Here is a 55,661-nt window from a genome sequence, read left to right on the forward strand (position 1 = left end):
GGTGCCGTCGTCGGCCATGCCGCGGGACATGTCGCTGTAGTCCAGCTCCGCGCGGGCGTCGCCGGCGGTGGCCTCGATGCCGCGCTGCACGGCCTCGTAGGCCTCGATGTCGTCGGGGGTGGCCAGGCCGCCGGGCCCGACGAAGCTCACCATCGTGCGCATCCGCAGGTCGCGGACGCCCGCGTCCTCGCCCCGCGGGGCCAGCTGCCAGGCGCGGACGTCGGTGTGCCCGGGGGCGACCGGCTCGAGCTGGCGGATGGACAGGCCCTCGAGGTCGAACAGCAGCAGGTTGGGGAAGACGAACAGGATGTGGCTCTCGTCGGCCACCAGGTGCGCGCGCTCGGAGCCCAGGCGCAGCTCCATCTCGCGCCGGTGCTCGGCGGTGCGGACCCGCTCCTCCTCGCCGAAGCGCGGCTCCCACAGCATGCTGATCCGCCCGCCGTGGCCGGTCAGGATGAGCAGCGAGTGGCCGTTGCCGAGGTTGTAGGCGTACTGGTCGTCGTCGTCGACGGCGAAGCCGCTCTCCCGCAGGTACCCGACGAACGTGTTGTGGGTCGGGGAGAAGTGGTAGCCGTCCATCGCGTTCTCGACGGCGAGCTTCCAGTTGCCGCGGACGCCGTACAGCTGGGTGCCCGGGAGCACCTCCATGCCGGCGACGTGCTGCTCGCCGATCATGCGCATGTAGTCCGCGGCCGGGCCGAGGTGGTCCACCAGCGGCGGGACGTCGTCGCTGAAGGAGACGAAGACGAAGCCCTCGAACACCTCGAGCTTCGCGACCTCGCGCAGCCGCATGCTGGCCTTGTACTGCTCGTCGGCGTAGGCCGACGGGTCCGGGATGGCGGCCACCTCGCCCGTGTTGTGGAACGCCCACGCGTGGTAGAAGCAGTTGAAGTGCTTGCTGGTGCCCTGGGTCTCCCGGCAGAGCACGGTCCCGCGGTGCGGGCAGCTGTTCAGGAAGGCGTGCAGCTCCCCGGCGGAGTCACGGGTGAAGATCAGCGGCCGGCCGCCGAGGGTGCGCACCTTGAAGTCGTTCGGGCCGAGCTCGGTCTCGTGGCCGAGGTAGAGCCAGGTCTTCTCCCAGATGCGGGCGCGCTCGGCCTCGAACAGCTCGGCGTCCCGGTAGGCGCGGCGGTGCACGCGGAAGGCGCGGCGCTCCCAGTCCTGGACGACCAGTGGCGCGGTGGCGGCGTCGGAGTCGGGATGGGCACTGGGCGACGTCACAGGGGCTCCCGTCTGCCCTCGCCGAGGCGGGGCGGCACGACTATGCGGTAACTCTGCCGAAACACATGCGAGACGCTGTCTCGCATCGCGGTATTGAGCATGTGCCGCTGGCCCCTGGGTGTCAACCGGTGAACCGGCCGCGGTGCCGGTGAGGCCCCGCACGGCGGGCGGCGTTGACCGTTCGCCGTCTCGGCCGTCAGGATGCTGTCTCACGTCGGGAGACGGCCGCCGTCCCCGCCCCCGTCCCACGTCCCGAGGAGCTCGCCCGTGTCCGAGCCTGCCAGCCGCCCGGCACGCGACGGCGACGCCGCCGCGCCGACCATCCAGACGGTTCAGCGGGCCGCACTCATCCTCGACGCCTTCACCCCGGCGCGGCCCTACCTCAGCCTCAACGAGATCACCCAGCGGCTCGGCGCCAGCAAGGCCACCGCGCACCGCTACACCAAGGCGCTGCGTGCGGCGAAGCTGCTGCGCTACGACGAGCGCTCGGCCCTGTTCTCGCTCGGTCCGCAAGTGCTCACCCTCGGCGCGGCCGCCCGCGCCGGGCTGCCGATCGTGAGCGCCGCGGAGCCCTTCATGGAGCGGCTGCTGCACCAGGTCGACGAGACGGTGGTCCTGTCGGTCTGGGACGGCGAGTCGCCGATCGTCGTCCGCTCGGTCGACAACACCGACCGCGTCATCCGGATCAGCGTCCGGGTCGGCTCGCGGCTGGACCCGGTGCAGTCGGCCCAGGGCCGCGTCTTCTGCGCCTGGCTGCGCGCCGAGGAGGTGGCCGGCCTGCCGCGGGCGCTCAAGCGCGACCCGGAGCTGCGCACAGAGATCGAGGCCATCCGCGCGGCGGGCGTCTCGGTCAACGTGCCCGCGGTCAACGGCGTACGCACCCTGGCGGCCCCGGTCTTCCAGGGCGCCGCGCTCGTGGGCGCGGTCGCCATCGTCGGGACGACGGTGTCGATCGACTCCGACGTGCACAGCCCGATGGCGGCCGCGCTGGTGCAGACCGCCAAGGAGATCTCGGCCCACCTGGGCACCGAGGACCCCGGCCCCCAGGCCTGACCCGCCGGCGGTCAGTGGCCCGGCGTCAGGGCGCGGCGGTCAGCCAGCGCAGCGCGGAGGCGAAGTCCGCCCGCGGGGGCACGAAGAAGTCGATGTTCACGCACGGTCCCTCGAGCGGCTCCACGAAGTGCTCCGCCCCCGCGGGGACCAGCAGGAACGAGCCCGCCCGCATGCGGTGCGGCGTCCCGGCGACGTGGTAGTTGCACACGCCCTCGGCAATGGTGACCAGCTGGTCGAAGTCGGCGTGGCTGTGCGGGTTGAGCGTCATCCCGACGTCCAGGCTGTGCCAGGCGATCATGATCTCGTCGGTGCTGTAGACCTTGCGCCGTACGCCGAGACGGACCGTCTCGGCGGGGATGTCGTCCCAGTTCACCACCCGCCCGTAGAGGGCGGCGTTGCGCGAGGGGACGGCGGGCTCGGTGCTCATCGGGTCTCCCGGGACGGCGGGGCGGCGGCACGCAGCGCGGCGCCGAGGAACTGCAGGTCCGAGCCGACGACGAGGTAGCCGGCCGGACCGAGACCGAGGCCCTCGGCGGCGTCCGGGCGCGGAGCCCAGCCGCCGAACGCCACCCCGGTGGCCAGCGCCGCGGCGGCCACGGCGTCGACCTCGGCGCGGATGCCGGTCGCGTCGGCGGGGTCGAGGCCCAGCGCGACGGTGAGGTCGGTCGTCCCCACGAAGGCGACGTCCAGGCCGGCGACGACCTGCTCCAGCGGGTCGGTCGTCCGGCACTCGATCTGGCCCACGAGCAGCGGCGGGTCGGCCCGCTCGGCGGCCAGGTAGTCCGCCAGTCCGACCGAGCCGTACCCGGCGCCGGTGTGGGCCAGGCCGACCGAACGGCGGCCGGCCGGCCCGTAGGCGACGGCGGCCTGCAGCTCCTCGCGCTGGGCCACCGAGGTCAGCATCGACAGCTGGACGCCGACGGCACCGGCCTCGAGGACCCGGTTGACCAGCGGCGGGTCGACCCGCGCCAGCCGGACCAGCGCCGGCAGACCGAGCGCGTCGGCGTACCGGAGCAGGTCGAACGCCTCGGACTCGCCGAGCGTGGAGTGCTCGAGGTCGACGACGACGAGGTCGAACCCGGCCGAGGCGGCCAGCTCGAGGACGTCGGGGCAGGGCAGCTTCACAAAGAGCCCGGTGAGCCGCTCCCCGGAGGCCAGCGCAGCGCGCAGCCCCGCTCGCGACCGGTGCACGTCGCTCATCGCCGTCCTCCTGATGCTCCTCAGGCCCCCAGCCCGCGCCACGGCACCAGCTCCACCGGCGCACCCGCGTGCAGCACGGTCACGGGCTCGTAGCGCGGGGCCACGATCGAGTTGCCGGCGGCGTCCGGGAGCAGCTGGTCGCTGACCTCCTCGACCACCGTCACGTGGGCCGGGTTGCCGACCGTCAGGGCACCGTATCCCTCGTCGGCGATGCCGAGCAGTCGCGCCGGGTCGATGGTGGCGCGCTTGATGATCTCCGGCAGGGGGGCCCCGAGGGCGACCAGCTTGGAGAGGCTGGTGAGCAGGTCGAAGACCGGGCCGCGCCAGTTGCGGCCGCTGGTGTCCGAGGAGGCGATGTCGGGGAGGAAGCCCGCGGCGATCGCCGGGCGGGCCACGTCGTAGCTCAGGTTGCTCTTGCCGTGGGCGGAGTCGAAGAGCACCCCGCGGGCGCGGGCCTCGGCGACGGCCGGCTGGACCGCCCCCTCCTGGAGGATGTTGAACTCCTTGCCCGTGTAGCAGTGCGCGACGATGTCGCCGGGCCGCAGGTAGGGCAGCACCTCGGCCAGCGGCTCGGGGGTCTCGCCGATGTGCACCATCAGGGGCAGGCCGGCCTGCTCGCCGATCGCCAGCGACTTCTCCAGCAGCGGCCGCCACTGGTCGGCCGGGACGACGTCGGTCGAGAGCCGGATCTTGAAGCCGCGGACGATGTCGGGGTTCTCCGCCGCCACCTGCAGCGCGTCCTCGGGCACGAGGGTGTCGGGGTTGAGCAGCTCGCCGAAGCGGAAGTCGATGAGGCCGAGCACCGAGACGTTGAGGAAGCTCAGGATCCGCATGCCGCTGGGCTCGACGACGAACTTCTTGAACGCGTCGAACGTCGAGGCGCCCGCGGTCCCCGCGTCGGCGGCGGCGACGACGCCGCGGCGCAGGTGCGCCTCGACGGGGTTGGCGCCGACCTTCGAGACGCGCTCGAAGATGTGCGTGTGGCCCTCCACCAGGCCCGGGAGCACCAGCCGGCCGGTGCAGTCGATGCGCTCGGTCGCCGCGCCGTCGATCGTCGGGGCGACGGCGCTGATCCGGCCGTCGGTGACCGCGACGTCGTAGCGCCCGTCGAGGCCGTTGGCCGGGTCGAGGACCCGCCCGCCGGTCAGGACCAGGTCGTGGACGGCGCTGACTGCGTCCGTGCGGGTGTCGGCGGGTGCGGACATGCGATGGGCTCCGGGTGCTCGGGGACGGCGGGTGGGGGGGCGCGTCAGTGCGCCGGGACGACGTCCGCCCGCGGGACCGGGGCGACCGGTGCGGCGGCGGACGAGATGGTGGTGGTCAGCGGCGCGACGCCGTCGACCTCGACGGTGACGACGTCACCGGGCGCGAGGTAGACCCCGCGGTCCTGGCCGGTGCCGGCCGGGGTGCCGCTGAGGAACACGTCGCCGGGCTGGAGCGCGGCGTACCAGGAGATCCGCGCGAGCAGCTCGGGGATCGACCAGATCATGTCGGCGCTGGTGTCGTCCTGGTGCACGACGCCGTTGACCCGGCCGCGGACGCCGATCGCGGCGCCGTCGTCGAGGCCGCGGGCGTCGAGCACCGAGGCGCCGAGCGGGGTGCAGCCGGGGAAGCTCTTGGCCAGGGCCGGGGTGCCGGTGGCCTTCATGACGTCGCGCGCGGTGAGGTCGTTGCCCGCGGTGACACCCGCGACCGCGGCCCAGGCCTCGCGCTCGGAGGCGCGGTACAGGCGCCGCCCGATGACGACGGCGATCTCGGCCTCGGCGTCCAGCTGGTCGGTGATGCCCGAGGGGTGCGGGAGCAGCCCGTTCGGCCCGGCCACGGAGGAGGCGGCGGAGACGTACAGGATCGGCTCGGCCGGGACCTCACGGCCGGTGATCCGCGCCTTGGACCGGTAGTTCAGCCCGACGCCCCACACCGTGCCGGGGGCCGGCAGCGGCGGCAGCGCGGCGGCCAGCGCCTCGGCCGCGGGCAGCCGCCGGAGGACCCGCGCGGTGGCCGCCGCGGCGAGCGATCCGGTGTCGGCCACGAGCGCCCCCACGTCGCGGTGGGGCAGGTCCAGGACGGCGACCTCGTCGCCCTCGCGGCGCGCCAGGCCCTCCGGCGTAGCGAGCAGGTCCATGTCGGCGATCCTTCGATGCGAGACGGCGTCTTGTCAAGCAATACGAGACGACGTCCCGTCCCGCGAGACGCCCGGGAACTCAGTGGGCGAACGTCGTGGGGCGGGAGGGGTCGATCGGCGCGTCGGTGATCCGTCCGATCTGCTCCGCCGACAGCTCCAGCCCGGCCGCGCCGGCGCTGTCGGTGATCGACGCCGGACGGGTCGAGCCGGGGATGGCGACGACGGCCGGCGAGTGGGCCAGCAGCCAGGCCAGCGCGACCCGCTGGGGCGAGACGCCGAGCTCGGCGGCCACCTCGCGGGTCGCCTGCGCCCGGGCCCCGCTCTCCGCGACCCCGGCCAGGGGTGTGTACGGCAGGAACGCCAGGCCGAGCTCCTCGGTCCGGCGCAGCATCGGCTCGCCCCAGCGGTCCTCGACGGAGAACGGGTTCTGCACGCCGACCAGCCGGTCCCCGAGCACCTCGGCGGCGATGTCCAGCTTGGCGACGTCGACATTGCTCACCCCGACGGTCCGCACCACGCCGTCGTCCACCAGGTCGCGCAGGGCGCCCACGGATTCCGCGTACGGCACGGAGGGGTCGGGCCAGTGCAGCTGGTAGAGCCCGATCGCCTCGACGCCGAGGGCCTGCGCGCTCGCACGGGCGGCGGCGTGCAGGTGTTCGGGGGTGGCGCGGAAGTCCCAGGGCCGGACGAGCCCGCCCTTGGTGGCCACGAGGACGGTGTCGGCATCGCCGGACCAGCTCCGCAGCGCCGCGGCGACCAGCCGCTCGTTGTGGCCGATCTCGGTCTCGTCGGCGCAGTAGACGTCCGCGGTGTCGACCAGCGTCACGCCGGCGTCGAGCGCCGCGTGCACGGTCGCCGCCGCGTGCTCCGCGTCGGGCCGATCCGGCCGGCTGGACAGATGCATCGCACCCAGACCTACCGCGCCGACCTGCCGGGAACCGAGCTGTCGCTGCCGCATGCGGCTCACACTACGAGACGCCGTCCCGTCATGTGAACCACCTTGGCGTGTTCGTCGGTGTCCTCGTGAGGTGTTGTCCGGCAGGCCGGCGGCCCCGTCCACCACGCGGGTGGGCGGGGTCGCCGGACGGGCGGGGTCAGCCCCAGAGGTCCTGGATGGTCGCGAAGACCTTCTGGTTGTGGCTGAACTCCAGGACGTTGCCGTCGGGGTCCAGGACGGCGCAGATGTAGCCGATGTGCTCGGCCATCTGGGTCGGCTCCCACTGCAGCCGGCCCAGCTCCTTCGCCTTCGCCGCGACGTCGTCCACGTCGGACTTGTTGGGCAGCTCGATGCCGATGTGCGCCCACGGCGAGAACGTCGGGTCGGGCTTGCCGTCGACGATGCCGAAGCGGGCACCGACCTCGGGGATGAACTCCCCGAGCACGAGCACGAACGGCGTCTCGACCTGCCCGGGGTTGGACAGCCACGCGCTGCGGCCGCTCTCGTCGGCGTTCCGCTGCACGAGCACCAGCGGGGTCACCGACGTGTAGAACTCGATCGACCGGTCGATGTCGGTGACGGGGATGGCCACGTGGGTCCAGCGGGCCTCGGTCAGTTGGGGCATGACGGTTCCTTCCTGGTGGGTGTTCGTCGGTTCAGAACGTGGGCCACTTGGCCCGGTCGGGGAGCCCGGAGCGGGCGACGACGCCCTCGCCCGCGGCCTGGGCGCGGCGCAGCAGGTCGTCCTCGTCGATCGTGGTGCAGCGGTAGTCCTCGACCACGCGCCGTCCGCCGACGAGGACGGTGTGCACGCCGCGGCCGTCGGCGGACCAGACCAGCTGGTTGGCGACGTTGTGCAGCGGCCGCCACTCCGGGCGGTTCGTGTCGTGCAGCACCAGGTCGGCCTGCTTGCCCACCTCGATGGAGCCGAGCTCGTCCTCGGCCTGCAGCGCCTTCGCCCCGTTGCGGGTGGCCATGGCGAACGCGTCCTCGGCCGGGAACATCGTCGCGTCGCGCCGGGCGTCCTTGAACAGACCGGCCACGAGGTAGGTGGCCCGCATGAGGTCGTGGTAGTTCGACGCGTTGTTGCCGTCGGTGCCGATCGCCACGTTGACGCCCGCGGCGACCATCTCGGGGAACTTCCCGATCTGGGTGACGCCGTAGGAGACCTTGAGCGCCGTCGTCGGGCAGTGCGCGATCGAGGTGCCGGTCCGGGCCAGCGCGGCGATCTCGCTGTCGTCGACGTGGACGGCGTGGGTGAGCAGGACGTTGCGGTCGAGGACGCCGATCTCGTCGAGGTGGATCATCGGCCGCTGCCCGAAGGTGGCCAGGAAGCCCTCGGGGTCCATCGCGGCCGGGGACATGTGCGCGCTCATCCCGGTGCCGCGCTCGTCCGACATCCTCTTGGCGGTCTGCCACAGCTCGTCGCTGCAGGTCGTGTGCCCGATGACGATCGGCCAGGCCTGCACGCGCCCGTCGGCGGCCGAGCCGTAGGTGTCCATCGCGTAGGTCATCGCGCCGATCGCCTCGGCGGTGGTCATCCGCAGCGCCTCGTAGTCGCCCACCAGGTCCCACGCCCAGGGGCCCACCCGCGCCCGGATGCCGATCTCCGACAGCCCGTCGACGACGGGGTCGATGAAGCGGACCGTCCCGGCCTCCAGGAACGCCGTCGTCCCTGACTTGAGCATCTCCAGCGCGGCGAGCTGCGCGGAGATGTGCTCGTCCTCCTCGGTGTAGTGCGTGTGGATCGGGGTGAGCCACTCGAAGACGTTCTCGAGGAACGGGGTGTCGTCGGGCACGAAGCCGCGGGTCAGCGGCTCGCCGGTGATGTGCACGTGCGTGTTGATCAGGCCCGGGGTGACGACGAACCGCTCACCGCCGACGACCTCCCGCGCGTTCCAGCCGGCCGACAGCTCGGCCGCCGGGCCGACGTCGACGATCCGGCCGCCGCGGATCGCGATGGCACCGTCACGGAAGACCCGGCGGTCGTCGTCCATCGTGACGACGTGCGAGCCGAGCACGAGGGTGTCGCAGGGCTGGCCCGTCGGTGCGGTGCTGTTCTCGGACAAGGGTCACTCCTCGTTCTCGGGGGCGGGGGCCTCGGGGCGGATCAGGAAGACGGTCTGGCGGGGCACCGGTTGCAGGACGTCGGCCAGGGCGGCTCCGCCGTCGGCGGCCCAGGACCGCAGGTCGGCGACGGTGACGCCGACGCCGTCGGTGGCGGCGGTCATGGTCAGCGAGAGCAGGAGCTCGTGGCGGGCCCCGGCGAGGACGGCGGCCCGGTCGGGATCGGGCGCGGCGACCGGGTCGGGCCGCGGGTAGTCGGCCACGACGACGACCCCGCCGGGCGCCAGCAGCTCCAGCGCCCGCAGCAGCAGCGCCCGGGCGCGGGCCGGCGGCTCCGCCCGCAGCACGTGCGCGAGGACGACGACGTCGGCGGACCCCGCGGCCAGCTCCACCTCGAGGTAGTCGCCCTCGAGCAGCGTGACGCCGGCGACGCCCTCCAGCGTCTCCCGCGCGACCGGCAGGACGCCGGGCAGGTCCACGCCCACCGCGGTGGCGCCGGGCCGGTCGGCGAGCAGCGCGGCCAGCCAGGCGCCCGATCCGCAGCCGAGGTCCACGACGGTCGGCGACGACGGCCACAGGTCCCGCTCGGCCAGCGCGGCGGCCACGCCGGAGGCCACCGCCCGCTGGGTCGGCGCCGTGGCCCGCACGAGCTCCGGGTACATCGCGTCGAGCTCGTCCCGGGTGCCGGCCGCCACGGCGCCGCTGCGGACGGTCTCGGCCAGCTGCTGCCAGCCCGACCAGGGGCCGGGCGAGAGGCGGCCCAGCGCCGCCATCGAGGCCGGCGAGCCCGACACGAGGAACCGCTCGGCCACCGGGGTCAGCGCCACGGCCCGCCCGTCGCCGGTGAGCAGCCCCAGGGAGACCAGCACGTCGGCGAGCAGCGCCACCGCGTCGACGTCCTCGGCCGAGAGCCTCGCGGCCAGGTCGTCGGGCGGCAGCCCGCCCTCGGCCAACGCATCGAAGAGGCCCAGCTCCAGCGCGGCGGACAGGGCGCCGAACGCAGCCAGCCCGTTGACGACGTCCCAGACCGGGCCGGGCCCGACCGGCGCGGTCACGGCCGCAGCACGATCTTGCCGGTGGCCCGCCGCGACTCCATGTGCCGCTGCGCGTCGGCGGCGTCGGTCAGGGCGAACTCGCTGTCCACCGGGGTGCTGAAGCCCGAGCTCCAGTACCGCTCGAGCATCGGCCCGAACTCCCGGCGGTCGTAGGGGTCGGAGCCGAGGAAGCGCAGGCCGAAGTGGTAGGCGTAGACGAGGTCGAAGGACGTCCGGTCGCCGGTGGTGTTGCCGAGGAAGACCATCCGGCCGCGCGGCGCCATGCTGTAGACCGAGGCGTCCCAGACGGCCGGGCCGACGTGGTCGACGACGAGGTCCACCCCGCGGCCGTCGGTGAAGCCGCGCGCGGCCCCGACCAGGTCGGTGCTCGACGTGTCGATCACGAGGTCGGCGCCCAGGCCCTCGGCGTAGGCCACCTTGGCCGGGCTGCTGACCGTGGTCACCACCCGCGCACCCGCGGCCTTGGCCAGCTGGATCGCGGCGGTGCTGACGCCGCTGGCGCCGGCGTGCACGAGCACCGTCTCCCCGGCGGCGACCGCGGCCACCTCGACGAGGGCGTGCCAGGCGGTCATCCAGACCGTCGGCACGGTGGCGGCCTCGACCAGGCTCACCCCGTCCGGCACGAGGTGCACGTTCGCGGCCGGGACGACGACGTAGTCGGCGTAGCCGCCGGCCACGTTGCCGCCGACGACGCGCGCGGTGCCGCACAGCCCGTCGGCCCCGCTGCGGCAGGCCGGGCAGTCGTCGCAGGGGATCGCCGGGTTGACCACCACCCGGGTCCCCGAGCGGGCCGCCGGGAAGGCGACGACGTCGACCCCGGGGCCGAGGCCGACGACGGTGCCGGCGACGTCCATGCCGGCCACGTGCGGCAGCGCGTACCCGGGGATGAGGGCGGGCCCGCGGCGCTGGAGGACGTCGAGGTGGTTCAGCCCGCAGGCGGCGACGGCGACGAGCACCTCGCCGGGGCCGGGCTGCGGCACGTCGGAGTCGACGATCTCGAGGACGTCGGCGTCGCCGTGCGTTCGGTAGAGGACGTTCTTCACTGGAGGACTCCCGGGGGTGGACCGATGGGGTCCGGCCGGGCGCACGTCGCACGCCCGATCGGCATGCAACGGCGGGATCCAGCGGGCGTCGTCGCCGCGCTCCCCCACCCCGGTCTGTTGCCAACTCGGGGTGGGTCGTGGGGGGGTCGGTCAGGGGGCCGCAGCGTCCACGGCCGCGATCTGCGCGGCGACCACCTCCCCGTCCCAGTAGTCGGCGCGGGCGGCGACCAGGCCGTCCCGGACATGGAAGCGGAAGACGCCGCGGACGTCGAGGGGCACCGCCGGGGCACCGTCGCGCTGCATGAGGGCGGTCATCCGGTACGCCAGCGCCGCACGGTCGCCGTCGACCAGCAGCTCCTCGACGTCGTACCGCAGGCCGGAGAAGCCCGTGAGGAAGCCGGGCAGGCGCTCCCGGTAGGCGGCCCGCCCGGTGAGGCTGCTCCCCCGCGCGCTGGTGTGCTCGTTGACGAAGTCCTCCGTCACGCAGCCGGCGACGCCGTCGGCGTCCCCGGCGTTCAGCGCGGCGAGGTAGCCGAGGACGGCGTCGCGGGTCTCACTCAGCGGTGCCCCACTTGGCGCGCACGAGCTCGTACACCTTCTGGTTGTGCGAGATCTCGATGACGTTGCCGTCGGGGTCGTTGAGCGCGCAGATGTAGCCGACGACGCCGGGCATGTCCCGCGGCTCCCAGTGCAGGTTCCCGGCCTCGCGGGCCTTGTCGGCGATCGCGTCGACGTCCTCCCGGTTCGGGACCTCGATGCCGATGTGCGCGAACGGCTTGAGCAGGCCCAGCTGCTGGCCCTTCGAGGAGTTGAAGGAGACGAGGACCAGCACGAACGGCGAGTCGGCCTGCTTGTCGTTGGACAGCCACGCACTCTCGCCGGCCTCGTCGGCGAACCGCTCGACGACGACCAGCGGGGTCAGCGACGTGTAGAACTCGATCGAGGCGTCCAGGTCGCCGCAGGGCAGGGCGACGTGCGTCCAGCGGGCCTCGGGGAGCGCGGGTCCGGTCATCAGGGGTACTCCTTCTCGGGATCGGCGACGGTGCCGGTCGGGCTCACACGAGCCCTCTCTCGAACGGTTTGGCCAGCGCCCGGGGCTCCCGCTGCGACTTGGCCATGAGCACCATGACCGTCAGCGCGAGGAGGTAGGGCGCCGCGACGAGCAGTTGGGCGTTGAGCTCCACGCCCAGCGACGGCAGCGCCAGCCGCAGCGCGTCGGCGGCGCCGAACAGGAAGCAGGCGAGCATGGTGCCCTTGAGCCGCCAGGCACCGAAGATCACCGCCGCGATGACGATGAACCCGCGGCCGGCGGTCATGTTGTTGTTGAAGGAGCCGACCAGGCCGACCGACAGGTAGGCCCCGCCCAGCCCGGACAGCAGGCCGCACCACATGAGCGCCTGCCGGCGGCGCAGGTTCACCTTGATCCCGCTGACGTCGGCGGCCTGCGGGTTCTCCCCGACGGCGCGCAGCTCCAGCCCCCACCGGGTGCGGTTGACGAGGTACCAGGTCAGCGGGACGACGCCCACCAGCAGGTAGAACGGCCAGCGCTGGTCGAACACGACGCCGAGCATCGGGATGTCGGCGAGTCCGGGTATCCGCAGCACGGCGACCTGCGTGCGGGAGAACTCCATGATCTGCGTGAGGAAGCTCGTCACGCCGAGGACCAGGGTGTTGATCACCAGGCCGACCACGAAGGTGTTGATCTGGATCCGGTGCGACAGGTTGGCGTGCACCAGGGCGACGACCAGGCCGATCAGCGCGCCGGCGAACAGGCCGACGCTCGGGCTGCCGGTCGCGCTGCCGACCGCGATCGCGCCGAAGGCGCCCGAGAGCATCATCCCCTCGACTGAGATGTTCAGCGTCCCCGCGCGCTCGGCGAGGTACTCACCGCAGGCGGCGAAGGCCAGCGGAGCGGTCAGGCGCAGGGCGCTGGAGAGCACCGTGCCACCGTCGTCGAGCCACATCAGACCGGCACCTCTTCCTTGGCGGGCGCGGCGGCCGACGGCCGGGCGGGGGTCTCGGCGACGGCGGAGCGGTTGCGGAGACGGCGGCCCCACAGCGCGGACAGCACGGGCGGGACGACGAAGGCCAGCACCAGCAGCGCCTGGATGACGTCGACCAGGTAGTCGGGCACCCCGGTGGCGGCCAGGTAGCTGGAGCCGGCGCGCAGGCCGCCGAACAGCACGGCCACCGGGACCGCCAGCCCCGGGCGACTGCGGGCGACGAGGGCCACGAGCAGACCGTCCCACCCGTAGTTGTTGGAGATCGCCGGCTGGAGCCGGAACACCGTGCCCAGCAGGATGACGCCGCCGGCGAGCCCGGCGAAGGCCCCCGACAGGACGAGGGCCGAGCCGCCCAGGCGGGAGGCGCGGATGCCGGCGTGCCGGGCGGCCATGGGGTTGAGGCCCAGCATGCTGAGCCGGAAGCCCCAGCGGCTGCGGCCCAGGAGCACCGCCAGCACGACGGCGGCCAGGAGGGCGAGGATCACGCCCACGCCGATGGTCAGGTCGGGGTACTGGCCGAAGCTGGCCAGCCGCAGGAACTCCGGCACCGAGTCCGACTGCGGCCGGGCCGGCCCGTTGCCGATGCCGGTCTCCTGCAGCAGCGAGGGGCTCAGGACGGCGAACTGCACCACCTGGATGGCGATGAAGGTGAGCAGCAGCGTCGACACGACGACGTTGACGCCGCGGGTGTAGTACATCGCCGCGCTGATGCCCGACCAGGCGCCGCCGCCGGCCGCGGCCGCGACGAGCGCGACGCTGATGACCAGCCAGCCGGGCCCCTGCAGGCGCAGGGCGACGAAGCAGCCGACCATCGCGCCGATGAGCAGCTGGCCCTCCTGGCCGATGTTGAAGACCCCGGCCCGGTTGGCGATGCACGCACCGAGGGCCACCAGCAGCAGGGGCGCGGCGTTGACGAGCGTCTGCGACCAGCCCGCGGCGTCGGCGATGCTGCCGGTGTACAGGGCGTCCACGACCTCGGACGGCGAGCCGTCGGAGATCGTCACGAGCAACCCGGCCAGCAGCACCGCGACGGCGACGCAGCCCACGGTGATGGCCGCGGTCCGCCACGCGTCGGCACCGGGCCGGCGCAGCCCCATGCCGCCGACGACGTAGGCGGCCAGCGGCCGCCGCGCGGGGGCGGGCGTCGGGGAGGGGGCGCTCACGCCGCCTCACCTCCGACGAGCATGCCCAGGCGCTGCGGGGAGGCGTCCGCGACGTCGAGGACCCCGGTGATCCGGCCCGACGAGATGACCGCGATGCGGCTGGCCAGCGCCATGACCTCCTCCAGTTCGGTCGAGATGAGCAGGACGGCGACGCCGGCGGCGGCCGCCTCGCGCAGCCGCGCGTACATGTCCTCGATGGCGCCCACGTCCAGGCCGTGGGTGGGCTGGGCGGCCACGAGGACGGTCGGGTTCGCCGACAGCTCCCGGGCCAGGACGACGCGCTGCTGGTTGCCGCCCGAGAGGGTGCGCAGCGGGGCGTCGACCGACGGCGTCCGGATGGCGAACCGCTCCACGAGCTCCTCGGCCTGGGCGCGGATCTGCGCCCGGCGCATGAGGAACCGCCCGCTGAAGCGGCGGAGGTCGGTCATGACCAGGTTGTCGGCCACGCTCAGGTCGAGGACGACCCCGGAGCGGTGCCGGTCCTCGGGGATCACGCCGACGCCGGCCTCGTGCAGGGCGCCGGGGCGGTCGAGGGACACCGCCCGGCCGTCCACGCGGACCTCGCCGGTGTCGGGGGCCATCAGGCCGGAGAGCAGGTCCCCGAGGGTGGCCTGGCCGTTCCCCTCGACCCCGTAGAGGGCGACGATCTCGCCGGTCGCCACCTCGAGGTCGAGGGAGTCCAGCAGGATCCGGCCGTCCGGTCCGGCGACGCACAGCCCGTGCAGGGCGAGGGCGGCGGTCCCCGGTACGTCGGCGGGGGCTTCCGGAGCCGGCGGCTCGGCGGGGACGGCGTCCAGACCGCCCTGCAGCACCGGGGTGAGGTGCTTGGCCGGGTCGTCGGTGACCACGAGGCCGAGGGCGGCGCCCTCGGCCCGCAGGGACACGTCGCGGCCGACCATCTGGCGGGCCAGCTCGGGTGCCGAGGTGTCCGCGGTCCGGCAGTGGAAGGCCAGCCGGCCGCGCCGCAGGACCGACACGACGTCGGTGGCGGCCGTGATCTCGGCCAGCTTGTGGCTGATGAGGATGACCCCGCGCCCCTCGGCGGCGACCGAGGTGCGCAGCACCTCGAACAGCGCCGCCGACTCGGCGATGGTGAGCACCGAGGTGGGCTCGTCGAGGACGAGCACCTTCGGGTCGCGGCGCAGGGCCTTGATGAGCTCGACCCGCTGGCGCTCGCCGGCGGAGAGCCGCTCCACGGTGGCCGTGGGCTCGATGGTCAGTCCGTAGCGCGCCCCGACCGCCTCGACGTCGGCGCAGATCGCGTCGCGGTCGATGCGGCCGGGCTCGCCGAGGGCGACGTTCTCCCAGACGGTGAGCGGCTCGATGAGGCTGAAGTGCTGGTGCACCATGCCCAGGCCGTGCTCGGCGGCCTGCTGCGGGGTGCGCACGTCCACCGCGACGCCGTCCCGGTGGACGTCCCCGGCGTCGGCCTGGACGAGGCCCATGAGGACCTTCATGAGGGTGGACTTGCCGGCGCCGTTCTCGCCGAGCAGGCCGTGCACCTCACCGCGCTGGACGGTGAGGTCCACGGCGTCGCAGGCCACGACCGGCCCGTACCGCTTGCTGATGCCCCGCAGTTCCAGCGCGGGGACGGGCCCGTCGGTACGGGCACGGTCGTGGCTCATGCGTCAGCTCCCCAGGCGCTCGACCTCGGCGTCGGGGTCGATGGTGCCGTCCCCGACCGAGGCGATGAAGTCCGCCAGCTGCTGCTCCTGCTCGGGCGTCGCGCCACTGGCGTCGCAGAACTGGACGGTCGGCAGCGGGTCGACACCCATCTTCCACAGGCGGGTCGTGCCGCCCTCGAGCTCGCCGTTGGCGAAGTCCTCCAGCGCCGCGGCGAAGTACTCACCCGGGTCGAAGATCACCGAGATGGCGTAGGTGTCGTCGCTGCAGCGGTCCGTGCCGGGCGTCAGGACGGGGATGTCCGCGTCGAAGCCCAGCTGGGCCGCCGCGTCGGTGGCGCCACCCAGGTACGGGTAGAGCCCGCCGATGCCCTGGCCGATCTGCGCCTGGGTGGCCTCCACGGCCAGGCCCGAGTCGTCGAAGTCGCCGGTGTAGGTGGTGACGACCTCGGCGTCGGGCACCAGCTGCCGGACGCCGGCCTGGAAGGCCTGCGCGGCGATGATGCTGAAGTCCAGCTCGGGGCCGGTGACGAAGCCCGCCGTCGTCGCGCCGCTGTCCTGCATCAGCAGGCCGAGGGCGTAGCCGGCGGCCAGCAGGGACTCCGACGCCGAGTCCTGGGAGAGGACGACGTTGTCGGCGAGCTCGTAGCCCTCCGTCTGCGACGGCAGGTACCAGATCGTGTCCGCGCAGACGTCCTCCTCGGCCGCCGGCAGGGCGTCGGCGAGCTCGGAGGCGGCCAGCGCGACCATGTCGACGCCCTGGCGGCACATGTTGCGGGCCTGCTCCAGCGCGTCGGCCGGGTTGATCGACCCGACCTGGATCAGCTCCCAGCCGTCCTGCTCGTCGACGAACTCCTGCGCCTTGACGACGAAGGACTCGTAGTAGCCGTTGTCGTTGAGGTCGCCGGGGCTGAGGACGCCGATCTTGACGTCGCCGTCGCCGTTGACGTCCGGCTGCTCGCCCGAGGCGTTGCTGCCGCCGCCGGAGGAGCCGCCGTCGGACCCGCCGTCGGAGTCGTCGGCGTTGTTGCCGCAGGCGCTCAGCGCGACGACCGCGACAGCGGCCAGCGCGGCGGTGCGCCGCAGCGGTCTGGTGGTGGACATTGCTGCCTCCTGTGGTTCAGGGGGTGGGGGGACGGGGGCGGGGTGCTGTGGAGCCGGTGGTGCGGTGTGCTGCGCGACCGGCTCAGCCGGCGCTGTCGACCAGGTCCGCGTACGCGACGCGCTCCTGCTCGAAGACGGCGTCGCCCGTGGCGGCGACGAAGTAGGGGAAGCCCATGCGGCCGACGGCGGCGACCCGGGTGGGGTCGATCCGGGTCTCGCTGCCCTCGGCGAGCAGCTCCTCCGACACCCGGATGTTCACGACCTCGGCCAGGACGATGTGCACCCCGGAGAAGCAGGAGGTGGGGTCGCCGCGGTCGATCGACTCCAGCACGCGGCACTCCATGTGCGCCGGGCTCTCGGCCACCGACGGCGCGGCGACGACCTCCGACGGCCGGGTGGTCCAGCCGACCAGCTCGGCCTCGTCCACGCCGGCCGGGTACTCGCGGGCCACGGTCTCGATGTGGTCGGCCATCGCCGTCGTCGTCAGGTTGATGACGAACTCGCCGGTCGCCTCGAGGTTCACCCAGGTGTCCTTGGGCTCGGGCGTGGCCTCGCGGACCGTGCCGATGGTGACGGCGACGGTCGGCGGCAGGCCGCAGACCGGCATGAAGTAGCTGAAGGGCGCCACGTTCACGCCGGCCGGGCCGGTCGTGGAGATCATGGCGATCGGCCGGGGCACCACGAGCTGGGAGAGCAGCCCCTGGAGCTGGGCCGGCGAGCGGCCGCCGAGGTCGATGGTCTTCACGTGCGCGGACCTCCGGGGACGAGGGCCGACCGGACCGGCCAGCTGGTGGGGGCGTCGATGCCGGCGCGGCGCAGCAGCGCGGCCCGGCGGCCTGCCGCCTCCTCGCGGAGGGCGGGCAGGTCGACGGTGGTGACGGAGCCGTCGCGGACGACGGGGCGGCCGTCGACGAGGACGTCGCGGACGGTGCCGCTGGGAGCACCCCAGACGAGCTGCAGGGCGAGGTCACCGCGCGGCGTCCAGGCCGGTGCGGTGCCGTCGAAGACGACGAGGTCGGCGCGCTTGCCCACCTCGATCGAGCCGACGACGTCGCCGAGGCCCAGCGCCTCCGCGCCGGTCCGCGTGGCGACGGCGAAGGCGTCCGCGGCGGTCAGCGGCGGCGCGCCCGCCCGGGTGTCGCGGGAGACCCCCGCCAGCAGCCAGGCCGCGCGCAGCACGTCCGGGGTGTCCCCGGCGTTGTGCGAGTCGCAGCCCAGGGCCAGCCGTCCGCCCGCGCGGAGGAACTCGGCGTGCCGGGACGCCGTGACGTAACCCTGACCCAGGCGCAGGTAGGCCCCGGGGCAGACGGCGATCGCGGTGCCGGTGTCCAGCAGGGTGGCCAGCTCGTCGTCGTCCAGGTGGACGCCGTGCCCGAGCACCAGCCGCGGGCCGAGGACACCCAGGTCGGCGAGGTGGGTGACCGGCCGCTTGCCGCTGCGGGCGGCGTAGGCGAGGCCGTCGGCGTCGCTGGGCGACAGGTGCCAGGTGACCTGCGTGCCGGCCCGCTCGGCGAGGTCGGCCGCGGCGGCGAAGAGCTCGTCGCTGGCGAGGTCGTGGCCGACGAGGGTCACCCAGGCGCCGACGACGCCGCCGGGCGGGAGGTCGGCCAGCAGCTGCTCCTGGCGGCCGACGACCTCGGCCACCGGAGCCGACCAGGGGAGACCGGGGGTGTCCCAGCCCCACATGCCGACGCGGGCGCGGATGCCGGCGGCGGACAGGCCGCGGGCGACCGACAGCGGGTGGGCCACGGTGCCGGGCTCGGCGATCGTGGTGACGCCGTTGGTCAGGGCCTCGACGGCGGTGAGGGTGGCCGAAAGCTCGTCGTCGCCGGGCTCGTGGCCGGCGTGGATCGGCACCGCCCAGTCGAAGATCGCCTGCTGCGCGTCGATGTCGTCCGGGATCGTGCTGCGGATCAGCGGGTCGCCGGTGGTGTGCTGGTGCGCGTCGACCAGGCCGGGGGTGACCACGCAGCCGGCCGCGTCGATCTCCTCGGCGCCCGGGTACGCGGCCCGCAGCTCCGCCGCCGTCCCCAGCGCGGCGATCGCGCCGTCGACCACGGCGACGGTGGTCCGCTCCAGCACCGCCCGGTCCGGGCCCATGGTGACCACGTCGCCGTCCACGACGAGCAGCGCGGCGCTCACGGGATCACCAGCACGCGGCCGACGGTGCTGCGGTCGCAGAGCACGTCCTGCGCGGCGCCGGTCTCCTCGAGCGGGTAGCTGCCGGCGACCAGCGCCGTCCCGCCGTCGGCGAACAGCTGCAGGGCCGCGGCCATGTCGCTGGGCACGTAGCCACCGGCACCGAGCAGCTCCAGGCCGCGGTGGAAGGCGTCGGAGAGGGAGAAGGTGACCGAGTCGCCGGTGGTGTTGCCGAGGAACACCAGCCGGCCGCCGATCCGCAGGGCGGCCAGGGACGTGGCCCAGGTGGCCGGGCCCAGGTACTCGAGGACGACGTCGACACCGCGGCCGCCGGTGACCTCGGCGACGAGGGCGCCCACCGCGTCGGGCCCGGAGGCGATGTGCTCGACGCCGATCTTCCCCAGCGCGGCCGCCTTCTCCGGGCTGCCGACCGTCGCGATCACGTGCGCGCCGACGCGCTGGGCGATCTGCACCGCGGCCAGGCCGACGTTGCCGGCCGCGGCGTGCACCAGCAGGGTCTCCCCCGCCCGCAGCCGGCCGACGGTGACGACGGCGTGGAAGGCGGTGGCCCAGGGGGTCGGCAGGCAGGCGGCGTCGACCAGGTCCACCGTGTCGGCCAGCACGTGCGCGGCCGAGGCCGGCGCGACGACGTACTCGGCGAGGCCGCCGTCGACGGTGGCGCCGATGATCCGGAGGTTGGGGCAGTGGCCGCCGCGGCCCTCGTGACAGAGCGGGCAGGCGCCGCAGGGGACACTGGGGTCGAGGACGACGCGGGCGCCGACCGGCACCGGGGACTCCTCGCCGGCCGCCTCCACGACGCCGGCGACGTCCATCCCGGCCACGTGCGGCAGCGCGAGCCCGGGCAGCCGGACGTCGCCCCGGCGCTGCAGGACGTCGAGCTGGTTGAGCCCGCAGGCAGCGACTCTGACCAGCACGTCGGCCGGGCCGGGCACGGGGACCGGGACGTCGGTGAGAGACAGCACCTCGGGGCCACCGAAACCGGTCTGGACCATCGCTCGCACCGCCGCTCCACCTCCTTCCCCGAAGACCTCGCCCGTCTCGCATCGTGAATCGGCGAATCACCATGTGGACCGGTGCGGTCACTGTGGTCGGCCCGGCGCGGCCCTGTCAACGGTCGGGTCGAGCCCGTTACGCAATCAACGTGGACGTAACACAGCTGGCCCCCTGAGTGACACGCGTCACCGGTGCGGAGTGGTGACGGTCACGTCGCAGGTCACGGCCGGTGCACTCACGCGTCGAACGTGAGCACCGCCTTGCCGACCCGCCCGGCCCGGACGTCGTCCAGCGCGCGGTTGACCTCGGCGAACGGGTAGTGCGTCAGCAGCCCGTCGACCGGGAAGCGCCCGGCGCGGTGCAGCTCGACCAGCCGCGGCAGGAACTCCTGCGGCACGCTCGCCCCGGCGGTGATGCCGACGACGGAGCGGCCCGTGCCGAGGATGGAGCGCCACTCGAACGACATCTCCGCGCTCGCGCCCACGCCGATCACCCCGCAGACGCCCAGCGGGGCCAGCGACTCCACGGCCGCGCGGAGCACGTCCGCCCGGCCGGTGGTGTCGAGGCTGTACTGCAGGCCGCCCGGGACCTCGGCCCGCACCCGCTCCGCCAGGTCCGGCTCGCCCGCGGCGACCGTGTGCGTCGCACCGAGCTCGCGCGCCTGCTCCAGCTTCGCGGGGTTCACGTCGACCGCGACGATGGTCGTGCAGCCGGCCTCGACCGCCCCCAGGATCGCCGCCGCGCCGACCGCGCCGGCACCGAAGACGCCGATCGAGCTGCCGGGCGCGGGCCGGAGCACGTTGAGCACGCCCCCCGCGCCGGTCTGGAAGCCGCAGCCGAACGGGCCGACGACGGTGAGGTCGGTGCCCTCGGGGACCTTGACGACGCTGCCGCGGCGGGCGACCACGTGGGTGGCGAAGGAGGACTGACCGAGGAAGTGGCCGTGCACCGGCGCGCCGTCCTCGCTCAGGGCCGTGCTGCCGTCGGGGCGGGTGCCGATGAAGTTGTAGGCCCAGAAGTTCTCGCAGTAGGCCATCGCGTCGGCCCGGCAGGGGCCGCACTCGCCGCAGAACGCGAAGGTCATCGCGACCGGGTCGCCGACGGCGAGGTCGGTCACGCCCTCGCCGACCTGCTCGACGATCCCGGCGCCCTCGTGCCCGAGCACCACGGGCGGGGTCATCATGGAGCGGAACTCCAGGTCGGTGCCGCAGATGCCGGTGCTCACCAGCCGCACCACCACCTCGTCGGCGCGGGGCGGGGCCAGCTCCAGTTCGACGAGCTCCAGGGGTCCTGCGGGGTCGCGCAGGACGGCGGCGGTCACGGCAGTGGGTCGACCGGTCATGCGTGTCACGTTACGAGAGACCGTCTTGACTGACGAGATGCTCGCGCCGACGATCTGGTCATGACGACGGCCGTGCGCGACGGGCTCAACTTCATCGACGGGGCCTGGACCCCGGCCGCGGGCGGTGGCCGGCTGGAGCTGGTCGACCCCGCGACGGGTCAGCCGTTCGCCACGGTGGCCGAGGGCAGCGGGGCCGACGTCGACGCCGCGGTCGCCGCGGCCCGGCGCGCGGCCCCCGGCTGGGCGGCCACCAACCCCAGCGACCGGGGTGCGCTGATCACCCGCTGGTCGCAGCTGGTCTTCGAGAACGCCGAGCGGCTGGCGGCGCTGGAGGCCCAGGACGTCGGCAAGCCGCTGTCGGGCGGCCGGATGAACGCCTTCATCGCCGGCGGGATCATCGGCTACTTCGGCGGTGCCGCCGACAAGCTCACCGGCGTCACGCTGCCCACCCGGACGCCGGACTTCCACGGCTACACGCTGATGGAGCCGCTCGGCGTGTGCGCGGTCATCACGCCGTGGAACGTGCCCGCCGTCCTGACCGCGGCCAACGCCGCTCCCGCGCTCGCCGCGGGCAACGCCGTCGTCCTCAAGCCGTCAGAGGTCGCCCCGCTCGTGGTGCTGGCGCTCGTCGAGCTGGCGGCCGAGGCCGGGATCCCGGCCGGCGTCCTCAACGTGGTCACCGGCGGTCCCTCGGCCGGCGCCGCGCTGTCCGGGCACGCCGACGTCGACCACCTCAGCTTCGTCGGCTCCACCGCGACCGGCCGGGCGATCATGCGCGCGGCGGCGGAGAACCTGATCCCCGTCAAGCTCGAGCTCGGCGGCAAGTCGCCCAACCTGCTCTTCGCCGACGCCGACCTCGACGCCGCCATCCCCGCCATCGTCGGCTCGATCACCGAGAACGCCGGGCAGAACTGCTACGCCGGCTCCCGGCTGGTGGTGGACGAGTCGATCGCCGACGAGGTCCGCGAGCGGGTCGTCGAGGCGATGCGCGCGGTGCGGGTCGGCGCCTGGGACGAGGACCTGGACATGGGCCCGCTGGTCAACGCCACGCAGCGGGACCGGGTTCTCGGCTTCCTCACCGAGCTGCCGGCCACCGGCGCGCGGGTGCTCACCGGCGGCGGCGTGCCCGGCGACCGGGACGCCGGCTGGTACGTCGAGCCGACCGTGGTCGACGGCGTAACCCCCGACTCCCGGATCGTCCGCGAGGAGGTCTTCGGGCCGGTCCTGGCGCTGCAGACCTTCCGCGGCGACGGCGAGGCTCTTGAGCTGGCCAACCGCACCGACTTCGGGCTGCTGTCCTGCATCTGGACCTCAGACGTCTCCCGGGCGCTGCGGATGGCCGCCGGGGTGCGCAGCGGCCAGGTCGCGGTCAACCAGTTCCACGACGCCGGCGTCATCGGCTTCCCGTTCAACATGCAGAAGGACAGCGGCTTCTCCCGCGGCGGTGGCTACGCCGCCATGCGGGAGTACACGCAGGAGAAGGCGGTCGCGATCCGCCTGCTCCCGCCGCGCGGCTAGGCTCCCGACTCCCGGTGGCGCGGCCGGGCAACACCGCGCGTCCCACCTCGAGCCCCTCCGGAGCGCGAGTTGTCACTGCCCACGTTCGACCACCACTCCGCCGAGGCCAACGCCGACCCGGTCGCCTACTACCGGCGCTTCCGCGAGCAGCAGCCGGTCGGCTGGACCGAGACCCACGAGGGCTTCTTCTTCACGACCCGGCACGCCGACGTCGTCCGCATCGCGCGGGACGACGCCACCTTCTCCTCGGAGCGGGCGCCGGCCGGCGACCGCGGGATCTCCTTCGTCATCCCGTTCGGCCCCGGCCTGGAGCAGTACCCGATCGAGCTCGACCCGCCGCGGGCCACGCCGTACCGGGAGCTGATCAACCCGCTGCTGACGTTCGACGCGGTCGAGAAGCTGAAGCCGATGATCGCCCGGCACACCACCGCGGCGATCGACGCGTTCATCGAGTCCGGGTCGGTGGACTTCGTCCGCGACCTCACCAACCCGGTGCCGGCCGCGGTCACGCTGGACTGGCTGGGCTTCCCGACCGACGACTGGAAGAAGCTCGCCGGGCCGGTGCACGACATCTTCGCCAGCGTCCCCGGCACCGAGCGGGCGATGCGCGGCGTCGAGGGGCTCATGTACCTCGAGTCCCGGATCAGGGAGCTCATCGCCGCGCGCCGGGGCGAGCCCCGCGACGACGCCGTCTCCGCGCTCGTGCACGCCGAGCACCCCGAGGGGCGGCCGTTCACCGAGCAGGAGCTCGTGTCGGTGATGTACCTGCTGGTCGCCGGCGGGGTCGACACCACCACCTCGCTCACCGGCTCGACGCTGGTGTGGCTGTCCGAGCACCCGGCCGAGCGGCAGCGGCTGATCGACGACCCCGACCTGCTCGACGTCGCCGTGGAGGAGTTCCTGCGGGTCTTCGCGCCCTCGCAGTCGATGGCCCGCACGCTGCTGGCCGACACCGAGGTCGGCGGCGTCCCGATGCAGGCCGGCCGGCGGGTGCTCATCCCCTGGGTGGCGGCCAACCACGACCCGGAGGTCTTCCCCGACCCCGAGAGCGTCGTCCTCGACCGCAACCCGCAGCGGCACCTCTCCTTCGGGATCGGCACCCACCGCTGCGCCGGCGCACACCTGGCCCGGGCGATGTTCGGCGAGATGATGCGCCAGGTCCTGACCCGGCTGCCCGACTACCGCGTGCTGTCGGAGTCGCTGGTCCCCTATCCCACCCGCGGCAACCAGACCGGCTGGGACGCCATCCCGGCGCTGTTCACCTCCGGTCCGCGCTTGGGCTCCGCCGCGGTCGCCCCCGCGATCGTCACGCGGGAGCTGGAGGTGACCGAGGTCCGGCCGGTCGCCACCGACGTCGTCGCGGTGACCTTCGCCGATCCCTCGGGGGCGGTACTGCCGGCCTGGGCGCCGGGCGCCCACCTCGAGGTGCGGCTGCCCTCAGGGCGGCTGCGCCAGTACTCGCTGTGCGGCTCGCCCGACGCCGACAGCTGGACCGTCGCCGTCCTGCGCGAGCCGGCCGGCCGCGGGGGGTCGGTGGAGCTGCACGACCTGGCCCGCACCGGCGCCCGGCTGACCGTGCGCGGCCCGCGGAACCACTTCCCGCTCGTCGACGCCCCCGACCACCTGCTGATCGCCGGCGGGATCGGCATCACGCCGATCCTGGCGATGGCCCGGTCGCTGGTCGCCCGCGGTGCCTCGGTACGGGTGCTCTACGGCGGGCGGACGGCGGCCTCGATGGCCTTCGCCGAGGACCTCGTGGCCCTGCTCGGCGACCGCGTGCAGCTCCTCCCGCAGGACGTGCACGGCATCCCCGACCTCGCCGGCGCCGTGGCCGCCATCGGCCCGGACACCGCCGTCTACTGCTGCGGGCCCGCGCCGATGATCGCCGCCGTGGAGGCCGCCTGCGCCGCCGCGGGGGTCTCCGACCGGCTGCACGTCGAGCGGTTCACCGCGCCGGAGGAGGAGGTCGTGATCGACACCTCGCACGACGTCCCCTTCGAGCTGCACCTGGCCCGGACCGGGACGACGGTGACGGTGCCGGCCGACCGGCGGATCGTGGAGGTGCTCCGCGACGTCGTCCCCACGCTGGCCAGCGACTGCGAGAAGGGCTACTGCGGCGCCTGCGAGACGCGGGTGCTGGCCGGGGAGCCGGAGCACCGGGACTCGGTGCTCACCGACGAGGAGCGCGCCGCGGGCCGCTCGATGATGGTCTGCGTCGGCCGCGCCCGGACGCCGTCCCTCACCCTCGACCTCTGACATCTGGCCCTCGTACAGGCATAGGAAGCGATACCCACGTCCTGGCGCTCAGGACGTGGGTATCGCTTCCTATGCCTCGGGGGCCGAGGGCGGGTCAGAGGAAGATGTCGCGCCGGATGCCGCAGTGCGCGCCGAGGGTGCCGTCGACGACCTGGGTGACGCCCATGTCCATCGCCACCGAGCACAGCGAGTAGGCGTCGTCGGCCGAGAGGCCCACCCGCCACCGCAGCAGCGTGATCATCTCCTCGACCGCCATCCGCGCCGCCTCGTCGAGGTCGGCACCGAAGCCGTGCGTGTACCAGTGCGTGTCGGTCTCGAGCATCGGCGCGCGCAGCTGCAGGTCGTCCACCGCGGCCAGACGCACCACGGCGTTGGCCGAGGCCTCGATCGCCGTCCCGCAGACCTCGCCGTCGCCCTGCGCGAAGTGCGGGTCGCCCCAGTAGACGCCGGCTCCCTCGCGGAACACCGGGTAGAAGACGGTGGCCCCGGGTCCGAACCGCCAGTTGTCCACGTTCCCGCCGAAGACGCCGGGCGGGATGCTGGACAGGACGTCGGCGCCGCCGGGCAGCACGCCCATGAGGCCGAAGTGCGGCCGCACCGGCACCCGGACCGGCCGGCTGAACGGCTCCTCGACCCGCGCCGAGGCCGACGTCTTCCAGCCCGGGACGTCGTAGAGGGCGCGCGAGGTGAAGTCGTAGCCGAACACCGGCCGGGCGATGGTCGGGAAGTCGGTGGCCGGCGTGCCGTCGGAGTGGTCGAGCTCGTAGACGGTGACCCGCTCCTTGCCGTACGTGTCGTACAGCAGCCCCCAGTTGGCCGCGCAGTTGGAGCCGTAGGGCACCCGCGGCGCCATCGTGTCGATGCGGACGGCGACGGCTCCACCCGGCCTCGCCCCGGCCACGGCCACCGGCCCGGTGAGCACGTGCACCCCCGGTCCGCGGTCGCCCTCCGGGATCGCCGCCCAGATCGCCTCGAGACCGGCGTCCATCATCAGCTCGGGGGCGTCACCGGCGTGGTGGCTCACCGCCTCGAGGGCGACGGCCCCGCCGGAGGGCACCTCCAGCACCGGCTCCGCGGCCGGGTCGATCGCACCCCACCGCACGGTCCCGGGCGTCGCCGGGAGGTCGTGCCGCGTCGGTGCCGGGTCGGCGAAGGTGCGCTCGGCCTGCGGCGAGAGCGCCAGGAGCGAGGTGGCGGTGGTCATGCGTCGATCGCACCGCGCGCGCATTACCCCGCGGTTTCCGCGTCGTGACATGTCGTATCGCATGACGGGACGGCGTACGCACGCAGCGGGACGGCGACATCGGTTCCGCGCAGCCGCAGACGATGCGCCATACTGAGGTGGAACTGAGAACCATTCCCATGTCTGGAGTCCCGTGCACCGCCTCCGCGCCACCACCGCCGCCGCCTCCGTCGCGGTCCTCGCCGCCCTGGCCGGCTGCACGGACGACGCCGGCCCGGTCACGGAGACCGGCGACCCGGCGAACTGCCCCGGCGAGGTGGTCGACGTGGTGGTGTCGGTGGCCCAGTGGGGGTCGATCGTCGACCAGCTCGGTGGCGACTGCACGAACGTCACCACGGTGCTCGGGTCCGGCGGCGGCGATCCGCACGACCACGAGGCGAGCACCGGCGACATCGCCGCGTTCGAGGACGCCGACCTCGTCGTCTACAACGGCGCCGACTACGACCCCTGGGCCGCCGACGCCGCCGACGGGGTCTCCCCGCGGCCGGTCGTGCTGGACGTGTCCGAGGTGGCGGGCGTCAGGAGCGGTGAGGACCCGCACCTCTGGTACGAGCCCGAGCTGGTCCCCCGGTTCGCCGACGCGGTGACCGAGGAGCTGACCGCGCTCTCGCCCGACGCCGCTCCGTACCTGCAGCAGCAGCGCCAGCTGTTCACCACCGAGCTGCAGCCCTACGTGGAGGCGCTGGCCCGCCTGCGCGAGCTGTCGCCCGGGCGCACCTACGGCGCCACCGAGCCGGTCTTCGACCGCACCGCCCGGGCCGTCGGGCTCGCCGACGCCACGCCCGCCGGCTACCGCGACGCCGTCGGCAACGAGGGCGAGCCCGCGCCCGGCGACCTCGCCGAGTTCGTGAACGCGCTGGCCGACGGCAGCATCGACGTGCTGGTCTACAACTCCCAGACCGCCGGCAGCCTGCCCGAGCAGCTGCGCACCGCCGCCGAGGACGCCGGCGTGCCCGTCGTGGAGGTCACGGAATCGGCGCCGGACGACGAGGGTTCCTTCGTCGAGTGGCAGGTCGACCAGCTGGAAGCACTCTCCGACGCCCTCGCGGAGAACCCGTGAGCGCGGTCGCCGGGGTGGCTGCGCCCCCGCCCGCCCTGGTGCTCGACGGCGTGAGCGTCGCCCGCGGCGGACGGACCGTCTGGTCACAGGGCACGCTCGCCGTGCCCGCCGGCGCGGTCGTGGGCGTGATCGGCCCCAACGGCGCCGGGAAGACGACGCTGTTCCAGGTGGCACTGGGCCTCCTGCCCGTCGCCGCCGGCCGGGTCGAGGTGCTGGGCGCCACACCGCGCCGCGGGGACCGCCGGATCGGGTACGTGCCGCAGAACTACACCGCGGCCCTCGGGGACGCGATCCGCTGCCGCGACCTGGTCACCCTCGGGCTCACCGGGCACCGCTTCGGCCTGCGCCGCACCACGGCCGCCGACCGCGCCCGGGTCGACGAGGCCCTGCGCCGCGTGGGCGCGCTCGAGCACGCCGACCGCCGCATGTCGGAGCTGTCCGGCGGCCAGCAGCAGCGGGTGGCGATCGCCCAGGCGATCGTCGACGACGCCGAGCTGCTCCTGCTCGACGAGCCCCTGGCCAACCTCGACCTGCGCAACCAGCAGGAGATCGTCACCCTCCTCGGCGAGCTGCGCCGCGAACGGAGCGTGACGATCATGATCGTCGCGCACGACCTGAACCCGCTGCTGCCGGTGCTGACCGACGCCGTCTACCTGCTCGACGGCCACCCGCACCACGACCCGATCGGCGACGTCGTGCAGGAGGACCTGCTCACCCACCTGTACGGCACCACGGTGCGCGTCGTGCGCACCGCGCAGGGCGATCTGTTCACCCGCGCCACCGGGCCGGACCAGGCATGAGCACCCTCGCCGCCTCGGTGCAGTTCCAGTCCGACTGGTGGGAGGTCCTCCAGACCGACTTCATGCGCAACGCGCTGGTCGGCGGCTCCCTCGTGGCGCTGGCCGCCGGGCTGCTCGGCTACTTCGTCGTCGTCCGCAGCAACGCGTTCGCCGCGCACGCCCTGGCCCACATCGGCTTCCCGGGCGCGACCGGCGCGATCCTCGTCGGGGCCCCGGTCACGCTGGGCCTCGCGGTGTTCTGCGTGGGCGGCGGCCTGCTCATCGGCCTGCTCGGCCGCCGGGTGGCCGACCGCGAGGTCGCCACCGGCACGGTGCTGGCCTTCGCCACCGGCCTGGGCGTCCTGTTCGCGTCGCTGGCCAGCGCCAACGCCAGCACGACGACGTCGGTGCTGTTCGGCAACCTGCTCGCGGTGTCGGACGAGGAGCTGGTCGTCTTCGCCCTGTTCACCGCGGCGGTCGCGCTCGTGCTCGCCGTGATCGGCCGTCCGCTGGTCTTCGCCTCCGTCGACCCGGCCGTGGCCGAGGCGCGGGGCGTGCCGGTACGCGCCCTGGGGGTCGCCTTCGTCGTCCTGCTGGCGCTGACCATCACCATGGCCGTGCAGGTGGTGGGCACGCTCCTGCTGTTCGGCCTGGTCGTCACCCCGGCGGCCACCGCCCTGCGGCTGACCGCCCGGCCGGGGCGCGTCGCCGCGATCGCCGTGGTCATCGCGCTGCTCTCGGTCTGGGTGGGCCTCGTGCTCGCCGCCATGGTCGACCTGCCGCCGAGCTTCTTCGTCGTCTCGGTGTCCGTGCTGGTCTGGGTGGTCGTCCTCGTCGCCGGCCGCACCCGTCGCGGGGCGCCGGCGGAGGCCGCGAGCGGGTGCGTCCACGCCGCCGAGGGCGTGCCGACGACGGGTCGCGCGCCCGTACTGTGAGCAGGATCTCGGCCGTTCGGCTCGATGTCGCCCGCGTGGGTCTGTTTCCGACCCGTGTCGGGAGGGGACCCTGTGTCGCATGGAGGACACGCAGGGCGACGCCCGGATGACGAGCGAGAACACCGTCGAGCAGCTGGTCGACGAGGCCCGGGAGCAGCAGTCGTCGGCGGGCCCCGTCTCGCGGATGCTGGCCAACCCCCGCCGGGTACGCCGGGCCTGACGCCGCGGGCGGCTCGGGCACCCCAGTCGTCCCACGCATCTCCCGCGCCCCGGCTCACCCGGGCGCCTCTCGTCACCCAGTGCAACCATCCTGGGTCGAGGACCGGCGTGCCGCGAACTGCTCCGTCACGGGCCGGTGCACGATCCAGCACGTGACCGCAGCCGCCCTCTCCCTCGCCCCTGACGACGTCCACGGCACCGACGGGGTCCCCGTCCGCCGCAGCCGCGCGGAGCGGCAGGCCATCGTGCTCGACACCGCCGAGCGGCTGTTCGCCTCGCGCAGCTCGCGCAGCGTCGGCATGGACGAACTGGTCCGCGAGACCGGGCTGGGGAAGATGACCGTCTACCGGCTCTTCAAGAGCAAGGACGAGCTCGTCGGCGCGTACCTGGCCCGCAAGGCGGCGACCGTGCTCGCCTCGATCGACGCCGACCTGATGCGTCTCGAGGGTGACCCCCGCGCCGCGCTGCTGGCCGTCGTCGACATCGTCGAGCGCGACGTCACCCGCGTCGGCTTCCGCGGCTGCCCGTTCACCAACGTCAGCAGCGAGTACGACGACCCCACGCACCCGGCCCGCAGCGCCGCGGCCGACTACAAGTTCGAGCTGCACGCCCGCCTCGAGCGCCTCGCCGACCAGCTCCTCCCCGGGGCCGGCGACGACCTCGCCGCCCAGGTGCACCTGGTCATCGACGGCATGTACCTCTCCGGTGGCCTGCTGGGCCCCGACGGGCCGGCGTCGCACGGCCGCCAGCTGGCCGAGCGCCTCGTCGACGCCGCCGTCCGCGAGGCCCGGGCGACCGTCTGACCCGGCCTGCGGGCCCGGCGAGCGGGTGCGCCGGCCAGCCCGCAGGATGCAGGGGTGAGTGACGATCGCACCCGCCCCGACCTCGACGACACGACCGTGGAGGGTCTGGGCAAGCTCTCCGAGGCCCTGGAGACCATCGAGCAGGCCCGCGGCCAGCTGTACGGGTTCCACCAGCACTCCGGCAAGGCCGACCTGCTGCTGCAGGACGCCGTGGAGCTGTTCCGGAAGGCCGGGCACACGAAGCTGGCCGACGACCTGGACCGCGACCTCGTCGGCCGCAACGTCATCGCCGACCGGTGGACCTTCCAGATCGTCGAGGACTACGACGCGAACTACTGGTCGGCGTTCCGGTCCTTCGACGAGCGCGCCCGCACCGAGCTCTCCGACGGCGACCGGCACGTGTACGAGGCGCGGATGAAGCAGCGCGAGCGCACCGAGGGCCACCCCCGCCACGAGGCCGGCCCCGCACTCAGCGAGTAGGGCCCGTTTCCCGCCGGCCGGGGCCGGGCACCGGCTGGCCATGACCATGCCTGACGCCGACAACGCCGGTTCGGACCGGGAGGCGGAGCCGCTGGGTGCCGAGAAGGCGCCCGGCGAGGACCGGGAGTCCCTCGGCGCCACGGAGGGACCCGCCGACGGCATCGCCGGCCCGGCGTATCCGCCGGCCGCGACGGAGCCCGACGCGCACTGACGCCACCGCCGGTCCGTTTGGCCGACGGTCCCCGGTGGGCATCGGGACGTCGTGACGACTCCCGCCTCACCCGCCGACCCCTACCCGGGGACCACTCCCGGGGTCTCCCGCGCTCCCGGCACCCCCGGGCTCGGCCCGTCCGGCGGCACGACCGGCACGGCGGCGCCCACCGGCCCCACCGGCGGTCCGGTGCACGAGCGGCACACCGGCAAGACGATCGGGCGCACCCTCGCGCTCGCCCTGCTGCTGTTCGTGACCGTCGTCCTGGTGCTGTTCGTCGTCTTCAACACCCAGAGCGTCGACATCAGCCTGGTCTTCGCCGACGTGAACGCCCCGCTCATCCTGGCGCTGCTGATCGCCGCGGTCCTCGGTGCGCTGGTGTCCGGGCTCGCCGCCGCCGTCCTCCGGACCCGCCGCCGCAACCGCTAGCCGCGCGAGCGAGGTCTCCTCCCGACGCTCGTGCTCTGCCCACACCCACGGGGCAGAGCACGAGCGTCGGCGCGTGTGCCCCCGCGCCTCCTCCCATGGGGGCACGTCCCCCACTCCGAGCGTGTCGGAATGCCCCACGCTTGCCGTTGTTACCGACGAGTAATAGCGTTTGTTACTGGCGGGTAGGAACCCGCCGGACGGCATGGAGCACGGGAGCCACACGCGCATGAGCCACTACACCGCGAACCTGCGGGACCTCGAGTTCAACCTCTTCGAGTTCCTCGACACCAAGGACCGGTTCGGCACCGGGCCCTTCGCCCAGATGGACGCCGAGACCGCGCGCGGCGTGCTCGCCGAGATCCGCCGGCTGGCCGAGGGCCCGATCGCGGAGTCCTTCACCGAGGCAGACCGCAACCCGCCGGTGTTCGACCCGGCGACGCACTCCGTCACGCTGCCCGAGGGCTTCAAGAAGTCGGTGGCCGCGCTCAACGAGGGTGAGTGGTTCCGGCTCGACCTGCCGGAGGAGCTCGGCGGCTTCGGCGCTCCCGTGGCCCTGCGCTGGGCCGCCTTCGAGATGATCCTCGGCGCCAACCCCGCCGTCTTCATGTACGGCTCGGGCCCGACCTTCGGCACCGTCCTGCACGACCTCGGCACGCCGGAGCAGCGGAAGCTCGCGCAGCTGATGATCGACCGCCAGTGGGGCGCCACCATGGTCCTCACCGAGCCCGACGCCGGCTCCGACGTCGGCGCCGGCCGGACCAAGGCCGTGCAGCAGGCCGACGGCTCCTGGCACATCGAGGGCGTGAAGCGCTTCATCACCTCGGCCGAGCACGACCTGAGCGACAACATCATCCACCTGGTCCTGGCCCGACCCGAGGGCGCGAAGCCGGGCACGAAGGGCCTGTCGCTGTTCGTCGTCCCCAAGTTCCACGTCGACGTCGAGACCGGCGAGCTCGGCGAGCGCAACGGCGTCTACGTCACCAACGTCGAGAAGAAGATGGGCCTCAAGGTCTCCACGACCTGCGAGGTCACCTTCGGCGACGGCCCCGTCCCGGCGAAGGGCTGGCTCGTCGGCGACGTCCACGACGGCATCGCCCAGATGTTCAAGATCATCGAGTACGCCCGCATGTTCGTCGGCACCAAGGCGATCGCCACCCTGTCGGCCGGCTACCAGGTCGCCCTGGACTACGCGAAGAGCCGCGTGCAGGGCGCCGACCTCGCCGCCACCGCGAAGGACGCCCCCAGGGTGACGATCACGCACCACCCCGACGTCCGCCGCTCGCTGATGCTGCAGAAGTCCTACGCCGAGGGCATGCGCGCCCTCTACCTGTACGCGGCGAGCTTCCGTGACCAGGTGATGGAGGCCGAGGCCGCCGGCCAGGTCGACAGCGAGGAGGCGAAGCTCGCCGAGCGGATCAACGACCTGCTGCTGCCGATCGTGAAGGGCTTCGGCTCGGAGCGGGCGACCCAGCTGCTGACGGCCGAGTCGCTGCAGACCCTGGGCGGCTCCGGCTTCCTGCAGGACTACCCGATCGAGCAGTACATCCGGGACTCCAAGATCGACACCCTCTACGAGGGGACGACGGCGATCCAGGGCCAGGACTTCTTCTTCCGCAAGATCGTCAAGGACGGCGGCGTCGCGCTGACCTGGCTGGCCACCCAGATCCAGGCCACGATCGACGCCGAGGTCGGCAACGGCCGCCTCAAGGAGGAGCGCGCTCACCTGGCCACCGCCCTCGGCGAGGTCCAGGCGATGCTGACCGCGATGTTCGGCCACCTGACCGCGGCCCAGGAGGACATGGCCAACGTCTACAAGATCGGCCAGAACACCTCCCGCCTGCTGCTGGCCGTCGGTGACCTGATCACCGCCTGGCTGCTGATCCGCCAGTCCGAGGTGGCCCTCGCCGCGCTCGGCGCCGAGGTGAGCGAGCGCGACCGGCACTTCTACGAGGGCAAACTGGCCGCGACCCGCTTCTTCACCACGCAGGTGCTGCCGCGCTTCGCCGGTGAGCGGGCGATCGTGGAGGCCACCGACAACGCGCTCATGGAGGTCGACGAGGCCGCGTTCTGACCCCCTCCCCGCCGAAGTGGCCTTCGGCGGGGACCCGACGGGCCGTCTCCCCCCTCCCGGGAGGCGGCCCGTCGCCGTGTGTGGCGGCCCTCGAGCCGGGCATCCACCTCCCCATGACCGACCCGCAGGGCAGCGACCGCATCCAGCAGAACATCCCGACCTCCTCGGGCACCGGGGACAACAGCGACAGCGGCTCCTCCTTCGAGGACGTGCCGCTCACCCGCGAGGACGCCCTCGAGCGCGACGCCGAGCACGGCGACGACCTCCCGGCCCGCGCGGTGTCGGACGTCGCCCTCTCCGAGCGTGCCGATCCGCCCGGCGGGGCATGAGCCAGCGATCGCGACCAGAGGAGAAGGCCAGATGAGCGAGACCCCGGGCACGGGCTACGGCGAGTCGCCGGACACCGCCGACAGCAACGAGAACCTGATCGACGGGCGGACCGGCGACAACGCGAGCGACCGCGGTGAGCAGGACACGACGCTGACCACGGACGACGACGCGCAGCGGGACGAGTCCGTCGTCCGCGGGGGGAACGACGCCTCCTGAGCCCACCTACGCTGGACTGCGTGCGCGACCTCGATCCGGCCGACTGGCGGCAGCGGGCAGCGGCGCACACCGAGCGCGCCGACGCGCTGACCGCCGCACGCCGGCAGCGGCGCGCTCGCGGGGAGACGCACGCGGTCGAGGACTTCCTCTACACCTACTACGACACTCGCCCGGCGCTGCTGCGCCGCTGGCACCCGGGCGCGGGGGTGCGCCTGCTGCCGGACGGCGGGACGCCCGCCCCGCAGAGCGGGGCCCGCTGGTACGCGACCGACGCGGACGGCGTCGTGGCGCTGGATCCGGCCGCCTTCCTGGCCGACCGCGGCGACACCGTGCGGTTCGTCGCCCGGTTGCTGGCCGCCACCGCCGGCCGGGCCGCCTTCACCGGCTGCTTCGGCCTGCACGAGTGGGCGATGGTCTACCGCGCCGACGAGCACCGGCACCCCCTCCCGCTGCGGCTGGGCCGGGCCGGCACCGACGCCGTCGTCGAGGCCCATCCCATCCGCTGCACCCACTACGACGCCTTCCGCTTCTTCACCCCGGAGGCGGTCAGCCGCAACGCGGTGCAGCCCACCCGGGAGACGCAGGCGGAGTTCGAGCAGCCCGGCTGCCTGCACGCCGGCATGGACCTGCACAAGTGGTCGCTAAAGCTCGGGCCCGCCGTCCCCGGGGAGCTGGCGCTGGACTGCTTCGCCCTCGCCGCCGACGTCCGGCTGCTCGACATGCAGGCCTCGCCCTACGACCTCCGCGCCTACGGCGAGCCCGCCGTCGCCGTGGAGACGCCGGAGGGCAGAGCGGAGTACGCCCGCCGCCAGCGGGCGCTGGCCGAGCGGGCCGCGGTCCTGCGGCAGCGACTCCTGGACGTCTGCGCGACGCTGCTCGGCGGTCTCCCGCCCGTGTCCGGGCCGTCAGCGGGCCGTCGTACCGTCAGGGCGTGACCTCCCGCCCCGACGACGCCGTCCGCACCGACCGCTGGGTGAGCCTCGACGGCACCACCAACACGCGCGACCTCGGCGGGCTGCCCACCGTCGACGGCGGGCGCACCCGGTCCGGCCGGATCCTGCGCAGCGACAACCTGCAGACCCTGAGCCCGGCCGACGTCCGCCGGCTGGTGGGCGAGATCGGCCTCCGCGAGGTCATCGACCTGCGCAGCATCGCCGAGGTGCTCATGGAGGGCCGCGGTCCGCTGCGGGCGGTCCCGGAGGTCACCCACCGGCACTTCAGCCTGCTGCCGGAGCGCGGGCACCACACCGACGTCTTCGCCGTCGAGGAGGAGGAGGAGACCCCCGAGCTGCCCGGCGGCTGGGTGGAGTCGCTGCTGCCGCGGCAGGTGTCCGAGGAGCACGACGCGGAGCCGCCGGCGGTGAAGTCCTACCTCGGCTACCTGGAGCACCGCCCGGAGAACGTGGTGGGCGCGCTGCGGGCGCTCGCCACCGCCGACGGCGCCTCGGTCGTGCACTGCGCCGCCGGCAAGGACCGCACCGGGGTCATCGTCGCCTTCGCCCTCGCCGTGGCCGGGGTGCCGGACGAGGAGATCGTCGCCGACTACGCGCTGACCGCGGACATCATCGACGCGCTGGTTGCCAAGCTCGCGCTGTCGGCGACCTACGGCCAGGACATGGACCGCAGCGACGTGGCCCGGCACACGCCCCGGGCGGCGACGATGGAGCGGGTGCTGGCGGTGCTCGGCGAGCGCCACGGCGGCCCGGTCGGCTGGCTGACGGCGAACGGCTTCGGCCCGGACGAGCAGGCCGCGCTGCGGGCCCGCCTCCGCGACTGAGGGGCTAGCCGCGCCGGTCGGCGAGGGCGGCGCCGAGGAGGACGTCGGCCACCCCCCACTCACCGGAGTGCACGGCGACGCCGACGGTGGTGCCGACCTGCACGGGGCGGCGGGCCAGCCGGAACGGCTCGGTGAAGCAGGCGCGGACGCGGCCCAGGACCGCCTCGACGTCCCCGGGACTCCCCAGGCCGGGCAGCACGACGGCGAACTCGTCGGCGCCCAGCCGGGCGATGGTGTCGGCCGGCCGGACGGCGCCGCGCAGCCGGGCGGCCACCTGCTTGAGCAGCTCGTCGCCGGCGGTGGCCCCGTGCTCGGCGTTCAGGGCGGCGAAGCCGTCGAGGTCGCAGCAGAGGACGCCGACGTGCTGGTCGGGCCGGACGGTGGTCAGCGCGGTCTCCAGCCGCTGCCGCAACAGCTCGCGGTTGGGCAGGCCGGTCAGCGGATCGTGCGTGGACTGGTGGCGCAGCGCCTCGGCCAGGCGGGCGCGGTCCAGCGCGACGGCGACCTGGTCGGATGCAGCCCGCAGCCGGTCCAGGTGCTCGGTCTCGAGCCCGGCGGGGGTCGCCCCGGCGGGCCAGCTGGCGGTGGCCACGCCGAGGAAGGTGCCGCCGGCGACCAGCGGGACCGCGAGCGCGTCGGTGATGCCGCCGGCGCCCAGCAGGTCGCGCACGGCCGGGCTGCACGTCTCCCAGCGCAGGACCCGCGGGGTGCGGTCGGTGAGCATGCCCACCAGTTCCGGGGTCTCCTCGGCGTAGAGCTCGTCGGGGATCGTGTCGGTGGGCCCGCTGCCCGCGGCGACGCGCAACCGCCCGGCGCCCGTCTCCCACAGCAGCAGGATCACGCGGTCGCAGCCGATGACGGCCGGCAGAGCGGCGGCCGCCTCGGCGCAGACGGCGGCGGCGTCGGGTGCGGCGGCCAGCGCCGCGCCGAGCGAGGACAGTGCGGTGGCCCGGGCGGCCTCGCGGCGCGCCTCGTCGCCCGCGGCGCCGCGCTCGAGGACGGCGGCGGCCAGGCCGGCGTAGGCGGTCAGGACCCGGGACGTGCGCGGGGGCAGGTCGGGGATCGTGCCGTCGACGGCGTCCGCGAGCGGCAGTGCGGCCAGGCGCCCGTGCCACCGTCGTCCGGACACGACGTCGACGACCAGCGCACCGGGGCCGGGCGCGTTCCCGCCGATGAGCACGGCGGCCAGCCCGGGCACGTTCGCGGAGGCGATGCCCACGGCCCGGGACAGCACGCCGTCGCCGCCGGCGGGGGTCACCGCGAGGAGCAGGCCGGTCCCGGGCAACGCGTCGGCGGCGCGGGCGAGCAGGTCCTCCAGCGCCTCGGCGGTCGCAGCCCCGGACGCGAGTCCCGCGGCAGCCGCCTCGAGCGCGGCCAGCCGAACGGCCGACCCGTCGGGGTCGAGCGCCGGGCCGTCGGCCGGCAGGACGGCACGGGATCGACGCCGCAGGCGTCCACCGCGGTCAGGAGTCCTCACCAGTCCCGGATCGGCACGACGCGGCCCGTGGTTGAGCCGGACCGCCCCCTCGGAGGGAGGCGGTTGACCGCCGGCCCCGGCAGGAGTATCACTGGCACATACCCCTGGGGGGTACCTGGCCGAGGAGGAGGAGACCATGGAGCACCAGCACGCACACGACTCCGTCAGCTGGCCGACGGCGGCACAGGCGACGCTCCACTGCCTCACCGGCTGCGCGATCGGCGAGGTGCTGGGGATGGCGATCGGCACGGCGCTGGGCTGGTCGAACGCCGCGACCCTCGTGCTGGCCGTCGCCCTGGCGTTCGTCTTCGGCTACGCGCTGACGATGCGGGGGGTGATCCGCGCCGGCCTGCCGTTCCGGTCCGCCCTGCGCGTGGCGCTCGCGGCCGACACCTTCTCCATCGTGGTGATGGAGCTCGTCGACAACGCCGTCGTGCTCGCCGTCCCGGGGGCCATGGACGCCGGCCTCGACAGCGGCCTGTTCTGGGGCTCGCTGGCCGTCGCGCTGGCCGTGGCCTTCGTCGTCGCCCTACCGGTCAACCGCTGGCTGATGGCCCGCGGCCGGGGTCACGCGGTCGTGCACTCCCTGCACTAGGCGCGCGGGAGCGGGTCCGGCGGGATCCCGCCGGACCCGGGGTGTCAGCGACCGTTCGCGATGGTGAGCAGCTCGTCGCGGAGCGCCGGGCTGGAGGCACGGAACAGCGCCCGCTCCAGGGCCCGGCGGGTGCGGGAGGCCTGTCGACGCGAACGCCAGGTGGACACGGTGCTCATGGTGCTCTCCGGATGCCGTAGGAGGTGGACACCAGTAGTAAAGCAGGCAGCTGCTGATTTATGCCTACGGATCGCAGGCGTGTTGCTCGTATCGCCTACGGATCTCACCCCGTGGGGTGAAGAACTTCCTGGAACGACGACGGCGCCCGCCCCCGGCAGGGGAACGGGCGCCGTCGGCGACGAGGTGGCTAGCTCACGGCTGGTCGGGCCGGGAGACGTCGCCGCGCCAGGCGCCGGTCTCCGAGCCGCGGCTCTCGATGAACTCCTTGAACTTCTTGGCGTCGGCCTTCACCTGACGGTCGTCGAAGCCGAGCGCCGCGCCGGCCTTCTCGACGAGACCCTCGGGCTCCCAGTCGATCTGGATCATGACGCGGGTCTTCGTGTCGTCGAGGCGGTGGAAGGTCACCACGCCGGCGTGCTTGGCCTCGCCGCCGGTGCTGGCCCAGGCCACGCGCTCCTCGGGGTGCTGCTCGGTGATCTCGGTGTCGAACTCACGCTTCACACCGTCGATGTTGGTGACCCAGTGGGTGTGGGTGTCGTCGGTCTGGGTGATCCGCTCGACGCCACCCATGAACTGCGGGAACGACTCGAACTGCGTCCACTGGTCGTAGGCGACCCGGATCGGGACGTCGACGTCGACGGACTCCTGCACGCTGGCCACGGGAGGGCCTCCTCTGTCTGGGGATGTCGGTCGTGCACCACCTACCCGCTCCGGTGGCGTCGACACACCCGCATCCCCAGGTCAGCGCAGCGCGGCGACCACGCTTCCCCGGACCGGGGGGCCGTCGAGCAGCAGCATCTGGGCCAGGTGGTAGGCGTCCGGCTGGCCGGTCCAGACCGTCGTGCCGACCGTCCCGTCGGGGGCCAGCTCGTGGTGCCAGCTGCCCGTGGCCGGGTCGGCGAAGCGCTCCTCGCCGAGCGCCTGCCACGTGCGGGCGAGCTCGGCGTACCGGGCCTCCCCGGTGACGGCGTGCAGGACCGCGGCCGCGGCGACCGCCTCGCACAGCACCCAGTGCATGCGGGCGACGACGACGGGGCGGTCGTCCCAGTCGAGCGTGTACGGGAAGCCGGGCTCCCCGTCCGCCGCCCAGCCTCGCTCCGCCGCCGCGTCGAAGAGGGCGACCGCGTCCGCCAGCAGCCAGTCGGGGGCGTCGTCCGCCAGGGCCGCGCGCAGGTGCAGGCACAGGCGCGCCCACTCGAACTGGTGCCCGACCGTGACGCCGTACGGGCGGAACGGGTCACCCGGCCGGTCCCGGTTGTGCTCGGGCAGCGGCTCCCAGTCGGCGGTGAAGTGCTCGGGCAGCCGCCAGTCCCGCTCCCGGGTCCAGCCGTGCACGATCCGCTCGGTGCTGCGCAGCGCCCGGTGCCGTAGCCGGGCCGCCTGTACCGGGTCCTCCGCGGCCAGGACGTCGGCGGCCGCCAGCACCGCCTCGACGCCGTGCATGTTGGCGTTGGCGCCGCGGTAGCCGCTGCACGCCGACCAGTCCCGGGTCCACTCCTCCACGGCGAGGCCCTCCGCGTCGCCCCAGAAGCGGCCGTCCCACACCGCCAGGGCCTGGCCGAGCAGCTGGCGGCCGCCGTCGATCCCGGCTGCGGTGGCGGTCGCCCCGGCCAGGACGACGAAGGCGTGCACGTAGGCGGCCTTGGTGTCGTCGTCCTCCGCCGCGCGCCAGCCGCCGTGCTCCGCGTCGTGCAGTGGCCCGCCGGCCAGCGCCGACACCCCGTGCCGGGCCAGGGCGGTCGCTCCCGGCCGGCCGAGGAGGGCGGCGAGCCCGAAGACGTGGGTCATCCGCGCGACGACGTAGGTCTCCTGCGGCCGGTCCTCGCGCGACCCGTCGGCCGTCAGGTGGCCGAAGCCGCCCTCGGGCACCCGGGAGCGCGCGGCGAAGGCCAGCAGCCCGTCGAGGTCCGTCACCGGGTCAGAGCGCCAGCGCCGCCGCCGGGTCGTGCAGCACGGCACCGATCTCGGCGAGGAACCGGCTGCCCAGCTCACCGTCGACCACGCGGTGGTCGAACGACAGCGCCAGCGTGGTGACCTGCCGCGGCCGGACCCTCCCCTTGTGCACCCAGGGCATCGGTCGCACCGTCCCGAACGCGAGGATCGCCGACTCGCCGGGGTTGAGGATCGGCGTGCCGGTGTCGACGCCGAAGACGCCGACGTTCGTGATGGTGATGGTCCCGCCGCCCATGTCGGCGGGCGAGGTGCGCCCGGCCCGCGCGGTCTCGGTCAGCTCGGCCAGCGCCCGCGCCAGGTCGGGCAGGGAGAGCCGCTCGGCGCCCTTCACGTTGGGCACCAGCAGGCCGCGCGGCGTGGCCGCGGCGATGCCGAGGTTCACATGCCCCGGGACGACGATCTCGCGGGTCGCCTCCTCCCAGCGGCTGTTGACCATCGGGTACCGCCCGACCGCGAGCAGCAGCGCCTTCGCCACGAGGAGCAGCGGGCTGACCTTGACCCCGGCGAACTCTGGCCGCGCGGCGAGGCGGTCGCGCAGCTTCATCGACCGGGTCACGTCGACGGTGAGGAACTCCGTGACGTGCGGCGCGGTGAAGGCGCTGGCCACCATCGCCGCGGCGGTGTGCTTGCGGACCCCGGTGACCGGGATCCGCTGCTCCCCCTCGCCAGCAGCCGGCGCCTCGGCCGGTGCGGTGGCGGCCGGCGCGGCCGCGGCCGCCTCGACGTCGGCCCGCGTGATGACGCCACCGGGACCGCTACCGGTCAGGAGGTCCAGATCCACCCCGCGGGTGCGGGCCAGCTTGCGCACCGGCGGCTTGGCCAGCGGGCGCGGCCGGCCGGTCCCGTGCCGGACGGCACGCGAGGGCGGCGCCTGCACCGCGGCGGCCTCGGCGGCGTGCGCCTCCGCGGCCCGCCCCATCTCCAGGCCCCCGTGGCGGACCGGCTTGGTGTCCAGGTCGGGCACCGTGGCCAGCAGCGGCGCCCGCTCGGTCGGCGCGCTCACGGGGGCCTCGGCGGCACCCGTCCGGCGCGGCCGGCGACGCGCCTCGGTGGTCCGCGGCCCGTAGCCGACCAGGTTGGCGGTGCGTTCGGGCGCCGCCGGGGCAGCGTCGCCGCCGGTGTCGATGGTGATGATCGGCGTCCCGACGTCGACGGTGCTGCCGGCCTCGTGCAGCAGCTCGGCGACCCGCCCCGCGAACGGGGAGGGCAGCTCGACGGCGGCCTTGGCGGTCTCCACCTCGCACAGCGGCTGGTTGACCGTCACCTCGTCGCCCACGGCGACCAGCCACTGCAGGATCTCGCCGTCGGTGAGTCCCTCGCCGACGTCCGGCAGGTTGAAGGCGCGTCGCATCAGAACCCCATCGCGCGGTCGACGGCGTCGAGCACCCGGTCCAGGTCGGGGAGGTACTCCTCCTCGATGCGGGCCGGCGGGTAGGGGACGTCCCAGCCCCCGACCCGCAGCACCGGCGCCTCCAGCGAGTGGAAGCACGTCTCGGTCACCCGCGCGGCGATCTCCGCGCCGAGTCCGAGCGACACCGGGGCCTCGTGCACGACGACGCAGCGTCCGGTCCGCCGGACCGACTCGACCACCGGGTCGAGGTCGAGCGGCGCGAGGGTGCGCAGGTCGATCACCTCGAGCGACCGGCCCTCCTCCGCGGCGGCCTCGGCGGCCTGCAGCGCCGTCTTCACCATCGGGCCGTAAGCGAGGACGGTGACGTCGTCGCCGCCCCGGACGACCCGGGAGCCGAACAGCGGCTCGGGCGTCGCGTCGAGATCGACCTCGGCCTTCTCCCAGTAGCGGCGCTTGGGCTCGAGGAACACGACCGGGTCGGGCGAGGCGATCGCCTGCTGGATCCCCCAGTAGGCGTCGACCGGGTTGCTCACCGCGACCACCTTGAGCCCCGGGGTGTGCGCGAAGTACGCCTCCGGGCTCTCGCTGTGGTGCTCGACGGCGCCGATGCCACCACCGAACGGGATGCGGATCACGACCGGCATGTGCTGCCGGCCCTGCGTCCGCGCCGAGATCTTCGCGACCTGGGTGATGATCTGGTTGACCGCCGGGAAGACGAACCCGTCGAACTGGATCTCGCAGACCGCCCGGTAGCCGCGCATGGCCAGGCCGACCGCGGTCCCCACGATCCCGGCCTCGGCGAGCGGGGTGTCGACGACGCGGGCCTCGCCGAAGTCCTTCTGCAGGCCGTCGGTGATCCGGAAGACGCCGCCGAGGCGGCCGATGTCCTCCCCCAGGAGCACGACCTTCGCGTCGTCCTCCATCGCCCGGCGCAGGCCGAGGTTGAGCGCCTTGCCCATCGTGAGCGTCTCGGTGGCCATCAGTGCCCCGCTCCCTCGAACGACTGCTGGTAGGCCTCGAACTCCGCGCGCTGGGCGGCCAGTGGTGCGGTCTGCTCGGCGTAGACGGCATCGAACATGCTCACCGCCGGTGGCGGCTCCATCGACGTCGTCCCGCTGCGGATGCGCGCCGCCAGCTCGTCCCCCTCCGCGTCGACCTCGGCGAAGAAGGCCGCATCGGCGAGGCCCTCGTGGGCGAGGTGCACCTTCAGCCGGGCGATCGGGTCGCGCAGCTTCCACTCCTCCAGCTCGTCGGCCAGCCGGTAGCGGGTGGGGTCGTCGGAGGTGGTGTGCGCGCCCATCCGGTAGGTGAAGGCCTCGATGAAGGTCGGCCCCTGCCCCTCACGGGCAGCGGCCAGCGCCGCCCGGGTCACGGCGAGGACCGCCAGGACGTCGTTGCCGTCGACCCGGACGCCGGGGAAGCCGAAACCCGACGCACGCTGGAACAGCGGCACCCGCGACTGCCGCTCGATCGGTGCGCTGATCGCGTACTGGTTGTTCTGGCAGAAGAAGACGACCGGTGCCTGGAACGACGACGCCCAGATCATCGCCTCGTTGACCTCGCCCTGGCTGGTCGCGCCGTCGCCGAGGAAGGCGAGGACGGCGGACTCGGCGCCGTCGCGCTGCACGCCCATCGCGTAGCCGGTCGCGTGCAGCGTCTGCGCGCCGATGACGATCGTGTAGAGGTTGAACCCGGTGGCCGCGGCGTCCCAGCCGCCGTTGTCCACGCCGCGGAAGAGGCTCATCACGTGCAGGGGGTCCACCCCGCGCACCCAGGCGACGCCGTGCTCGCGGTAGGTCGGGAAGGCCATGTCGTCGGGCCGCAGCGCGTGGCCGGCGCCGACTTGGGCGGCCTCCTGGCCGAGCAACGAGGCCCACAGGCCCAGCTCGCCCTGCCGCTGGAGCGCGGTGGCCTCGACGTCCCACCGGCGGACCAGGACGAGGTCGCGGTACAGGCCGCGCAGCTCGTCGGCCCCGAGGTCGATCGAGTAGGTGGGGTCCTCGACGCGCTGGCCCTCGGGGGTCAGCAGCTGGACGAGGTCCGGCTGGGGAGGCAGGTGCGGAGCGCCGGATCCCGGCACCGGGTCGGCCACCTCGGGGGGCACCGTGGACATGGGGTAACTCCTCGTCGTCTCCCGCTGCCCCGGGGTCGCCGGGGAGCTGCGGTCGGTGGACGTGCGATGGCGCCGGGGTGTGGCGCCACTCACACCATCGTGACACGACGCGCCCCTCGGCGGAGCAGATCACCCACTCGGACGGGTGCGCAACGATGCTTGGACGTCCTAAGCAGATCGCGCACTCGTTGGACGTGCACGCATGCCAGACTGCGCATCGTGCCGGCCCTCGACGCCACCGACGCCCGCCTGCTGCAGGCGCTCGCGGAGGACCCGCGTGCCTCGGCGATGGCGCTCTCCCAGCGGCTGGGCCTGGCCCGCAACACCGTGCAGGCCCGGCTCGCGCGGCTGGAGGCGGGCGGGGCGCTGAGCCCGTTCACCACCCGCGTCCGGCCCGAGGCCCTGGGCCGCCCCCTGGAGGCCTACATGACGGTGCAGGTCGCCCAGCGCGCCCTGACCGACGTCGGGATCGCGCTGGCCGGCGTCCCGGAGGTCGTGGAGGTCACCGCGCTGTCCGGCGCGGCCGACCTGCTCGTCCGCGTGGTGGCGGTCGACGCCGACGACCTCTGGCGGCTCACCGAGCAGGTCCTCGCCCTGCCCGGCGTGGAGCGGACCGACACCGCGCTGGCGCTGCGCCGGTTGGTCGAGCACCGGCTGGACCCGCTGCTGCAGCGCCTCGCCGGAGAGGCCCTCCCCGGCGTGTCGGCGGAGTAGCGTCCCTCCGGTCTGGCTCCGTCCGAAACAGCCCGGAGGTGCCGCGTGCCGAACCGTGCGCAGGACGACGCCGACTCCGCTGCCGCCCCCGTCCCGCTGGCCACCGCCCTGGGGGACCTCGCCCGGCAGCTCGAGCAGGAGGACGACCCCGACGCCGTCCTCGACGACATCGTCCGGGCGGCGACAGCGATGATCCCCGGCGCCTCCGAGGCCTCGATCAGCACGACGAGCGGGGGGAAGGTGGACTCCCGCGCCGCATCCGGCGAGCTCCCCCGCCTCGTCGACGCCCTCCAGCAGGAGACTCGCCAGGGGCCGTGTCTCGACGCGCTGGGCGAGCACCGCACCGTGCACGTGCCCGACATGGCCACGGAACGTCGCTGGCCCCACTTCGCGACCCGGGCCGCGGCACTGGGCGCCGGCTCCATGCTGTGCTTCCAGCTCTACGTCGAGGACGACAACATCGGCGCGCTGAACCTCTACGCCGGCCGCGCGCACGCGTTCGACGAGGCGTCCGAGCACATCGGGCTGCTGTTCGCCGCGCACGCGGCCATCGCCTACGCCGGCGCGCGCAAGCGGGAGGACCTCGAGCGGGCGCTGGACGCCCGGGACCTCATCGGTCAGGCGAAGGGCATCCTGATGGAGCGCTACGGGCTGACCGGCCAGCGCGCGTTCCAGCTGCTGGTCCGGCTGAGCAACGAGAGCAACCGCAGGCTCCGCGACCTGGCCCTGGACGTCGTCCGCAGCTCCTCGGCCGCCGAGCCGGCAGGCCCGGTGACCGCCGGGAGGAGTCGCGACGTCGTGGTGCCCCGCAGGCGCTAGTCTGGGGATCCAACCCGCCTCCGGGCGAACTTCCGTGCGGTCATGACGCGGCTCGCGGTGGCGACCGGCTCCTCGACGAGCCGGGCCGTCGTGGACGCCGCGGCCCTTCCAGGGTGCGGCACGTAGACAGGTTGTCCCGTGCCTCCCGAGCAGTCCCCGCCCGTCGACCCGCGCGAGGCCTTCGAGGAGCTCGCCCGGCTCTCGCTCCGGGACGAGTCGGTGGACTCGGTGCTCCAGCGGGTGACCCAGCTCGCCCAGCGGTCCATCCACGGGGCGGCCGAGGTGTCGGTGACGCTCGTCAGCGACCACACCGCGACCACCGCGGCGTTCAGCGGCCGGGTGGCCGCCGAGCTCGACGAGACGCAGTACGACGCCGGCCGGGGGCCGTGCATGGAGGCGGCCATCGGCGGCGAGGTCGTCGAGGTCCCGGACTTCGACGTGGAGACCCGCTGGCCGGAGCTGACCACCGCGGCGCTGAAGCGGGGCCTGCACGGTTCCCTGTCGACGCCGATCCCGGTCCAGGTGCAGCTGCAGGGCGCGGTGAACATCTACTCGGCCGAGCCGCACGCGTTCGACGACGACGACCGCGAGATGGCCAAGACCTTCGCCTCCTACGCCGCCGTGGCCATCGCCAACATGCACCTGTACGAGAACACCCGTGCCCTCGCGGAGAACCTGCAGAAGGCGATGGAGTACCGAGCCGTGATCGAGCAGGCCAAGGGCATCCTCATGAGCCAGCGCAGGATCTCGGCGGCCGAGGCGTTCGAGCTGCTCTCGGCGGCTTCGCAGCGTTCCAACCGCAAGCTGCGCGACATCGCCGCGGCGATCGTGGCCGGCATCGAGGACGGGCACTGACTCGTCCGGCCGGTTCGGCGCCGTACTGGCACCCTGATCGCACGGCCCACGCGGTTGCCGGCAACCACGCGGACCCAGACTCGGCGGTCGAGAACACGGCCGCCGAGTCGTCTGTCGTGACCCGCCGGCTCAGCGCGGACGGCGGATCCGGACCGGCCCCCGGGCGGTCGCGACGTCGACCACCTCACCCCGCTGCGTCACCTGCACCTCGCCGGCCCCGGCCAGCCGGCCCGCGGCGGCGCGGGCGGCGGGCATGAGCTCGCGCCAACCGTCCGGGTCGACGGCCCGCGCCGCGTCCGACGGGCAGATCGAGGCATCGGCCGCGCGGGCGTCCAGGAGCGCGACGATCTGCCGCTCGAGGGCCCGGTCGACGTCGTCCGCGCCGCTCACCGCCAGCCGTCCTCGTCGACGCCGCCGGGCACCGGCGCCTCGGGGTCGTAGGGCGTGCGGGTGAAGACGAACGTGCCCAGGTCGAGGTGGTCCGGCGCGATCCGCAGGGTCTCGCCGGCGTGGTACCCGTCGAGCCCCAGCCAGGTGCCGTCCGCGCGGGCGGCGAACCGGCTCGCCCGTCCCGTCCGGCCCGGAAGCGGGTCCAGCCGGAGCAGCCCTCCGGCCACGGCGCGCAGGACGTAGGGCGCCGGCCCCCAGTACCAGACACCGAGCGCGTCCAGGTCCACCGGCGACGGCGCGGGGCGCCACTCGTCGACCACCCGCGGCTCGGCAGCCCGGAGGTCGTCGAGCAGGCCCGGCCACAGCTGTTCCATGCCGCTGGTGGTGTTGGCCAGGGTCACCGCACCGGTGCCCTCCTCGCGGTCGACGAAGACCCCGGCGAGGAAGCCGGGCATCGAGCCGCCGTGGCCGGTGACCACCCGGCCGTCGAGCCGCAGCACCTGCAGGCCCAGGCCGTAGGCCGACCAGCCGGGCGCGGAGGAGTCGACGCCGGCCGGCACCGCCATCTCCTCGAGGGTCGCCGGCCGCAGGACGTCGCCGGTGTCCCCGAGCAGGAAGACGGCGAAGCGCGCCAGGTCGGCCAGCGGCGCCCACAGCTGGCCCGCGGCCGCCATCACCCCGGCGTCGTGCTCGGGCTCCGGGAGCACGACGTCGGCCCAGGGGTGCACCGCGGTGCCCTCGGCGGCGGGCTGGACCGGGCGGGGCGTCGTCCGCGTCATGCCGAGCGGGAGGAGCACCTCGTCGCGCACCACCTCCGCCCACGCCCGCCCCCGGTGCCGGGCGACGAGCTCACCGAGCAGGCCGAAGCCGAGGTTCGAGTAGTGGAACCGGCGGGCGGCGCCGAGCACCGCGTGCTCCTCGCGCAGCCGGAGGTCCTCCAGCGACCCGCCCGGCACCCGCTCCCACCAGCCCCCGGGGCTCTCGGCGGCCGCGCCGGCCAGGTGCGACAGCAACTGCCCGACCGTGCGGTCGCCCAGCGGCGTGCCGGGGACGTGGCGCTCGAGCGGGTCGTCCAGCCCGAGCCGCCCCTCGTCCCGCAGCCGCATCACGGCGACCGCGGTGACCGTCTTGCTGATCGAGCCCAGCCGGTACTGGACGTCGAGCACGGGCCCCGGCACCTGCCCGCGACCGGCCGACCACACGAGGCCGCCGTCGCGGACCACACCGGCGACCAGCCCGGGGACGCGACCGTCGCGCTGGGCGCGGGCCGTCCGCGCCAGCAGGGTGCGGGCGGTCGAGGGGAGCACGGGTCCGGGCATGACGGCGACCGTAGGACAGCGCCGCCGGGGAAGCGGGGTCAGGCCGCCCTGACCGCCTCCAGCCGGCCGGTGCGGCGGGCCCAGACCTCGAAGACGACGGTGGCGAACGGCGGCACCGAGGCGGCGAGCGCCAGCAGCGCCGTCCCGGGGGACCAGCGCAGCCGGCGCGCGGTCAGCAGGGTGACCACGACGTAGAGGACGAACACCGCCCCGTGGATCGGGCCGAACACCTTCACGCCGAGCTCGGTCGTCTCGGGCACGTACTTGACGTACATCCCGGTCAGCAGCCCCACCCAGGTGATCGCCTCGGCGACGGCGACGGCGCGGAACAGCTGGACGGCGGTGCGCGGGTTCATGGTGTCCTCTCGACGGTGGTCCTCCGAGGGAACGGCCGGCGCCGTCGCAGGGTCCCCGGATCGGGGTGTGAGCTGCGTGGCATCGTCGGCGGCGTGCGAGGGCTGGCCCGGCGGGAGTTCTGCCTCGTGCTGCTGCGCCGCATGGCCGACGTCCGCCCCGACCTGGTGGCCGAGGCCCTGCCGAAGCTGTCGGCGACCCGGGCCCAGGCGAACGCGGCGCACACCCGGTGGCAGGCGCTGCACCACAGCCCCCGCGCCCCGCGCGGCCTGGCGCTGCGGACGGCGGTGCTGGGACCGCCGGACACCTGCGTGGCCCGCCCGCACGGCGACCTGGTGCTGGAGCTGCGGCAGTGGCCGCTCCCGCTCTGGCCGCAGCTGCGCTGGCGGGTGGTCACCGCCCCCGGCGGCGAGGTGCTGGACGAGCAGCTCGTGCGGGGCCCGGGGTCCGGCGTGCCGAGGGCCTCGGCCGACCGGCTGCTCACCTGGCAGCACGTGGTGGACGACGTCGCGGCCGTGCCCGGCACCAGCCACGCCGACCCGGGGACGGCGGCGCACTGGGAGGTCGAACTGCCCGACGGCCGCCGGGCCCGCTTCGTGTGGGGCCTGCTGCAGGAGGTCCGGGATCAGCCGGCGATGCGCCGTGCTCCGGCGTAGCCACCCATCGAGTCGATCGACCCGACCTTGACGACGTCGCCCGAGGTGGGCGCGTGCACCATCTGGCCGTTGCCGATGTAGATGCCGACGTGGCTCACCGGGCTGTAGAAGAACACCAGGTCACCGGGCTGGAGGTTCGCCCGGGAGACCGCCTGGCCCATCTGGGACTGCAGCCGGCTGGAGTGCGGGAGGCTGATCCCGGCGGCCCGGAAGGCGTACTGCGTCAGGCCCGAGCAGTCGAAGGAGCCCGGTCCGCCCGCGGCCCAGACGTAGGGCTTGCCACGCTGCGCCATGGCGGTGGCGATCGCGGTCTGCGCCGCTCCGGTGCCGCCGACGACGGGAGCCGACGGCGTCTCCTCCTCGTCGGCCACGGGCTCGGGGCGCTCGGCCCGGCTGGCGGTGGTCTCGGCGTGCGCCGCGGCCGAGGCGGCGAGTGCGGCCTGCTTCTCCGCGGCGGTGAGCCGGTCGAAGTCGGCCCGGTAGGTGGCGATCTCGGCCTCGAGCGCGGCCTGCTGGGCGGCGACGGCGTCGTAGGTCTGCTGTGCCTGGGCGGCGGCCAGGTCGGCAGCGGTCCGGGCGGTGGCCGCGGTCTCGCTCGCGCCGACGGCGGCGGTCAGGATGCCGTTCTGGTGGTCGGCGACCAGCTCGTAGGCGCTCACCAGGCCGATGAACTCGTCGGCCGAGTCGCTGGTCAGCAGCGCCTGCAGCGATCCGCCGCTCTGGCCGGTCCACGCGCTGCGGGCGACGCCGCGCACCTGCTGCTGGGCGGCCGCGACCTGGGCCTGCGCCGCGTCGGCAGCGGCGGTCGCCGCGGCGGCCTGGGCCTGCAGCGCCGCGAGCTCCTCGCGGGCCTCGTTGAACTGCTCGGTGACCGTCTCCAGCTCGTGCCCACGGGCGGCCATGAGCTCGGCGGCCTCGGCCGCGGTGGCCGGCCCCTCGGCGGCGGCCGGTCCGGGGACCAGGCCGACCCCCAGGGCCACGGCGACGGAGGAGACCAGGAGCACCGCCCGGCGGAGTCGGTGCGGACGCGCGGGGAAGGCGCGGGCGTGGGACGCCATGGTCAGGCGGATCTCTCTTTCTCCAACGGCCGCCTACCGGGTTAGCTGACGGGTTCGGGCGGGAGTTCGCCCGGTGCTCGCGGCGGACCGCGGGCACTGCACCCCGGGACTTCGGTGGGTCCCCGGTCCGGCGTCCCCCGAAGGGTCGGCCGGTTCGACGGCGTCCGTGGGGTGTCACCCAGGCCGGTGACGCTGTGCCCCATCGGACACACAGACCGTAAGGGCCGTTATGGGGGCGTGACAATCACCAGCGTGTAATTCGTTCGCTCACCGTGAGCAACCGACCCCGTGGCGCGACTGTCCGTGACCGGGGGGCTCGGTTCTGACCAGCGCGGACGTCCCGGGCCCGCCGACGACGCCCGGGTGCATCCGCTCGTGACGCTCGCCACGCGCTGCACGCCCCGCACGTGTTTGCCGGTGCGGTCCACCGCGCACCCATGACCCATGCGGATTCCCCGGCGGGCAGTGGCCCGCCCGCTCGTCGAGCAGGAGTTCGACGGCTGAGCGGCACCGCTGCACCACCCCCGCGCGGCACCGCCTGGTCGCGCGCGCGGCTCGGCACCGAGGTCCGCTACCTCGCGGCGTCGATCCGGGGCAGACTCCGCGGCCGCGACCTCGCCCTGATCGCGGCGGGGCTGACCTTCTACGCCGCCATCGCCGTCGTCCCGCTGCTGCTGGTGGCGATCCGGCTCACCGGAGCACTCGTCGGAGCCGACGAGGTCTCCCGGCTGACCGGCCGGCTCGCCGGGCTCCTGCCGGAACAGCTGGGCGCCCCGGGCGTGGTCCGCGACCTCGTCGACGCCGGCCTCGGCATGGACCTGTTCGGTCTGCTGCTCGCCCTGCTCCCGCTCTCGCTCTACGGCGAGGGGCTGCGCCGGGCGCTGCTGCGCTTCAGCGGATCCCGCGACACCCTCACCGGCTGGCGCGGCCGGTTGCTGGCCCTGCCCCTCGTCGTCGTCACCCCGCTGCTGCTCTACCCGCTGCTGCTGGCCGCCGCCGGGATGGCCGACCTCACCGACCGCGCCGGCGCCGGACCGGCCGTGGGCCGCTTCGCGCTCGGCTACTACTCGGTGCTCTTCGTCCTCACCGTGCCGCTGGTGTGGGGCTACCGGGTCGTCGCGGCCGACCGGCTGCGCTGGCCGGCACTGGTGTGCGGGTCCCTGTTCACCGCGGCCTGCCTGTCCGGCTTCCTCCAGGGCTTCGTCCTGTTCCTGTCCCTGCCGCTGGACCTCGGCGCACCGTTCGGCGGCCTGACCGCGGTGGGCGCGGCCGTCGCCCTGGGCCTCTGGCTGTTCCTGCTGCACCTGGTCCTGCTGGGCGGCTGGCTGGCGACCCAGGCGCTCGACGACCGCCTCGCAGCAAGGCGAGACGGCTGGATCGGCGTGTGACGGCGGCCCGTGCGGGGGACGGGCAGGGAATGACAGACACGATGCTGGCCGGCCGGCTGAACGTGCGCACCAAGGAGTTCGCCGTCCGTGAGGTCCCCCGCCCCTCCCCCGGCCCGGGTGAGGTGCTGATCCGCGTCCGCGCGGCCGGGATCTGCCTGTCCGACGTCCACCTGATCTCCGGCGAGCTCAACCCGCTGTTCCTCGCGGGCGACGAGGTGACCCTCGGGCACGAGGTCGCCGGCGAGGTCGCCGAACTCGGCGACGGCGTCACGGGGACGGACGTCGGCCGGCGGGTGACCCTGCAGGCCGGGGAGGAGATCGGCGGCTGGATCCACACCCGCGGCGTCGACTACGACGGCGGCTGGGCCGAGTACGCGATCGCCACCGTGCCCACGCTCGTGCCGATCCCCGACGACATGCCCTTCGAGCAGGCCTGCATCGTCCCCGACGCCGTCTCCACGCCGTGGGCGTCGATCGTGCGCACCGCCGGGGTCCGCGCCGGCCAGCCGGTGGGCGTGTGGGGCATCGGCGGCCTCGGCGCGCACGCGGTGCAGCTGCTGCGGCTGGCCGGGGCCGCGCCGATCGTCGCCGTCGACCCGGTGGAGGGCGCCCGCGAGCGAGCGCTGGCCTTCGGCGCCGACCTCGCCCTGGACCCCGCCGACGACGTCGCGGCGCGGATCCGCGAGCTCACCGGCGGCGCGGGCCTGGCGTACGCGTTCGACTTCGCCGGGGTCGCCGCCGTCCGCGAGCAGGCCGTGCGCTGTCTCGAGCGGGACGGCGGGCTGGTGCTCGTCGGCCTCACCGACCAGCCGCTGACCATCCGCAACGGCACGCAGTTCAGCTACTTCGGGCAGCGGCTCCTCGGCCACTACGGCTCCGACCCCGAGCACGTCGAGCAGCTCGTGCGCCTCGTCCGGCACGGCCGGCTGGACCTCTCCCGGTCGATCTCCGGCACCCTGCCGCTGGCCGACGCGGCACAGGGGGTGGCGCAGCTCGAGCGCAAGGAGGGCAACCCCATCCGCCTCGTGTTGCAGCCCTGAGCCGTGCGGAATGGCGGTTCTGCACCGTGCAGAACCGCACTAGTGCCCGGGAGGGGCCTCGCCGGGTTCGGTGATGTGGACGTCGACCGCGCGGAACAGGGCGGGCGTCTGCAGGAGCACCGCCTTGGTGGGCTCGCCGACCTCCACCGGGGCGAGCCGGGGCAGGTCGGCCAGACGGCGCAGCCGGGGGTCGGTCAGCACGTCGTCGACCAGCCCGCGGTCGCCACCGGGCGCCAGCGCGTCGAGGCCGGCCGCGTGCGGTAGCAGCACCCGCGCGGCCGTGTCGGCGGCCGAGGCCACCACGGCGGCGGTCTGGTTGTCCCGGCGGCGGGCGAACCGCTGCTGCGACCAGCCACCGGCCGCCGTCCGGCCCTGCACCAGCCGGCTGTCCACCTTGGACACGACGAGCGCCGTCCCGTCGAACACCCCGACCGCCCACCGGCCGCGGCGGACCAGCACGACCGCCACCCGGCGCGGCCGGCCGGCCTCGGCGGTGAACGAGGCCAGCAGCGGCGGCCCGGGCGTCCAGCCGAACGGCGCGCGCAGGACGACCGCGGTCCCGTCGGCGCAGGTCACCGCCAGCCCGTCGCCGTCGGGGTGCACGTCGGTGAACGGGCCGTGCCGCTCGGCGACGCCGTCGAGCCACCGGCCCAGCCGCTCCGGGGCCACCCCGAGCCGGCGCCCGCCCCCGGCGGCGGGCCGCGACCGGCTCACGGCCGGGCGCCCAGCCGCCGGGTGCCGGCCGGCAATCCGAGCAGCTCGGCGACGGCGCCGGGCAGCCCGACCGCGACGACGTCCTGCGCGGCGAGCAGCTCGGGGACGACGGTCGCGCCGGCGAGGACCGCCGCGGGGTACTCCACGCCGGTCACCTCCTGCCCGGTCGCCGCCCGGAACGCCGCGACCGTCGGGTAGGCCACGGGAGCGGCGCCGCCCTCGGGCCAGGTGACGACCGCGACCGGGGTGTCCGGGCCGGGCAGCAGGTAGGCGTTGCCGGAGACGGTCAGCCCGATCTCACCGGCCGTCCGCCGCAGCGCGCCGTCCTGCGCACAGATCAGGCAGCCGGTGGTCTCGCCGCCGCCGATGACGTTGTCGGCGACCGTCACCGGACCGAGCACCCAGGTCACCGTCGGGTCGGGCAGCTCCTGGCGGGGGTCGTGGCCGGGGACGTCGAGGTCGGTGGCCACCCGCTCGTCCTGCACCACCCACAGCGGCCGTTCGCCGTTGCCGACGACCGTGTTCGCCCACACCTCCACCCCCGACGCGTCGTTGATCTTGATCCCGGTGCGGCCGTTTTCCACGACCAGGTTGTCGGCGAGCACCGCCTGGCTGGAGATCTCGTAGGCGATGCCGTTCGAGGTGTTGCGCAGGACGTCGTTGCCGGTGACCGTCGCACCGAACACCGACTCGTCGAACCACAGCCCCGTGCCGAGGTTGTCGGCGAACACGCTGTCGCGCACGGTCAGCCCGCGGGCCCGGGTCAGCTTCGCCCCGCCGGAGACGGGTGCGGCGTTGAACCGCTCGGTGTTGTTGCCGACCGCCCGCAGCCGCTCGACGACCAGCCCGTCGGCATAGGAGGACTCCATGCCGATCAGCCCGTTGCGCTCCAGGGTCACGGCGCGGACGACGACGTCCTCCCCCTGGTCGCGCCCGCCGACGAACAGGCCCTGGGTGGCGTTGTCCTGCACGACGACGTCCTCGACGGTCACGTCCGGGGCGATCACGCGCACCGTGCCCTTCTGCGGCACCGACGTCGCGTACCCCCGGAACCCGATGCCGCGCACGGTGCTGCCCGCCCCGAGCACGGTCAGGGCGACGTCGAGGTCGCTGGCCCGCACCGCGCGGCCGGCCGGGTCGGTGCCCAGCCACAGCCGGTCGCGGGCGTCGTCGACGGCGAAGGTCCCCGGCACGACCTCGGCGCGGGTGGCGACCTGCTGCTGGGCCACGCCGTCGACGAACAGCATGTCCGGGTGCGCGGCCAGGGGGTGGGCGGGGTCGACGAAGCGGAACCCCGGCTCGGTGTTGTCGGGCGCGCCGCGGGTGTAGGTGGGGCTGCTGTCGAACTCTGCCGTCCAGCCGTCGAACCGCCACACCGGCCCGTCGGCGACCCAGCCGGTCACCTCGCGGGTGCCGTCGAACCAGACCTCGTCCCCCGGCGCCGGCTGCAGGGTGAGCGCGCGGCCCTCGGGCAGGTCGATCCGCTCGTGGTAGCTCCCCGCGTGCAGCACGACCGTACCGCCGTCCGGGGCGGCCTCGACCGCCCGCGCGGCGGTGCGGAGGGGAGCCGCGCGGGTGCCGGCCGCGGCGTCGTCGCCGGACGGCGAGACGTGCACCGCGGCGGGCGGCACCGGGTCGGTCCGGCTGCCCGGCGGAGCCGCGCCCGCCGCGAGGGCGGGCCGGAGGTCGGGCACGTCCGGCGGTGGCGCGGCGGGGACGGACGGCGGGGCGGCGGGGCCCGGGTCTGATGCCGCCTCCCCCGACCCGCCACGGCCGGCCAGGAGCCCGACGAGGAGGGCCGCGACGGCCAGCACCGCCAGGACGACGAGGAGCCGGCCCCGCCGGGACGGCGACGCGGCGCGCGGGGCGGGCATGGCGGCCGGGGCTCAGTCGCCGCTGATGACCGGCAGGCCGGCCGCCTTCCACGCCTGGAAGCCGCCGATCACGTCGGTGGCGCGGTGCAGGCCGAGGGCCCGCAGGGAGTCGGCGGCGAGGCTGGAGGAGTAGCCCTCGTCGCAGAAGACGACGACCTCGACGTCGTAGCCGGTCGCCTCGGGCACCTTCGCGTCGCTGGCGGGGTCGAACCGCCACTCGAGGTGGTTGCGCTCGATCACGAGGGCGCCGGGGATGGCGCCGTCGCGGTCGCGGAACGACGCGGGGCGGGTGTCGACCAGCACCGCGCCGTGCTCCGCGCGCTCGGCGGCCTCCTGCGGCTCCACCCGGCGCAGGCGGCTGCGCGCCTCGGCGAGCAGTTCGTCGATCGTGCGGGCACCGGCCGGCTTCTCCGCGGCGCTCATGCCATCACCGCCTCGGCGTCGGCGTTCTCGGCCGGCACCACCAGCAGGTGCTGGAACGCGGCCACGACCAGGGCCGCGAGCCCCGCCGGGACGATCGCGACGAGGAACGCGGCGTTGGCGCCGAACTCGTCGACCACCAGGCCGGCGAGCGAGGCGCCCACGGCGACCCCCAGCCCCAGCGCCGTCCCGATCCAGGTGAACGCCTCGGTGGTCGCCGACTTCGGCACGAGCAGCTCGGCCAGCGTGAAGGAGCTGATCAGCGACGGCGACAGCGAGATCCCGGCCACGACCACGAACGGCAGCATGACCCACACGTCACCGATCAGCAGCAGCGGGACGATCAGCACGGTCAGAGCGACCAGCACGACGGCGAGCCGGCGGTTGAGCGGGGTGCGCCAGCACACGGTCCCCCAGCCGATGCCGCTGGTCATCGAGCCGACGGCCAGCCCGGCGATCAGCACGCCGGACAGCGACATCGCGTCGACCTCGTCGGCGAACGCCACGAGGGCGATCTCCAGCGTGCCGAGGATCGCGCCCACCGCGGCCCCGACGACGAACAGCACCCGGATCCCCGGCGTGCGGATCGCCGCCGGACCGTTGCGGCTCGCGTGCCCGTGCGGCGGGGGCTCGGTGCGGCGCTGGGCGGCGAACAGCACACTGCCGACGACGGCCAGGACGAACGCGGTCACGACACCCGACGTGGCGTGCCCGGTCGTGGAGAGGAACGTGACGAGGACCGGGCCGACGATGAAGACGAACTCGTCGACGACGGACTCCATCGCCAGCGCCGCCGGCAACCGGCTGGTGCCGCGCAGCAGGTGCGTCCAGCGCACCCGGATCATCGAGGAGACCGGCGGGATGCAGGCGCCCCCGAGACCGGCGAAGAGGAAGACGGTCCACGTGGGCCAGTCGTCCTTCACCGCGGCGAGGAAGCCGACGCCCGACGCGGCGAAGACCAGCGTGACGGGCAGCAGCGTGC

59 protein-coding genes and 1 riboswitch (2 of these 60 only partly in view) are annotated in these 55,661 nt (G+C 74.4%); of the genes, 23 read left to right on the forward strand and 36 right to left on the reverse strand.

Features of this window, described 5'->3' with window-relative positions; translation table 11 throughout:
- Positions 1-1,221 carry the 5' portion of an aromatic ring-hydroxylating oxygenase subunit alpha gene (locus tag N555_RS0123985; protein ID WP_051684424.1) on the reverse strand. It extends 207 nt beyond the left edge of the window, so the window shows 1,221 of its 1,428 coding nt (coding positions 1-1,221); its start codon is at positions 1,219-1,221; its stop codon lies beyond the left edge, outside the window.
- Positions 1,222-1,488: 267 nt separating this feature from the next.
- Between N555_RS0123985 and N555_RS28085 the strand changes: the two genes are divergently transcribed.
- Entirely contained in the window at positions 1,489-2,274 is a 786-nt protein-coding gene (locus N555_RS28085; RefSeq protein WP_029434027.1) for an IclR family transcriptional regulator, read from the forward strand.
- A 25-nt stretch (positions 2,275-2,299) separates the two neighbouring features.
- Here the strand turns inward: N555_RS28085 and N555_RS27165 are convergent, their stop codons facing one another.
- The 19 genes from N555_RS27165 to N555_RS0124085 form a co-directional block, all read right to left on the reverse strand.
- Positions 2,300-2,701 carry an AraC family ligand binding domain-containing protein gene (locus N555_RS27165; protein WP_051684425.1) on the reverse strand — a complete coding sequence of 134 codons (402 nt, stop codon included), beginning with the start codon at positions 2,699-2,701 and terminating at the stop codon, positions 2,300-2,302.
- Positions 2,698-3,474: an aldolase/citrate lyase family protein gene (locus N555_RS0124000; protein ID WP_029434029.1), complete on the reverse strand. Its 777-nt coding sequence runs from the start codon at positions 3,472-3,474 to the stop codon at positions 2,698-2,700. Before N555_RS0124000 ends, N555_RS27165 begins: the two co-directional genes overlap by 4 nt.
- Positions 3,475-3,494: 20 nt before the next feature.
- Entirely contained in the window at positions 3,495-4,679 is a 1,185-nt protein-coding gene (locus tag N555_RS0124005; protein WP_051684426.1) for a hypothetical protein, read from the reverse strand.
- 44 nt (positions 4,680-4,723) lie between these two features.
- Positions 4,724-5,596, reverse strand: a complete 873-nt coding sequence (locus N555_RS0124010) for a fumarylacetoacetate hydrolase family protein (RefSeq protein WP_051684427.1) — start codon at positions 5,594-5,596, stop codon at positions 4,724-4,726.
- 79 nt (positions 5,597-5,675) lie between these two features.
- Positions 5,676-6,554 carry an aldo/keto reductase gene (locus N555_RS0124015; protein WP_051684428.1) on the reverse strand — a complete coding sequence of 293 codons (879 nt, stop codon included), beginning with the start codon at positions 6,552-6,554 and terminating at the stop codon, positions 5,676-5,678.
- A gap of 136 nt (positions 6,555-6,690) precedes the next feature.
- Positions 6,691-7,158: a VOC family protein gene (locus N555_RS0124020; RefSeq protein ID WP_029434033.1), complete on the reverse strand. Its 468-nt coding sequence runs from the start codon at positions 7,156-7,158 to the stop codon at positions 6,691-6,693.
- 31 nt (positions 7,159-7,189) lie between these two features.
- Positions 7,190-8,602, reverse strand: a complete 1,413-nt coding sequence (locus N555_RS0124025) for an amidohydrolase family protein (protein ID WP_029434034.1) — start codon at positions 8,600-8,602, stop codon at positions 7,190-7,192.
- A 3-nt stretch (positions 8,603-8,605) separates the two neighbouring features.
- Positions 8,606-9,655, reverse strand: coding sequence for a methyltransferase family protein (locus tag N555_RS0124030; protein ID WP_051684429.1), 1,050 nt, complete (start codon positions 9,653-9,655; stop codon positions 8,606-8,608).
- The gene (locus tag N555_RS0124035; RefSeq protein ID WP_029434036.1) at positions 9,652-10,698 is read right to left on the reverse strand and encodes a zinc-binding dehydrogenase; all 1,047 of its coding nucleotides are present in this window, start codon (positions 10,696-10,698) and stop codon (positions 9,652-9,654) included. Before N555_RS0124035 ends, N555_RS0124030 begins: the two co-directional genes overlap by 4 nt.
- A 150-nt stretch (positions 10,699-10,848) precedes the next feature.
- The gene (locus N555_RS0124040; protein ID WP_029434297.1) at positions 10,849-11,259 is read right to left on the reverse strand and encodes a nuclear transport factor 2 family protein; all 411 of its coding nucleotides are present in this window, start codon (positions 11,257-11,259) and stop codon (positions 10,849-10,851) included.
- Positions 11,252-11,710, reverse strand: coding sequence for a VOC family protein (locus tag N555_RS0124045; RefSeq protein WP_029434037.1), 459 nt, complete (start codon positions 11,708-11,710; stop codon positions 11,252-11,254). Before N555_RS0124045 ends, N555_RS0124040 begins: the two co-directional genes overlap by 8 nt.
- A 43-nt stretch (positions 11,711-11,753) precedes the next feature.
- Entirely contained in the window at positions 11,754-12,662 is a 909-nt protein-coding gene (locus N555_RS0124050) for an ABC transporter permease (protein WP_029434038.1), read from the reverse strand.
- A complete protein-coding gene (locus N555_RS0124055) occupies positions 12,662-13,864 on the reverse strand; it encodes an ABC transporter permease (RefSeq protein WP_197029139.1) in 1,203 nt (400 codons plus the stop codon). Before N555_RS0124055 ends, N555_RS0124050 begins: the two co-directional genes overlap by 1 nt.
- Positions 13,861-15,489: an ABC transporter ATP-binding protein gene (locus N555_RS0124060; RefSeq protein WP_034512377.1), complete on the reverse strand. Its 1,629-nt coding sequence runs from the start codon at positions 15,487-15,489 to the stop codon at positions 13,861-13,863. Before N555_RS0124060 ends, N555_RS0124055 begins: the two co-directional genes overlap by 4 nt.
- A 3-nt stretch (positions 15,490-15,492) precedes the next feature.
- Positions 15,493-16,590 (reverse strand): BMP family ABC transporter substrate-binding protein, encoded by a 1,098-nt coding sequence (locus tag N555_RS0124065; protein ID WP_029434041.1) that lies wholly within the window; start codon positions 16,588-16,590, stop codon positions 15,493-15,495.
- 82 nt (positions 16,591-16,672) lie between these two features.
- On the reverse strand, positions 16,673-17,335 hold the full coding sequence (locus N555_RS0124070; protein ID WP_051684430.1) for a flavin reductase family protein: 663 nt from the start codon (positions 17,333-17,335) through the stop codon (positions 16,673-16,675).
- Positions 17,332-18,732, reverse strand: coding sequence for an amidohydrolase family protein (locus tag N555_RS0124075; protein ID WP_197029140.1), 1,401 nt, complete (start codon positions 18,730-18,732; stop codon positions 17,332-17,334). The genes N555_RS0124070 and N555_RS0124075 overlap by 4 nt, the downstream gene beginning before the upstream one ends.
- Entirely contained in the window at positions 18,729-19,742 is a 1,014-nt protein-coding gene (locus N555_RS0124080) for a zinc-binding dehydrogenase (RefSeq protein ID WP_231503172.1), read from the reverse strand. The genes N555_RS0124075 and N555_RS0124080 overlap by 4 nt, the downstream gene beginning before the upstream one ends.
- Positions 19,743-19,978: 236 nt before the next feature.
- Positions 19,979-21,085 (reverse strand): NAD(P)-dependent alcohol dehydrogenase, encoded by a 1,107-nt coding sequence (locus N555_RS0124085; protein WP_029434045.1) that lies wholly within the window; start codon positions 21,083-21,085, stop codon positions 19,979-19,981.
- A gap of 60 nt (positions 21,086-21,145) precedes the next feature.
- Between N555_RS0124085 and N555_RS0124090 the strand changes: the two genes are divergently transcribed.
- Together N555_RS0124090 and N555_RS27170 are read left to right on the forward strand one after the other, a co-directional pair.
- Positions 21,146-22,603 (forward strand): aldehyde dehydrogenase family protein, encoded by a 1,458-nt coding sequence (locus tag N555_RS0124090; protein WP_051684431.1) that lies wholly within the window; start codon positions 21,146-21,148, stop codon positions 22,601-22,603.
- Between the two features lie 69 nt (positions 22,604-22,672).
- Positions 22,673-24,859 (forward strand): cytochrome P450/oxidoreductase, encoded by a 2,187-nt coding sequence (locus N555_RS27170; RefSeq protein ID WP_051684432.1) that lies wholly within the window; start codon positions 22,673-22,675, stop codon positions 24,857-24,859.
- Between the two features lie 94 nt (positions 24,860-24,953).
- On the opposite strand, the gene N555_RS0124100 is transcribed toward N555_RS27170, so the two are convergent.
- Positions 24,954-26,063 (reverse strand): acetamidase/formamidase family protein, encoded by a 1,110-nt coding sequence (locus N555_RS0124100; protein WP_081866464.1) that lies wholly within the window; start codon positions 26,061-26,063, stop codon positions 24,954-24,956.
- Between the two features lie 172 nt (positions 26,064-26,235).
- Between N555_RS0124100 and N555_RS0124105 the strand changes: the two genes are divergently transcribed.
- From N555_RS0124105 to N555_RS0124165, 13 genes are all read left to right on the forward strand, one after another.
- Positions 26,236-27,162, forward strand: a complete 927-nt coding sequence (locus N555_RS0124105) for a metal ABC transporter solute-binding protein, Zn/Mn family (RefSeq protein ID WP_029434049.1) — start codon at positions 26,236-26,238, stop codon at positions 27,160-27,162.
- Positions 27,159-27,962, forward strand: a complete 804-nt coding sequence (locus N555_RS0124110) for a metal ABC transporter ATP-binding protein (protein ID WP_231503136.1) — start codon at positions 27,159-27,161, stop codon at positions 27,960-27,962. Before N555_RS0124105 ends, N555_RS0124110 begins: the two co-directional genes overlap by 4 nt.
- A complete protein-coding gene (locus N555_RS0124115; RefSeq protein ID WP_051684433.1) occupies positions 27,959-28,876 on the forward strand; it encodes a metal ABC transporter permease in 918 nt (305 codons plus the stop codon). The genes N555_RS0124110 and N555_RS0124115 overlap by 4 nt, the downstream gene beginning before the upstream one ends.
- 79 nt (positions 28,877-28,955) lie before the next feature.
- Positions 28,956-29,096, forward strand: coding sequence for a hypothetical protein (locus tag N555_RS28095; RefSeq protein ID WP_156036518.1), 141 nt, complete (start codon positions 28,956-28,958; stop codon positions 29,094-29,096).
- Between the two features lie 151 nt (positions 29,097-29,247).
- Positions 29,248-29,898 (forward strand): TetR/AcrR family transcriptional regulator, encoded by a 651-nt coding sequence (locus N555_RS0124125; protein ID WP_034512380.1) that lies wholly within the window; start codon positions 29,248-29,250, stop codon positions 29,896-29,898.
- A gap of 54 nt (positions 29,899-29,952) precedes the next feature.
- Entirely contained in the window at positions 29,953-30,378 is a 426-nt protein-coding gene (locus N555_RS0124130) for a hypothetical protein (protein WP_029434053.1), read from the forward strand.
- 40 nt (positions 30,379-30,418) lie between these two features.
- Positions 30,419-30,589: a hypothetical protein gene (locus N555_RS28505; protein WP_197029141.1), complete on the forward strand. Its 171-nt coding sequence runs from the start codon at positions 30,419-30,421 to the stop codon at positions 30,587-30,589.
- A gap of 51 nt (positions 30,590-30,640) precedes the next feature.
- Positions 30,641-31,018, forward strand: a complete 378-nt coding sequence (locus tag N555_RS0124140; protein ID WP_029434054.1) for a LapA family protein — start codon at positions 30,641-30,643, stop codon at positions 31,016-31,018.
- Positions 31,019-31,244: 226 nt separating this feature from the next.
- Complete coding sequence (locus N555_RS0124145) at positions 31,245-33,089, forward strand: acyl-CoA dehydrogenase (RefSeq protein WP_029434055.1); 1,845 nt, start codon at positions 31,245-31,247, stop codon at positions 33,087-33,089.
- A gap of 113 nt (positions 33,090-33,202) precedes the next feature.
- Positions 33,203-33,418, forward strand: coding sequence for a hypothetical protein (locus N555_RS0124150; protein WP_051684461.1), 216 nt, complete (start codon positions 33,203-33,205; stop codon positions 33,416-33,418).
- A gap of 31 nt (positions 33,419-33,449) precedes the next feature.
- Positions 33,450-33,635 carry a hypothetical protein gene (locus N555_RS0124155; RefSeq protein ID WP_029434057.1) on the forward strand — a complete coding sequence of 62 codons (186 nt, stop codon included), beginning with the start codon at positions 33,450-33,452 and terminating at the stop codon, positions 33,633-33,635.
- Between the two features lie 20 nt (positions 33,636-33,655).
- Positions 33,656-34,570 (forward strand): 3-methyladenine DNA glycosylase, encoded by a 915-nt coding sequence (locus N555_RS0124160; RefSeq protein WP_231503138.1) that lies wholly within the window; start codon positions 33,656-33,658, stop codon positions 34,568-34,570.
- Positions 34,567-35,412: a tyrosine-protein phosphatase gene (locus N555_RS0124165; protein WP_029434059.1), complete on the forward strand. Its 846-nt coding sequence runs from the start codon at positions 34,567-34,569 to the stop codon at positions 35,410-35,412. The genes N555_RS0124160 and N555_RS0124165 overlap by 4 nt, the downstream gene beginning before the upstream one ends.
- 4 nt (positions 35,413-35,416) lie before the next feature.
- Here N555_RS0124165 and N555_RS27175 read toward each other — a convergent pair whose 3' ends face one another.
- Positions 35,417-36,889, reverse strand: a complete 1,473-nt coding sequence (locus tag N555_RS27175) for a diguanylate cyclase domain-containing protein (RefSeq protein WP_051684435.1) — start codon at positions 36,887-36,889, stop codon at positions 35,417-35,419.
- Positions 36,890-37,025: 136 nt separating this feature from the next.
- On the opposite strand from N555_RS27175, the gene N555_RS0124175 reads away from it, so the two are divergent.
- A complete protein-coding gene (locus N555_RS0124175) occupies positions 37,026-37,484 on the forward strand; it encodes a DUF4396 domain-containing protein (RefSeq protein ID WP_029434061.1) in 459 nt (152 codons plus the stop codon).
- Positions 37,485-37,528: 44 nt separating this feature from the next.
- Here N555_RS0124175 and N555_RS29025 read toward each other — a convergent pair whose 3' ends face one another.
- The 6 genes from N555_RS29025 to pdhA form a co-directional block, all read right to left on the reverse strand.
- Positions 37,529-37,660 (reverse strand): hypothetical protein, encoded by a 132-nt coding sequence (locus tag N555_RS29025; RefSeq protein ID WP_255347380.1) that lies wholly within the window; start codon positions 37,658-37,660, stop codon positions 37,529-37,531.
- Positions 37,661-37,853: 193 nt separating this feature from the next.
- The gene (locus tag N555_RS0124185) at positions 37,854-38,321 is read right to left on the reverse strand and encodes an SRPBCC family protein (protein ID WP_029434062.1); all 468 of its coding nucleotides are present in this window, start codon (positions 38,319-38,321) and stop codon (positions 37,854-37,856) included.
- A gap of 81 nt (positions 38,322-38,402) precedes the next feature.
- Positions 38,403-39,575, reverse strand: a complete 1,173-nt coding sequence (locus N555_RS0124190; RefSeq protein WP_029434063.1) for an AGE family epimerase/isomerase — start codon at positions 39,573-39,575, stop codon at positions 38,403-38,405.
- Positions 39,576-39,579: 4 nt separating this feature from the next.
- Entirely contained in the window at positions 39,580-40,965 is a 1,386-nt protein-coding gene (locus N555_RS0124195) for a dihydrolipoamide acetyltransferase family protein (protein WP_029434064.1), read from the reverse strand.
- Positions 40,965-41,945 carry an alpha-ketoacid dehydrogenase subunit beta gene (locus N555_RS0124200; RefSeq protein ID WP_029434065.1) on the reverse strand — a complete coding sequence of 327 codons (981 nt, stop codon included), beginning with the start codon at positions 41,943-41,945 and terminating at the stop codon, positions 40,965-40,967. The genes N555_RS0124195 and N555_RS0124200 overlap by 1 nt, the downstream gene beginning before the upstream one ends.
- Positions 41,945-43,078: a pyruvate dehydrogenase (acetyl-transferring) E1 component subunit alpha gene (gene pdhA, locus N555_RS0124205; protein ID WP_029434066.1), complete on the reverse strand. Its 1,134-nt coding sequence runs from the start codon at positions 43,076-43,078 to the stop codon at positions 41,945-41,947. Before pdhA ends, N555_RS0124200 begins: the two co-directional genes overlap by 1 nt.
- Before the next feature lie 219 nt (positions 43,079-43,297).
- Here pdhA and N555_RS0124210 point away from each other — a divergent pair, with 219 nt between their 5' ends.
- The 3 genes from N555_RS0124210 to N555_RS0124220 all read left to right on the forward strand — a co-directional run bounded on the left by N555_RS0124210 (position 43,298) and on the right by N555_RS0124220 (position 45,466).
- A complete protein-coding gene (locus N555_RS0124210; RefSeq protein ID WP_029434067.1) occupies positions 43,298-43,792 on the forward strand; it encodes an Lrp/AsnC family transcriptional regulator in 495 nt (164 codons plus the stop codon).
- Between the two features lie 45 nt (positions 43,793-43,837).
- Positions 43,838-44,611 carry a GAF and ANTAR domain-containing protein gene (locus N555_RS0124215; protein ID WP_197029142.1) on the forward strand — a complete coding sequence of 258 codons (774 nt, stop codon included), beginning with the start codon at positions 43,838-43,840 and terminating at the stop codon, positions 44,609-44,611.
- 138 nt (positions 44,612-44,749) lie between these two features.
- On the forward strand, positions 44,750-45,466 hold the full coding sequence (locus N555_RS0124220) for a GAF and ANTAR domain-containing protein (protein WP_029434069.1): 717 nt from the start codon (positions 44,750-44,752) through the stop codon (positions 45,464-45,466).
- Positions 45,467-45,595: 129 nt separating this feature from the next.
- Here N555_RS0124220 and N555_RS0124225 read toward each other — a convergent pair whose 3' ends face one another.
- The 3 genes from N555_RS0124225 to N555_RS0124235 are packed head-to-tail and all read right to left on the reverse strand — an operon-like array spanning position 45,596 to position 47,531.
- Positions 45,596-45,856 carry a DUF3253 domain-containing protein gene (locus tag N555_RS0124225; protein ID WP_029434070.1) on the reverse strand — a complete coding sequence of 87 codons (261 nt, stop codon included), beginning with the start codon at positions 45,854-45,856 and terminating at the stop codon, positions 45,596-45,598.
- A complete protein-coding gene (locus N555_RS0124230) occupies positions 45,853-47,175 on the reverse strand; it encodes a serine hydrolase domain-containing protein (RefSeq protein WP_029434071.1) in 1,323 nt (440 codons plus the stop codon). Before N555_RS0124230 ends, N555_RS0124225 begins: the two co-directional genes overlap by 4 nt.
- Before the next feature lie 38 nt (positions 47,176-47,213).
- On the reverse strand, positions 47,214-47,531 hold the full coding sequence (locus N555_RS0124235) for a DUF3817 domain-containing protein (RefSeq protein ID WP_029434072.1): 318 nt from the start codon (positions 47,529-47,531) through the stop codon (positions 47,214-47,216).
- A gap of 93 nt (positions 47,532-47,624) precedes the next feature.
- On the opposite strand from N555_RS0124235, the gene N555_RS0124240 reads away from it, so the two are divergent.
- Positions 47,625-48,185: a hypothetical protein gene (locus N555_RS0124240; RefSeq protein WP_034512383.1), complete on the forward strand. Its 561-nt coding sequence runs from the start codon at positions 47,625-47,627 to the stop codon at positions 48,183-48,185.
- Here the strand turns inward: N555_RS0124240 and N555_RS0124245 are convergent.
- On the reverse strand, positions 48,155-49,243 hold the full coding sequence (locus N555_RS0124245; RefSeq protein WP_029434074.1) for a C40 family peptidase: 1,089 nt from the start codon (positions 49,241-49,243) through the stop codon (positions 48,155-48,157). The two genes, N555_RS0124240 and N555_RS0124245, sit on opposite strands and share 31 nt — an antisense overlap.
- 15 nt (positions 49,244-49,258) lie before the next feature.
- Positions 49,259-49,404: riboswitch (cyclic di-AMP (ydaO/yuaA leader) on the reverse strand.
- Positions 49,405-49,680: 276 nt separating this feature from the next.
- Here N555_RS0124245 and N555_RS0124250 point away from each other — a divergent pair.
- Together N555_RS0124250 and N555_RS0124255 are read left to right on the forward strand one after the other, a co-directional pair.
- Positions 49,681-50,631 (forward strand): YhjD/YihY/BrkB family envelope integrity protein, encoded by a 951-nt coding sequence (locus tag N555_RS0124250; RefSeq protein WP_081866466.1) that lies wholly within the window; start codon positions 49,681-49,683, stop codon positions 50,629-50,631.
- A 29-nt stretch (positions 50,632-50,660) separates the two neighbouring features.
- Complete coding sequence (locus N555_RS0124255; RefSeq protein ID WP_029434076.1) at positions 50,661-51,671, forward strand: zinc-binding dehydrogenase; 1,011 nt, start codon at positions 50,661-50,663, stop codon at positions 51,669-51,671.
- A 39-nt stretch (positions 51,672-51,710) separates the two neighbouring features.
- On the opposite strand, the gene N555_RS0124260 is transcribed toward N555_RS0124255, so the two are convergent.
- The 4 genes in view from N555_RS0124260 to N555_RS0124275 are tightly spaced (at most 12 nt apart) and all read right to left on the reverse strand, a layout consistent with a single transcriptional unit that may run on beyond the window.
- Complete coding sequence (locus tag N555_RS0124260) at positions 51,711-52,385, reverse strand: acVLRF1 family peptidyl-tRNA hydrolase (RefSeq protein WP_029434077.1); 675 nt, start codon at positions 52,383-52,385, stop codon at positions 51,711-51,713.
- Complete coding sequence (locus N555_RS0124265; protein ID WP_051684436.1) at positions 52,382-54,259, reverse strand: right-handed parallel beta-helix repeat-containing protein; 1,878 nt, start codon at positions 54,257-54,259, stop codon at positions 52,382-52,384. The genes N555_RS0124260 and N555_RS0124265 overlap by 4 nt, the downstream gene beginning before the upstream one ends.
- 12 nt (positions 54,260-54,271) lie before the next feature.
- Positions 54,272-54,682, reverse strand: coding sequence for a rhodanese-like domain-containing protein (locus N555_RS0124270; RefSeq protein WP_029434079.1), 411 nt, complete (start codon positions 54,680-54,682; stop codon positions 54,272-54,274).
- Positions 54,679-55,661, reverse strand: the 3' portion of a protein-coding gene (locus N555_RS0124275) for an MFS transporter (RefSeq protein WP_231503140.1). It continues 229 nt past the right edge of the window; 983 of the gene's 1,212 nt are visible here — the last part of the coding sequence; its start codon lies beyond the right edge, outside the window; its stop codon occupies positions 54,679-54,681. Before N555_RS0124275 ends, N555_RS0124270 begins: the two co-directional genes overlap by 4 nt.

This window comes from Blastococcus sp. URHD0036 (genome assembly GCF_000701365.1).
GTDB lineage: Bacteria > Actinomycetota > Actinomycetes > Mycobacteriales > Geodermatophilaceae > Trujillonella.

Coding starts and splice junctions, on each gene's coding strand:
- N555_RS27165 (WP_051684425.1), bottom strand. CDS start 2,701: ATGAGCACCGAGCCCGCCGTCCCCTCGCGCAACGCCGCCCTCTACGGG.
- N555_RS0124000 (WP_029434029.1), bottom strand. CDS start 3,474: ATGAGCGACGTGCACCGGTCGCGAGCGGGGCTGCGCGCTGCGCTGGCC.
- N555_RS0124005 (WP_051684426.1), bottom strand. CDS start 4,679: ATGTCCGCACCCGCCGACACCCGCACGGACGCAGTCAGCGCCGTCCAC.
- N555_RS0124010 (WP_051684427.1), bottom strand. CDS start 5,596: ATGGACCTGCTCGCTACGCCGGAGGGCCTGGCGCGCCGCGAGGGCGAC.
- N555_RS0124015 (WP_051684428.1), bottom strand. CDS start 6,554: ATGCGGCAGCGACAGCTCGGTTCCCGGCAGGTCGGCGCGGTAGGTCTG.
- N555_RS0124020 (WP_029434033.1), bottom strand. CDS start 7,158: ATGCCCCAACTGACCGAGGCCCGCTGGACCCACGTGGCCATCCCCGTC.
- N555_RS0124045 (WP_029434037.1), bottom strand. CDS start 11,710: ATGACCGGACCCGCGCTCCCCGAGGCCCGCTGGACGCACGTCGCCCTG.
- N555_RS0124050 (WP_029434038.1), bottom strand. CDS start 12,662: ATGTGGCTCGACGACGGTGGCACGGTGCTCTCCAGCGCCCTGCGCCTG.
- N555_RS0124060 (WP_034512377.1), bottom strand. CDS start 15,489: ATGAGCCACGACCGTGCCCGTACCGACGGGCCCGTCCCCGCGCTGGAA.
- N555_RS0124065 (WP_029434041.1), bottom strand. CDS start 16,590: ATGTCCACCACCAGACCGCTGCGGCGCACCGCCGCGCTGGCCGCTGTC.
- N555_RS0124080 (WP_231503172.1), bottom strand. CDS start 19,742: ATGGTCCAGACCGGTTTCGGTGGCCCCGAGGTGCTGTCTCTCACCGAC.
- N555_RS0124085 (WP_029434045.1), bottom strand. CDS start 21,085: ATGACCGGTCGACCCACTGCCGTGACCGCCGCCGTCCTGCGCGACCCC.
- N555_RS0124090 (WP_051684431.1), top strand. CDS start 21,146: ATGACGACGGCCGTGCGCGACGGGCTCAACTTCATCGACGGGGCCTGG.
- N555_RS0124100 (WP_081866464.1), bottom strand. CDS start 26,063: ATGACCACCGCCACCTCGCTCCTGGCGCTCTCGCCGCAGGCCGAGCGC.
- N555_RS0124115 (WP_051684433.1), top strand. CDS start 27,959: ATGAGCACCCTCGCCGCCTCGGTGCAGTTCCAGTCCGACTGGTGGGAG.
- N555_RS28095 (WP_156036518.1), top strand. CDS start 28,956: ATGGAGGACACGCAGGGCGACGCCCGGATGACGAGCGAGAACACCGTC.
- N555_RS28505 (WP_197029141.1), top strand. CDS start 30,419: ATGACCATGCCTGACGCCGACAACGCCGGTTCGGACCGGGAGGCGGAG.
- N555_RS0124145 (WP_029434055.1), top strand. CDS start 31,245: ATGAGCCACTACACCGCGAACCTGCGGGACCTCGAGTTCAACCTCTTC.
- N555_RS0124150 (WP_051684461.1), top strand. CDS start 33,203: ATGACCGACCCGCAGGGCAGCGACCGCATCCAGCAGAACATCCCGACC.
- N555_RS0124155 (WP_029434057.1), top strand. CDS start 33,450: ATGAGCGAGACCCCGGGCACGGGCTACGGCGAGTCGCCGGACACCGCC.
- N555_RS0124175 (WP_029434061.1), top strand. CDS start 37,026: ATGGAGCACCAGCACGCACACGACTCCGTCAGCTGGCCGACGGCGGCA.
- N555_RS29025 (WP_255347380.1), bottom strand. CDS start 37,660: ATGAGCACCGTGTCCACCTGGCGTTCGCGTCGACAGGCCTCCCGCACC.
- N555_RS0124195 (WP_029434064.1), bottom strand. CDS start 40,965: ATGCGACGCGCCTTCAACCTGCCGGACGTCGGCGAGGGACTCACCGAC.
- N555_RS0124200 (WP_029434065.1), bottom strand. CDS start 41,945: ATGGCCACCGAGACGCTCACGATGGGCAAGGCGCTCAACCTCGGCCTG.
- pdhA (WP_029434066.1), bottom strand. CDS start 43,078: ATGTCCACGGTGCCCCCCGAGGTGGCCGACCCGGTGCCGGGATCCGGC.
- N555_RS0124230 (WP_029434071.1), bottom strand. CDS start 47,175: ATGCCCGGACCCGTGCTCCCCTCGACCGCCCGCACCCTGCTGGCGCGG.
- N555_RS0124235 (WP_029434072.1), bottom strand. CDS start 47,531: ATGAACCCGCGCACCGCCGTCCAGCTGTTCCGCGCCGTCGCCGTCGCC.
- N555_RS0124245 (WP_029434074.1), bottom strand. CDS start 49,243: ATGGCGTCCCACGCCCGCGCCTTCCCCGCGCGTCCGCACCGACTCCGC.
- N555_RS0124250 (WP_081866466.1), top strand. CDS start 49,681: ATGACCCATGCGGATTCCCCGGCGGGCAGTGGCCCGCCCGCTCGTCGA.
- N555_RS0124255 (WP_029434076.1), top strand. CDS start 50,661: ATGACAGACACGATGCTGGCCGGCCGGCTGAACGTGCGCACCAAGGAG.
- N555_RS0124265 (WP_051684436.1), bottom strand. CDS start 54,259: ATGCCCGCCCCGCGCGCCGCGTCGCCGTCCCGGCGGGGCCGGCTCCTC.
- N555_RS0124270 (WP_029434079.1), bottom strand. CDS start 54,682: ATGAGCGCCGCGGAGAAGCCGGCCGGTGCCCGCACGATCGACGAACTG.